Origin of the sequence: Microvirga tunisiensis (genome assembly GCF_009296175.1) — a bacterium.
GTDB classification, from domain to species: Bacteria; Pseudomonadota; Alphaproteobacteria; order Rhizobiales; family Beijerinckiaceae; genus Microvirga; species Microvirga tunisiensis.
On sequence record NZ_VOSK01000026.1, the window covers coordinates 1 to 48017 of the forward strand.

The following is a 48017-nucleotide window of genomic DNA, read 5'->3' on the forward strand; positions in this document are numbered from 1 at the left end:
CACCCATCCGCCCCGAACGCCACGTCGCCCAGTCGATCGCCACCATCCGGGCTGAACTCATCTGCACTCTCGTGCGAAGGCTCCCACGATGTCCCTGCTGCCACACAAAGTTTATGACACAGTAGTACTAGGATGTTGTGCAAGAAAAAGGGAATGGGGGAGGCGGTATCGATGGTCTGCCCTGTCGCTCCGGCGTGCTGCTGAAAGGCTTCAACGGCCGGAAAGCCATTCAGGCTGATGAGCCGCTTGCCCTCGGCTTCAGTGACCCGGAAGGCTTCACTTGCGGGTTGCCATCCGTGACTGACGCCGATGCCAATCGGCTTCTCGGAGAGGATCTCGAGCGCGACTGCGGCGTCGCTGAACACCTCTGTGCCGCAGAAAACCACGGTGTGTTGAAACTGCGCGTTGTCCCCGGCGCCTCCTCCGAAGAACTGATACTGCCCTGCGGTGGCCACTGTGAGCTCATCGACAAGGGCCTCCGCGTGGCCGGCAAGGGCATCCGCCATGACCAGAGCCGAGCGATAGCCATACGGATGGTCCGCATGTCCCGCGAACCCGGATGCGATCTGTCGGGCGGCGGCCACGGCATCGCGCTGGAGGTCACGGCCAACGCTGGCGGCAAAGCGGGCATCGGCCCCTTTGAAGGCCAAGGCGCAGGCCATTCCCTCGCCCTGGACGTCGCGTGTGAATTCACCGGCGGAGGATGCCCCGACCATCACCTTTGGGTGGCAGGCATCTGCAAGACCCTGGAGTAACGCGCGATGATCGTACTTGGGTGAAGCGAAGATGATCACCGCATCCGGCGTATCGACCAATGTCTCCCGGATTTTTGTCCCCAGATCGCGACCGGCCTCGGACCCGTTCTCCAGGCCGGTATAAACAACGGCTGACTGCATTGCGCTCGCTTCCGAATGATTGCAGGTCAAAGCATACCCGGGCCCAGAGAGATAGTTCTCGGGACGCACAGAGTTTGATTGACCTGTAGAACCTAGATCAACGCCAAGCTTGGCCAGGAGTTCCGAATACAGGTGTCTGGTTTGCAACCCGCCCCACATCTCCTATGAGCTTCCCTGATACCGACGAGGCTTGCGTGCCGAAAGCCTGCTGCGCATTCGCCGACACGTCGGCCGCTCCTGGGACAGAGCCCGCCCAGCTTATGTCCGATCAGCCAACCAGCGGTAAGCTTCGGCCTTGGATGGCCTTTTTCTATTTGGGGATAGCTTTGCGTCGAGGGGCGGGGGCTCGCTAACCCCGAGGCGACCCCAACCTACTCTGTTAGTTCTTGAGCGCCTCCTGGCAGGCTTGATTGAGGAAAATGATTTCCGTAGTGGACAGGGGCCCATGATCTTCCGGGTAATCTCGGCGGACTTGAAGCCCTTGGGGTCAATCTTTCTCAGGTCTTCCGAGAACATGAACACGAAGGCGTCGATCGGGTCGATGGGCGGGATCGGTGGAGTCGGTCATGGCGGGGGTTTAGAGCAAGCGAAGCGCCTCACCAGATGGCCCTGCTGTCGCGGGAGTAGGCGCTCATGTGCTGCGGTGCGTTGACTTTATGGCAGCCAATAAACTCGCGAGATACCTCTTAGCGGCCCACCTGAAAGCCGCAAAAATGGCGGGAAGGAGAATGGCTCCGATCAATGCGCATATTGCAATCTCGCCTTTCCCATTCAGATACGGACTACCTCCGACAGGCTCCGAAACAAAGAAGTGCTGAAGGTACAGCAGGAACCCTATCAATGTGCCAATAACAGCCCCGGCTGCTACGTTGGACGCGGCGCTAAGGCGTTTTTTTGATTTAGTGGTTTCGAAAAAATACTTCATATCAGCTGCATCTTAGGTGGATTTGCGGGAGTAGGGCACAGGCGGATTCACTTCGTTAATGAAGAGCGGGCGTAGAGAGCCATGTAGGCGATTGCCAGGAGAGCCACTGCGGCGACCACAGCCGTTAAAGCGGCGGCCAGCCAGCCCACTCTACCATCTCCATAAATTCTGGTCCGGAGATCGCGCAATTCCTGATCGCGAAGCTCGTGCTTTTCGAAACGGTCATCAGACATCGGTGGAGAGGCTTGCAACCGCAGGGTAAGCCGAGAGCATGGCATGAAGGGGTACAGAGAGGGTTGCGGGTGCCTGTCCTGGAGCGAAGGCGCAGGAGGTCCGACGAGGAGCCCGGGAGGGCAGTACATCCGTGCCAATCCCGGGGCTCGCCGCCAGCTGTCGATGTCAGGCAGCTGAGGTGAGATTGAGCTGATTTGTGAAAGGTGACTAGCGTCTCACATCGGGCGTGGCAGCGTGGCGCACTCACCCTGTCTCTCAGGCTTGTTAGGGATGCATTAACCAAACCGGCAGAGCATGGGCATGTCTCCCAAACAATGCGCGATGCCCCAAGAAATGCATGCTTCAGCCACCGTTCTTGTCGTCGAGAATGATCCCATCATACGTGAGTTGCTGGAGACCATTCTCCGGACTGCCGGCTATCAGGTCCTGGCCGTTCCAACAGGCAACGCGGGACTCCTGTCGCTCTGCCAGCAGCAGGCCCACATCAATTGGCTTGTGACGCGAGTGAAGCTTCCCGGGCTCGTGGATGGATGGCTCCTCGCCGATGAGTATCATCGGCACAACCCAGGTCGGCCCGCCATCCTGCTATCCGAGGTGATCTCAGAGGCTGAACACGCTTCGGTCGATTCCGTGTTCGTGCCGCCGCATGCACCAATGAGAGTGCTTGAGGCCTTAAAGGGCCTGGTGTTGTCAGAGGTGGTTCAAGCCGCTCCAGTAGCGATGCCGTGGGCTGCTTGAACCCGGTCGCATACAGTAACTAAAACGCCCCGGTTGAGAGCTGTCTGAAACCTCAACCAGGGCGCCAATGCAGTGCTGGTTGCAACACCGCCTCACAAGCCTCGTCGCTCAATGAACACGGTCAAGGCGGCTATCGGCTGACGGTGAGAGGCAGAAGCGCCCTGACAGAAGGCTGAGCACCAGACGTCCTGCCAGGGCGCATGCGGATCAGCGCTTCCACTTGCCTTCGTAGCGGAACTCCGGGGCCGATTTCAGCTGCTCAAGGTCCGCGTTCATGGTCGCCTGCCACTTGTTCTCACCTTCTGTGTACCGGATTGAGATCGCGGAAGGATCGACAGCCACATAGCGCTGGCCGCTGCCCAGGAGCTCCCCGACGGACAGCACGACTCCAATGATCTGGCCACCCTCGAAGACAACATCCTCAATCTTGCCCATCTCTTTGCCGCTGGCGCTTTGGACGTTCAGGCCGATCAGTCGCGAACTCAGAAGGGCATTGTTATTAATCGTGATGAACTTGGGTGCACCTGACGCTGGCGGGGTGCTCTGAGCATGAGCGACACCTGAGCAACCGAGAGTGACGAGAAGAATAATCGCTGATAAGCGCATCGAAACCTGCCCTTCAATTGAAACTCAGGGCCAACCCTGCCCAGGATAGTGGCCGATTTAGGAGCATTGTCCATTGCGGCACCGGTCAAAGACTTAGGGTCTGGCGCGACGGCAGAGCGCCTGCCCCCTCTGCTGGCGAGAGATGCCGTGACAAACAACGGAAGCGACGCGAAGCGATCCAGGCATCAGGGATGGGGCAGTGAAACTCTCTGTTAGGGAACTGAGCCGGGCTCACCATATACAAACTCGGAGCACCCGATGCGCTCCTCAAGGAGCGTCTACACGCAGAGGTTCATGTTAGGCGGATAGTTCCCGGAACATCCCTCTGCGCCATCTTCGCCGCGGGTCCGCGCGTCACGCATTTCCCTGTTGATAGGCTCCCTGGAATAGATGCGCCGAATACAGAACATCCTACGGCATGGTGCGCGAGACGCTATCGCTTGCCGCCGGATGGTTTCGCTGGCGTCCCGCCTTTGCCCTGGTTCGCGAAGGGCGAGGTCGGGATTGCCTCCTTTGGCTTGTCCTTCTTCGGCTTTTTTGCCTCGCGGTTGCCGCGTTGTTCACCTTTGGCCATGGCTGGTCTCCGTTGACGATCAGTTCGTGGATGAGATCATTTCAGTCGTGGGTCGACTTGTCGAGCAGATGATCGAAGTCGGCCATCATGCGGTCGATCAGCTTGCGGCGGCGCAGATCGCTTGCATCCAGGCTCTGCGCCAGGAGGCCAAGCAAATAGCGCGCCTTTTCGACCGCCTCGTGCCAATCGGCAGCAGGTGCGGCTGCCAGCAGGTCTTCGAGAGCCGCCTGCCTTGCACGTAGCGCTTCCTGGTCGGCTTCGACCTCGGACCGCAGACGGCGAAGGTCCGTCGCCTTCTGGGCCGCCATGCCGCGATGGGTATCGAGATTGGTCGGTCGATCGGCCATGGTAGGGTTCCTCTCTGCTGTGTTGCCTAAGCTCTCTCAGTCAAAAGCCGTGCCAGCGTCTTGGCCTGCCACTCATTCTGTCCGATGGGCTCAGGCGTCACGACGTGCCACTCGTGCGCTCGAAGCGGCCAAGCGGGTTCACCCGTGGGCGTGAGGATCATAAACCGCTGTGACGCCTTCATGCCAACACGGGCGACGTACAGGATCTCATCATCCCGTCGAAGCAGCGCGACAGGGTCGTAGATCTGGGATCCGTGGAAGAAGGCCTCACCGCCGGTCAAATAATCGACGCCCTAGCCGCGATCTCGCTTTCGCGCACGGCGCGCTCGCCGAAGCCGGACGATTTGATGCGGTACGAGAACTCACCGGTCTGATCGGCGGGCATGAGACGCGTTACCTCGTAGATGCCGCTTGCACTTGCACGCTTGTCCGAAATACGCGGATGGGTGATGCGGACCAACTGATGAACCTGATACTTGTGCGACATTCATTCCTCCTGGAGCTTAGCTGTCATGGGGCAGGGTAGCGTGGGTAACCGCTGCTGGCTGTTAGCCGGTACAAATGAAAAAGCCGCCCCACGCGGGAGCGGCTTCAAGGCTTAGCGGCACAGGTTATGTCCTGAGCCGACCATCAAGATCACGCGTTCTCGATGTTGTTGACGGCGATTTTGCCGGAGCGGCGGTCTTCGGCCGTGTCAAAGGCAACCTTCTGCCCTTCGATGAGGTTGCGCATGCTAGCGCGCTCTAGAGCGGTGGCGTGGACGAACACATCCTTGCTGCCATCGTTGGGCTGGATGAAGCCGAAGCCCTTCATGTCGTTGTAGAATTTTACAGTGCCCATAACCATTGGGGTAGCCTTTCGCGATTGTTGCAGATGCACGTGAGCGAAGGCACGCAAAAGCGCGGCCTTAACTCGGTTCGTCGATGTAATGGTAAGAAAGTCCGAACGTGCGCCTGGAAAGACCAAAAGCGAAACGACCCGATTGTCCGGCCAAAATCCGATAATTTTTATATAGGTATTTTCTTTAACAATTGCAAGTGCTGTCCGTCTCTGTCTCTAATGGAGGCAGAACTTGGCGGCTTTCGACGCAATTCAAAGACAAGACTTTGCTCAGCAGGGGCCGGGGAGGCTTCAATATTTATCAGACCCAGCAATGCACATACACCCGCTGCCGCCCGTCCGAGAATCCGGGGAATGCGACGGCAGTATGCGGTGGACCTAAGGGGGCGAGACTGTCCATTGGAGTGGGTGCAGACATTCGACACGGAAGCGGTACCGCTATGTGCGCCCGCAGCCCTTCCTGTTTGTAGGAGATCATCGCCCGGGCACCGATCTGATTGTTCAGCAAACGTTTGAGAAGCTGGGTGTCAAAGCCCCTCCGAGCCGGCGGACTGGTGGCAGGACCGTTCCGCTCAATGCACTCGATGATGAGTTCGCGGCGGTCTTGATCCCCCACAAGAGCCTAGGAGACCGCGACAGATCCGTCCAGTACGGACAGTGCTCCATACTTGACGGCGTTCGTCGTCAGTACATGAATGGCGATTTCCTAGCTATCGCGGATGCTGTGATGGAGCTACAATGACCCACCAATCCGGAGCATGCCATGAGTGCGCTCGTCGAGGAGCTTGACTGTCGCCCACTCCCATGGGAGCGCTCAGCCTCGAGCTGACCTCTGATCCACGCTGCCGGCTGGTTCTTGGTGACTTCTTTGCAGGAGCCGCTTCGGAGGTGGGCTTCAATGCCGACCAACCAGGACGCCGCTACCACGCGATCCTGGTCGATATCGACCACTCACCGAAGAACGTCCTGCATCCGAGCCATTTAGCGCTCTACACCGTCGAGGGTCTCACGCGCCTTTCTGCGCACCTTCATCCTGGTGGCGTCGTTGCCCTGTGGTTAAACGATCCTCCGGACGATGGGGTTCAATGGGCACTTCGTGAGGTGTTTGCCACCAGCGAGGCTCGTATCGTTGCGTTCGACAACATACGGAAGGATGGTGAGGTGACAAACACAGTGTACGTCGCAACGCGTGGTCGCTAACAGCCCTGGCGGGACTCTCATTCGTCGGGCCAGCCCCAGCCACCGTTCCATCCGCCGATCAAAGTGGATCACTTGCGGGCGCTCGGGCCTTCTCGTTGTCCCATGGAGATACGCATGGCCCAGTTTCCTATCATGAAGACCATCGCCAACATTGCCGTCACTCATGTTGATGGAGAATATCGCATCCGGATCGAGGATGAGTCCGGCGATACCGGGGTTTATCGCGCCTCATCCGATCAGGTTATGGATCTCGCCAACATGCTCGACGACCACTTTAGTGATGAAGACGAGGAGCTAACCGCTGGATAAGGCTTTCTGAAACGATCCATGACAGGGACGTTGTGAGTCTTCCGCGACCGTACTCACGCCTCGGCCTGCCGAACCCACGTCCACGAAGACGCCCCTTTGGAAAGGGCTTCTGCCTCTCGTTGGTGCGCTGCAGCAACCGACGGCCGTCTCAGGCTTTCTCTACGATCAGCCCACATGGAGAGTATGCATGTCCCGTATGGAGACAAGAGCCGAGACAAGCTCGCGCAGCCCGGTTGGGTCGGCGCCTCGCTCTACTGAACCGCAGCGGGCAAACACCCAGCGGCATGGGCAGGCGAGTACAGGGTCGGGCAGGGCGCCTCGTTCTAACGAGAGCTCTCATTCGAGCCCTTGGCGTTGGCTTACGCCCGTTCTGGCAGGCTCGGCCGCAGCGCTCGGCGCAGCTGCTCTGTACAACCGGCAGAGAACGGGGGCTGCCGAACGCAAGGCGCCGCCCGTGGGCCGGTTTCTCGACGTTGATGGTGTGCGTCTGCACTACATCGAGCGCGGCGCGGGCGAGCCTGTCGTGCTGATCCATGGCAACGGCACCATGATCCAGGACTTTACCGTCAGCGGTCTCGTGGACCGTCTGGCGTCCCGATACAGGGTGATCGTGATTGATCGTCCTGGTTATGGCTACAGCAGCAGACCTCGCCAGCTCTGGACCCCACGAGCCCACGCCAAGCTCTTCCAGCGTGCGTTGAAGCAGCTCGGCGTCGAGCAAGCTGTTGTCCTAGGGCACTCCTGGGGCACCCTGGTCGCAGTCGCCCTCGCGCTGGAGTGCCCGTCGCTTGTTCAAAGCCTTGTGCTTGCCTCGGGCTACTACTACCCGACGCTGCGAGCCGACACGTTCCTGTTCTCGCCGCCGGCTGTTCCCGTGATCGGCGACGCGATGCGCTACACCATCTCCCCCCTGGTCGCCCGCGCCATGATGCCGGGCCTGATCAAACAAATGTTCGCGCCCGCGGAGGTGTCGGAGCGGTTCGAGCGCCTGTTCCCCAAGGAAATGATGCTCCGTCCGTCGCAGCTGCGCGCCGCGGCTGAGGACGCAGCCCTCATGACTCCCTCAGCAATGGAGCTGCAGCACCACTATCGGGAACTGCGGATGCCAATCACGATCATCACAGGTGCCGACGATCAGATTGCGGATGTGGGCCGTCAGTCGAAGCGCCTGCATCGGGAGCTGCCGCAGAGCGAGTTTATCGTGCTTCCGGGCCTCGGCCATATGGTCCACCACCTGGCTCCCGACGCGGTCGCCAGTGCGGTGGGACGAGCCGCACAGAAGGCTGCTGCCGCGCTCTGAGTCCGGGCGATCCGGGCTCCTTGATCACCGGCTGACCTAGCGTGCGTCCCGTGGAGCTGCCTTTGATTACCGAGCGCGCGGATCAACGCGGTCATACCTCGTTCTCAAGGGAGAGTATAAGCAAGTAAAACGCGTTGATGTAGCAAAGCCAGTTTCGATCTCAGCCCTATGGCACTACGTCATCCGTCATCGCTGGAAAGCTGACATTCGCCCTTCATGTGGGTAGCGATGGCCGACATCGCGCTATCGAGAGTGGGGAAGTTAGCAGTGGCCATTTTGTACAGCCCCGAGCTGCGATCTGCATCGATGACGAATAGCGACAGAGAAATCTCAGTGATTGTTCCGAGAGGTCGCCCGAGCCTATCCCTCAACCTCCAGGTGCCTGGTTTGATCTTCGCACGTGTCACGACCACATCCACGGCAGTTGCTCCGTCAATACAGCATAATACAACTTGTCCTGCGCTGAGAAAGCGGCTGTCAAGTGATGTTCCGGAAGCGTCCGCTCTGTTGTTCTCAAAGCATGCCGACATCCTCAGCCTATGAGAATTCAGCAACGGCTCTCCTGCACCTTGCATAGAACTCGCCAATCAGAATGGCGGGGCCTTAGATCAGGCTGATCCTGAGGCACTTTGAGGACCGTTGAGAGGCTTTCGAGCATCTCCTCCTCGATATCCTGGTTGCCTTCCTCAATTGCTTGGATGTCCTCCTTGGCAATGCCGCTCTTTTCGGCGAGGTCATCGCGCGAGATGCTCCTCCATCGGCGATAAGCCATCAGGGCGGGCTCGCCGCCTGCGAGCGCATAGGTAACATCCATCGGCACTCGGAAGACATCAACCATCGTGGTCTCCTCCAGAATCCCAGCTTAACACAGAAGGAGTTGCTCATGGGGTGGAGATGTCACATCAGTTAAGGGAGGTTACATCAAGAACTGCTCCGCCGATTTCTGGTGACCTTGCTACGTGAGCCCAGGCGGATGGCGGTATTTGTCAATACGTGGCTGAAGCAGAAAGGCTGATGTATCCCGCACACCACTCAAGCTCACAAAGGGATCGGCTTCGATGCTTGTCCTCGGATATGGCACAATCCTTCCATGATACGAATTAGTCTTGATGAGGACTAAAACAAAAAGCCTTCATCTCAGATGATTCAGAACGGAGAGAGGCTCTGGCATGACCGCTTACAGAATGTGGAACCATTGGTATCCTGATGTAGATGGAGGCTTAACCGCAAACAGTGCTCATAACTGATCTTAGTTCCTGCTTTGTTCTGGCATTCGGAATTCATGTCAGGTAGAGTCAATACTCAGAATTTACACAAGCGGAGCCATGATGAGCATCGACAAGAACAAGGCGATCGAAACAGCGGTAGCCCAGATCGAGCGTGCCTTTGGCAAGGGCTCGATCATGCGCCTTGGCGACCGTCAGGTCGTTGAGGTGGAGACGATTTCGACCGGCTCTCTGGGGCTCGATATCGCTCTGGGCGTGGGTGGTCTTCCGAGAGGTCGCGTCGTCGAGGTCTATGGGCCGGAATCCTCAGGCAAGACGACGCTGGCGCTCCAGACCGTCGCCGAGGCTCAGAAGACGGGCGGCGTCTGCGGTTTTATCGATGCGGAGCATGCGCTCGATCCAGCCTATGCGCGAAAGCTGGGCGTTAACCTCGATGATCTCCTGATCTCTCAGCCGGACAATGGCGAGCAGGCGCTTGAGATTGCCGATACCCTGATCCGCTCGGGCTCTGTCGATGTGTTGGTTATTGACTCGGTGGCCGCCCTGACGCCGAAGGCCGAGATCGAGGGCGAGATGGGCGAGAGCCGTCCTGGTCTTCAGGCCCGCCTGATGAGCCAGGCCCTGCGCAAGCTCACCGGCTCGATCAGCCGCACCAAGACGATGGTGATCTTCATCAACCAGATCCGCATGAAGATCGGCGTCATGTACGGTTCACCTGAGACGACCACCGGCGGCAACGCGCTGAAGTTCTACGCCTCCGTACGTCTTGACATTCGTCGCATTTCGACTCTGAAGGATCGCGATGAGCCGATCGGCAATCAGGTGCGGGTGAAGGTCGTCAAGAACAAGGTGGCTCCGCCCTTCAAGCAGGTTGAGTTTGACATCATGTTCGGCGAGGGCATCTCCAAGATGGGCGAGCTGATCGATCTTGGGGTGAAGGCCAACGTGGTCGAGAAGTCGGGCGCCTGGTTCTCCTATGACAGCCAGCGCCTCGGCCAGGGCCGCGAGAACGCCAAAGCCTTCCTGAAGGAAAATACCGGGATCGCGTCTGAGATTGAGGCAAGGATTCGTCAGAACGCTGGTCTGTTGATAGATGCGTTGCAGGCCAACGATACCGCTGACGCTCCGGCAGACGATGCGGCATAAGTCTGAACCAGGAACGCCGGTTTTGATGGACTGGCGTTTTGCATTGCTAGCTCACATAGGCCATCGTGGTGAGATCGAGTTAACACCATGATAGCTAGCAGCAGGCGAATATGCCTGTAATCTTCCCGTCATTGCCCTGTGCTCGAACGCTCCTCCGAACGATGACGTTCAACAGGCGCTTTGTGAGGTGTTTACGAGCAGCGAGCCTCAGACCGTCACCTTCGACAATGTACGGGTGCTGCGATGCCGAACGCAATGTATATCGCAATGCGTGGTTGCTAACAGTTCTGGCGGGGCTACCATTCGGCGGATCGGGGCAGCCATCATTTGATCCGCTTGATCAAAATGGATCACTCGCGGGCGCTCAGGCGTTCTCGCTACCTTATGGAGTTACAGATGGCTCAATTTCCTATCATGAAGAGCCTCGCCAACATTGCCGTCATGCAGGTTGACGGAGAGTATCGCATTCGGATCGAGGATGAGTCTGGCGATGCCGCGGTTTATCGCGCGTTGTCGGATCAAGTCGCGGATCTGGCGGACATGCTCGACGATCTCCTCGGTGACGAAAGCGATGAGGCGGCGGCTGGCTAAGGCTCGCTGAAACGATCGGTGCCAGGAGCACCTTGAACGATTCAGGACCGTGTTCACGCTTCAGACCCATGAGGCCAACGCACACAATGACGCTCCTCTGGAAAGGGCGTTTGCCTGTTCACTGTCAGCTTCAATCGGAATAGCAGGCAGCAACAGCAAAGCACACGGTGTAAGCTCAGGGGATCAGACATCTGATCCCATCACTTCCTCGGTGGTCACATGAAAGTCGACCAGAGTGCTGGGCCAAAGGTGAGGGTCAGCGGCACGTCGGCAGCATCGCGGCCACGAGCGATCAGAATCCGGCCGATCCGTGGATCATTGTTGCGGGGGTCGAACGTGTGCCAGCGCCCACCCAGAAAGACCTCGATCCAGGCGGCAAAGTCCTGAGGGGCATGAGGCGGTGGAAGGCCGATGTCACTGATGTAACCAGTGCATTAACGGGCCGGGATGTTGAGGCAGCGGCAGAACGTGAGCGCCAGATGAGCATAGTCGCGGCACACGCCGCGCTCTTCCTCAAACGCTTCAACAGCCGTACGCGTCGCGCGCGAGTGCTCGTAGCCGAAGGTGATATGATCGTGCACGTAATCGCAGATGGCCTGCACGCGGTCCCAGCCCAACGGAGCTGATCCAAAGCGACTCCAGGCAATGTCGGTGAGACGGTCCGTCTCGCAGTAGCGGCTGCCCAACAGGTAGAGCAAGGTTTCTGCGGGAAGGTTTTGGATCTGGATCTGCTCAGCCCCTGGATCTGCCAAGTCCCACTGGCCTGTATCGCGGATAACGGTTTCTGTCCTGAAGCTGATCCTTCCAGCCGGTGCAACGAGGCGGTTACACCAGTTCCCGAAACTGTCCCGGTATCCGTCCACCGGCACTGATGGCGTGGTGATGAGATAGTCGGGCCGCTCCAGGTCGGACACTCTCGAGGAGTGCACATTGAGGATCGCGATCATGGGCGTGACTTGCCCGAGCTCGTACGTCATCTCGCAGCCGACGCGTATCCGCATGGGTTTTTCCTTAGCCGTCCCATGCAGCGGAATTGCACCCGCCAGGGATCATGGTTGATCTTCTCCCGGATCGAGACGGGGCCGCTCATCCCGTGACGTCTGTCTCCGGCCGGTCCTGTCCCGGAGACACTTCTTCGTGCCAATCGCCGACTTCGTCCTGGAACTCGATGTCTTCAGTCGCGCCCGGCAGCCTCTGTTCGGCGGCAGTCCGCTCCGCTGCCTCGCGTGCTTCCTCATAGGTGGCATAGCGTTCCGAGAAGACATCCCCGGCTTTGTAGACCCATCCACCTTCGTGCTCGACGAGCCTATAATGAACATTGGCCATGACTCTTCTCCCGTTGGCTTCGATGCGGGCGAACAACACACCAGGAGAGGCACCTGCGTTTTCAGGAGCCGCCGTACTGTGGGCTCCAGAAAAACACCTCGTCGCCACTGTGATCCAGAATCCGCAAGGCGTCAGGCTTTTGCGGCATGTCCAATGTTTCGAAGAGGGATTGGGCTCTCACTTTCGCGTCCTCCAGATCCGCTGCGTCATGTTCAACCCGGTCCAGGGTCGCATGAGCTTCGTCTGTGCCACGCACCCGAAAGAACTCGATGACAAACATCACAGTGGCTCCATCTTGCTAAGAAACGGGATGTCTTCCAGGCAGCCTGTTCCTTGAGAGTGATTCCATACCTCATCTTCTTCGTTCGCTTTGTGAAGCGAGGCGGGAGGCCGACCACTTACTCCGCTCGTGGGAGCACCAGGGTTTGCTCCACGCCACCACCGCGCGGTAACTTGCCTTCGCTCACGCCTCATTCAGAGGCTCGCGCTGCGAGCACGCAGAGAAAGTGAGAAAGTGAGAAAGTATAAATCCCCATTGTTCAGTGTTGTCACTTTGTCATTCACTCCCGAAAATCTGTTGCATTGGCTTGAGAGTGCTGGGCGATATCCTCAGGTTCATTGATTAGACAGGTCCGTCTCACACAAAGCCGCGGCATCAGCATCGTTGCGCGCGAGCAGGGCCTGCAGGACCGCGAGGGTGGCCTCATCGGCTGCCGCAGCCGCAAGCTCAAAGACGGCAATGGCATAGGCCTCAGCATCATCGGCGCGGATTTCCAGCCGATGAGCCCTGTGGCGTTCTGTCCAAAGGGCCCCACCCGCCACAGATCTGACTTTTTGCTCCGCGAGCCACGTCTTGACCCTGATATTGGCCGCTTCAACGGTCACGCGGTTGTCATAGATGCGCTGCTCGACACGGTCGAGTTGGCTCTCAAGAACATCCTGCGACTGGTCGAAGGTCGCCGCGCCGTTCGATTTAAGCGCCTCAAGCCGGCGGTCCATCCCGTGAAGCTTGATCCGCAGCTCGTCACAAAGGCGGCCGATCCGCTCACTCATTCGCGTCTCCTGTGAGATCGGACCCTAGCGGTCGAGGCAGATGTGGTCTGAGGCCATGTTCCGCCTGCTGCAGCGAAGCGCTCAAGGCTGCTTGTCCAAGGCCCAGAACTCCACATCCCTTGTGGCCTGCTCATGGGAGAGGCCGTACCTTTCCTCAACTCGTCCGATGAGTTCTGATGTGGTTCGAATCCCGGATAACTCGGCCGCCGTCAGCCGCAGCCAGGTGGCCTGCGCCATCTGCACCGAGTGAGGCGTGAGACCGGGGGCATCATGATCCTCATAGTGCTCCAGATTGAACGGAAAGCTTTTGCTTAGACACATGGCGAGCCTCCTCACAGTCCCGCATCCTCTCGAAAACCCGACCTCGGGCTGGAGCGAAAACGAGGGGCAACAACAAGTTGTGCTCAGATCAATATGGAGACCGATCAGACAATTGCATCGGATCAGATAAATAAAACCCGAATAGGAGAGGTCTTATATCTAATAGTCTGCAAAAGAGTATACTTCTCGACTGACAGAAGGCCTAGTTTCCAGGTGTTGTTGCCTAGCAAGCCGCCTGATTCACCAGAGGAATTCCGCAATGTTAAGCCAGACGCTTTTTTCTGTCCTGCTGATTGCTGGGTGCCTCGTTGTGTACGGGGTGGGCATTCGGAGGAGGCCGAGAAACCGGCCCCAGTCACCGAGATGATGGAGGGGAGATTCGACACATCCTTCCTGCCGATGACCGGGTCATCGGGGAACCCGGGTACGATTCAGCAGAAGACTTTGAGCGGGCTCGCTTCTCGCACGCGCCGGGTGAACCTTCCGGACCAGGAAGGTCCGCTGAGTAACCTGGTTGGCACAACGGGTTGGCCAGGCTGGCAGTCACAAGCATGCAAAGTTGAACCAGGAGACTGAAGGCATGAGTAGCGTTTCTATCGAAAGCATTGCGCTCCATATCGTTCGTCACCTTGTCCGGGGAATGGGTAAAACCGAAGGGCAAGGAGCGTCGATCCAGAGCCTCAGGCATTGGTGGACAGTGAGCCTGGGTCAGCGCGGCGAAAACTTTGAACTCGGCCTTGATTACGCGGATCAATCCGAGTGGGTTATGCGTGGGCCCGACAACATTATCCTGCTCACGACTCTGGGTTCCGAAAAAGGCGCCGCATCTCGCTAGGAAGCATCATCCGAAGCGACAGAGCCAAAAGCGCCAGCACCTCTAAACGATCTCCTGGCGCTCTACTCGACTGTGATTGTGCCGGAGCGTGACTTCTTGACGAGTGCGCTCAAGCGCAAGGGAGCCCGGTTCCCTAACGGCGCTTGTGAGAATGAGGCAGGACTGGGCTTGGGGCGTTCAGGTCTTGGGCTTGCGCATAATCGGCTCGTTCTCGCCGGTCGGGCAGGGCTGGGGTCATCTCCAGAACCTCAGCAACCCGCTGCTTGCCACGCTCCGCCTCGATCCTGACCCGCACCGTGGTTCCCCGTGGAAGCCAGACATAGCCCGCCTGCTTGAGCACTGACATGTGCAGGAAGGCGTCGCCGTAGCCGTTGCTCAGGGCCACGAAGCCAAACTGCTTGGTCAGGTCAAACCAAGCGACCGTTCCCGTGACCGTCATGCCCGACCTCCGCGAGCGGCAACGTCGGCACAACCGGCCTGGGTTCGCCAGTCATCAGCTCGCGCACGGCGCTCCGCTTGCACAGCGAGCCTCATCGGCCCTTGTGCCGGATCGGCGGAGCCTTCACCGGCCACGCAGAGCCTTTTTCGGCAAAGTTAATCTTCAAGACCCACATAGATGGACGACAGGTTTTCATTTGCATGGGATAGTTACTTTACTGTCAGCAACTGATCTCAGGCGCTGATAGCAGAGAGATCCGTGTGCTCCCGCCTGCGGCGTTGTCACGTTAACCTGGGCATGAGATCGAGCGGTGTAGATGGTCCGGCATGAGCAAGCTTATCAGCTACAAACGCCATCGCTTTCCGCCTGAGATCATCGCCCATGCGGTCTGGTTGTACTTCCGGTTTCCTCTGAGCCTGCGATTGGTCGAGGAGATGTTGCTCGAGCGCGGCGTCGTTATCTCGTACGAGACCATCCGCCGCTGGGCGCTGAAGTTCGGGCCGGCGTACGCTCGCCGCCTCAGGCGCAAGACGCCAAGCCGTCGCGACGTGTGGCACTTGGATGAGGTTGTGATTACGATCTCTGGCCAGAAGCACTGGTTGTGTCGGGCGGTGGATTAGGATGGCTATGTGCTCGATGAGGTTATCCAGACCCGCCGTGACACCAAGGCGGCCAAACGCTTGCTGAGGCGTCTTTTGCGCAAGCAGGGCTGCCCACCCCGGCGGATGATCACCGACAAGCTCGGCTCTTATGCTGCCGCCCAGCGTCAGATCATGCCAGATGTCGAGCACCGCTCCCACAAAGGGGTCAACAATCGGGCAGAAAATTCGCATCTTCCGTTCCGCCAACGAGAGCGGGTGATGCAAGGCTTTCGATCGCCCAGGTACCTGCAGCGGTTCGTGAATGTCTTCTCGGCCGTCCGCAATCTTTTCGTTCCACCTCGCTCCAGCCGCTCCGCCCCTGCCACCCATCTGCACCGCCTCAACGCCATGGCGGAATGGAAAGCTGTGACCAACATTGCTGCCTGAGCCCGTCCGGCGACCAATTCGACCTGAAGTGCACTTGCTGGCAGTTAATGTGACAACGCCGAAATAGTAACCGCACAGGCGTATGTCCGACGGTACGACTTCGATCAGCGCGCCGCTATTCAAATCATCCTCACCAGCATCTCGTTGGCCAGTGCGACGCCCTGTCCGAGGGGCCTGTCATCGCACGCACTCTGTCTCATGCCGCTTCGACTCCACACCACTCGGCGATGAAGAGCGCCATCGCGGTGGTGATGCGCTTGATGGACGCAATGCTGGCTCGTTCGTCGAATCCATGGATGTTCTGGGAACTCGGACCATAACAAAGCGCCGGAATCTTATCGTAAAGCGCATAGACGCGCGCGTCGAGATAGCCCGCCGTCATGAAGGTTTCTAGCGGCTTGCCCGTTGCAGCTTCATGGGCGCGGCCGAGCACGGATTCGGCCTCGGAACCGGGCGCGAGCACGTAGCCCTCGGTGTAAAAACCGTTGAAGGTCACCAGCGGGGGATTGTTGGCAAAATAGGCATCGGACCGCGCGAACGCGCCGAGACGGTTGCGGATTTCCTGGGCGGCCTCTTCGGCGGACGTGCCGGGATAAATCGCGATCCGGCAATCAAGCCGGCACCAGCACGGGACTGATGAGGCCCAGTCGCCACCCTCGATCTTGCCCACATTGAGGTTGATGGGGTGGGCTTCGTTCTCGAAATGCTCGCGTCCCACCTTGCGGGTGTTCCATTCCTCTTCCATCCGGCGCAGTTCGGCGATGACGCGGTAGGCGGCGTCGATGGCGTTGGCCCCGGCTCCCATCTCGCGCACCGGGTGACCGCGAACCTCGACCTGGAACCACACCACGCCCACATTGGCGCGAACCAGCTTTTCCTCTTCGGGCTCGGGAATGAGAACGGCATCGGCCTTGTAGCCACGCAGATGGGTCATTAACGCACCGTTGCCGGTCGATTCTTCCTCCACAACGGACTGGACATAGACTGTCGCTGCCGGCTGCAGGCCAATGCGGCGTAAGGCGTCCATCGCGAAGAGATTTGCCGCGTGGCCGACCTTCATGTCGGCGCCGCCGCGACCGTAGATCCAATCCCCCTCGATCACCGGATCGAACGGGGCATGTGTCCACATCTCGGCAGGTCCGGGGGGGACAACGTCCACGTGGGCCTGAAGAATGAGCGAGCGACCGGCCTCTGTCCGCGGGCGGTGAATTCCGACGACGATCGGCGCCTCCGAATGCTCGTCCGTCCAGGGCGATCCGCCCGGGTGACTTTCGATGGCGGCGCGATCCATCTCGAACCTGTCCATCGCGTAGCCACGGTCCGACAGCTGACGAAATACGAAATCCTGCACGGTGTGTTCGGCGCCACGCACGGACGGGAAGCGAATCATCTCCTGCGTGAAGGCCAGCTGATCGGCAAAGCCCGCCTCGACGGAGGCGATGATCTTGTCACGGAGGTCGGCTTCCAGGGTCATGGGTGCGCTCGCATCAGACGGGTCAGGATTATGGTGACGAAGGGAGTATTTGCAAGGGCTCTGACTTGTGTCAAACTATGACTGCTTGTGTCACCTGATGGCACTTGGGAGGGTTTCTGAACCGGTGATGGACCACGCCGACACGCTTCCGCGGTTTCCCGGGAAACCTGGAGTGCCCCAGGTGCGCGCCGTCGAGCGGGCGGTGGCACTGTTGCGCGCCTTTGCGCCCGATCGACCGCGCCTGACATTGACAGAGCTTGCCCAAGCGACCGCGCTCGACAAGGGAACGGCACGCCGTCTCCTGCACACGCTGATCGCGACGGGCGTTGTCGGCTTCGATGCGCGCGCACAGCATTACATGCTCGACCCCGCCATTCTGGAGATTGCCTCCGCAGTGCAGGTGGGATCCGACTTGCGCGATATTGCTTCACCCATTCTGGGAGAAGTCTCCGAGGCAACGGCCACATCCGCATTCCTTTGGATCCCCCATGAGCACGCGGCTTTGTGCGTCGATCGCGTTCGCGCGCCGCGGCTTCATATCGACACCACCTGGTTCGCCGTCGGTGCGCGCGCGGCGCTCAATTGCGGTGCCGGTCCTCGGATCGTGCTCGCCTTCATCGACGATGACACACGCGAACGCAGCCTCGCGGGCGATATGCCCCGGCGCACGGCGTTCAGCGAGACTTCGCCCGCAAAATTGCGCAAAGCCGCGAAAACCATTCGTCAAAGAGGGTGGGAACTGGCAAAGGACGATTTCTATGTCGGCCTCGCGGCGCTCGGCGTGCCCATTTTGGACCGCAGCGGAGTGTTCGCCGGATCCCTCAGCATCACGGGCCTCACCGCCGATATCGTGGCGAATGCTCCGACCCGGCACCTGAAGGTACTCAAAGACGCAGCCGAACGGATCGGGGCCAGGCTTCAGACCCACCACACAGAAGTCGATCGCCGGCAGGGGAGGAAACCATGAGCGCAACCAGCAGCACATCGGGTGCGGCCATTGGGGCAAACGCAATGATACCCCGCGTTGTCCCGGTGTCCCCGGAACACCGCGACGCCTGGGAGAAGCTGTATGCTGGCTACGCGGAATTTTACCGGGTCACGCAGATACCCGAGATGCGCGCTACCGTCTGGGGGTGGTTGCAGGACCCCGAACACGAGGTGGAGGGGTTCGTTGCCCTCGACCAGAACGATCGACCCATCGGCCTTGCGCACTTTCGAGCCTTCGCGCGTCCGCTGGCTGCAACGACGGGTGGCTTTCTGGATGATCTGTTCGTGGCGCCCGATGCGCGCGGCTCCGGCGCTGCGCAGGCGCTGATCGACGCGGTCGTCGAGGCCGGCCGCGGTCGGGGCTGGACGGTTATCCGGTGGATTACCGCCGACGACAATTATCGCGCGCGGTCGGCCTATGATCGCATCGCGGGCCGCACAAAATGGATCACCTACGAGATCAAGACGCCTTGAAAATCGAAGCGCGTGCAGCCAGGCCTACCCTCCCTGCCGCCTATTACAAGGCGGCGATCCCACTCCTTGCACTGCTCTGGGGCTTTAACTGGCCCGCGGTAAAGATTGTGCTGTCCGAGATCAGCCCTTGGGCGTTTCGGGCAAGCGCCATGAGCCTCGGGGGCGCGGTGCTCGCCGGAGTCGCTCTCATGCGCGGCGACTCGCTTGCCGTGAGGCGCGACCATTGGGCGCGACTCATCGGCGCCGGATTTCTCTCCATCGCGGCCTTCAATATCCTGCTCACATTCGCACAGCTCTCCGGCCCCACGTCGCGAGCCGCTATCGTCACGTTCACGATGCCGATCTGGACCGTGATCTTCGCGCGACTTCTGCTCGGCGAGAAATTCGACCGGCGACAATGCCTCGGGCTTGCACTCGGGGCCGGCGGATTGGTGGCACTGGGATGGCCGTTGCTGAGGAGCGGTGAGCTCACGACCGGAGTGCTTCTGTCACTGGTGGCGGGAATTTACTGGGCTCTCGGCACCATCGTCAGCAAGCGGTTTCCCGTAGCGGCGCCGCCCCTCACGATCGCCACGTGGCAAATTCTCGTCGGCGCGGCCTGCGCCATAGGGGGCATGATTGCGTTCGAGGGCGTGCCCGTGCCGCATGCACTCCAGGCGGCCACCATCATGGCATTTCTCTACCACGTGCTTCTTTCGCAGGCGCTTGCCTATCTTCTCTGGTTCGCCATCCTGGCGCGTGTACCGGCCGGCACTGCGAGCCTTGGAACATTAATGGTTCCTCCGGTCGGGGTTTACGGCGCGATGCTACTGCTCGGTGAACAACCAACGATGGCCGATTTCATCGGGCTCATTCTGGTGATCGGTGCGGCCGCGTCAGTACTCCTCCCCGCGCGAGGTTCACGGGCATCATGAGCGCCACGCGAAACGTCCCGGATCGACATCGCTCGCGCGATGTTGGACAATCCACCATCGAAATCGTAGCACATCACGCGAGAGAAACATGGCTTTCCAATGCACGATCCCTGCTGTCCCGACAGTGCAGCAAGACGACTCGACCATTCGCATCACCCGATGGGATTTTCCGACCGGCGCGGTAACCGGCTGGCACCGGCACGAATGGCCTTATTTCGTCATCATGCTCACGGACGGAATCCTCAGAATTCATGATGGCAAATCGGCGAGGGACGTACCGCTCGTCGCTGGACAATCCTATATGCGCCTCGCCGGGATCGAGCACGATGTCATGAACGGATCGGAGCACCCGATCGCGTTCGTCGAAATCGAGGTCAAGCAGCCGGAGGCTCTCTCGCAGGCGCCCGCCTAATCGCCTGGTTTTGGCCGCGGTCTCGCCTAGCGGCCCGCGACTTCCCTCAGGACCTCGTCGAGTGCGGTGAGGAACAGGTCCGCGTTGTCGTTCGAGAAGACGAGAGGCGGCCTGATCTTGAGGACATTGGCAGCAGGCCCGGCCGCGCTGATGAGGATGCGGCGGGCGCGAAGCCCGTTGACGACACGGGCGGTTTCATCCGTTGCAGGCTCGCGCGTCCGCGGATTGCTCACGAGTTCGACGCCGACGAATAGGCCGGCAGCGCGAATGTCGCCGATCATCGCGTGCGTCTTTGCCAGTTCCTCAAGGCCGTCGCTAAGACGGGCGCCCACCGCGGCGGCATTGTCGATGAGGTTTTCGTTTTCGATGACATCCAGCACCGCCATCCCGACCGCGACCGAGACGGGGTTTCCGCCGAACGTGTTGAAATAGCGCAGATTCTGACCGAACTCGGCCAGAATCTCCGGACGCGCCACCATGCCGGCTATGGGATGCCCATTGCCCATCGGCTTTCCGAGCGTGACGATGTCGGGAACGATGCCGTGGCGCTGGAAACCCCACATCTGGCCGCCGGTCCGGCCAAATCCCGGCTGAACCTCGTCGGCGATGAAGACCCCGCCGGCCTTGTGCATGACCGCGACAGCCTCTGCGAGGAAGCCGGGCGGATCTGTGAATACGCCATCGCTGGAAAAAATAGTGTCGACGATAAGCCCCGCCGGCTTGATGCCGTTGGCACGCATGTCATCAATCGCGCATTGCACATGACGAGCGAACAACGCGCCCACATCCTGACCACTATTTCGATAGGCATCCGGCGCTGGCACCGTGCGAACGTGATCGCCGAGCCTCATTGAACTGCCGAGAGATGGGGACATCTCCGCGACGGCGTTGGTGACGCCGTGATAGGCATAGTGCGTGACTATGAAGCCGGTGCCGCCAGCATGCGCCTTCGCTACGCGAAACGCCAGATCGTTCGCCTCACTGCCAGTGCAGGTGAACATTACGTGCCCAAACTCGGAAGGAAAGTGGCCCAAAAGCCGCTCGGCATAATCGAGAGCGGAATCATGCAGATATCGCGTATGGGTGTTGAGCGTGCGGGCCTGTCGGCAGAGCGCCTCTAGCACGTGTGGATGACAATGCCCGACCGATGCGACATTATTGTAAACGTCGAGATACGCACGCCCTTCGGGATCATAGAGCCACACGCCTTTGCCGCGCACGACGTGAACGGGCTCGGTGTAGAAGAGCCGGTAGGCCGGGCCGAGAAGCCGCCGCCGCCGCGCGATCATCTCCCTTTGTTGCACAGACAAGTGGCCCGCATTGGCAGGGTCGTAGGCGTTGATCATCGTCATATCGATCGCTCCGTTTGGCAGGCTCGACGCAGGTAGATTTGCGCGTCCGTGCGACTCAATTCACTGCACCGTGCTAGACCTGCCCAGGCCTGCGGGCTGTTGCGCAGGATATAGGTGGCGTTCTCAGGATACCGTGCTGCCCGCCACCCGGAGATGGCGACCGTGAGGACCATGCGCGTCATGATCAAGTCGAAGAGAATGTCGAGTTCTTCGGGCTCGAGCGGAAGAACGCAGTGATAGGCGGAGATCATCTCGGCGGCAGTCTCAAGCGGATGGCTGCCGGACCGAAGCTGATAGGCGGCCGCCACCGCCAGATTGTTGATGAGGGGCGCGTGAACCATATCGCCGAAATCGATGATGCCAGCGATGCGGCTGTGATCATCGGGCGACACCAGCACGTTATGCGGGTTGAGATCGTTGTGAATCACCTGAGCGCGCAGGCGCGGCAGCTTCGGCAATGCGTGAGCCTCGAAGGTATCGAGATAGCCTTGTGCCAGGGTGCGGCGCGCCCTGTCCTGAACGTGAACGAGCAGGTCGCGTACGCGACTGGCATGTTTCAGGTCCCACATCAGTTCGTGACCCGCGGCCGGGTGGAAGAATCCGCGCATCGCAAGGTCGAGGCGCGCCGTCTCCGCTCCGAGATTTCGCCTGAGCGCGGGGCCGGCCGATACGCGGTGGAAAGGCACTCCCTGCAGGAACGAGAGAACGCGAACGATGCGCGGCGTCTCATTTTCGAGGGCCAACACCCACTCGGCAGCGCCCGCCCGCGTCGGCACCAGACGGGGCACCGGAAGATTCGGATTGACCTGTGCGATATGGAGGAGAGCGCGGGTCTGAAAGTCGATTACCTCCCTACTTTCAGCCGGGTTGCTAACCTTCAGCACATAATGCTCATCGCCGACCTGGAGATGAAAGTTTCTATCACGTTCGCCGGCGAGCTCGGAGATACGCCCGGTGAGGCCGAAAACATCCCGTGCAACTCCGTCGACTTCGTCAAGCGTGAGGGCGGGAGAGGCCGTGTCGAGAAGCGAAGCGATGTCGGAGATCTGCTTGGTCATCTTCGGAACTCCTCGGCGGCCTGTCGATGATGCATGATGCATCATTTTATTCAAGAGAGGCCGTGCTTTTCTTAGTTCAACGGTGAGCGGAAGTGACGCGAATACAATGTCGAGCCGCCCGCGATGGGAGTTTGCAGCACAGCGCGCGGCAAACGATGTCGTTTGGACAATTTAGCGATCCGCCCTGCCGACTGCGGCGTGCAGCAGTACGTTCAACCCAGGCTCCAGATCTTCGCGTGTGGCGCGCTCGTTGTTGTTGTGGGTGATGCCACCCTCACACGGCGTAAAGATCATGGCCGCCGGGCAAACCCGCGCCATGAAATAGGCGTCGTGCCCAGCCTGACTCGGCAGGTCGCGGGTTGAATATCCGAGAGCCTGTGCGTGAGTCCGGATGTCAGCGATCATCTGCTGGTCGAAGATGGCGCCGCCCCAGCCCCAGCGTTCAAATACCTTGCCGGTGCATCCCGCACGGGCGGCCGAAACGCCGACAGCGCGTTCGACCCGTTCCGCCATCACAGCGGCGACCTCCGGATCGTTGTGCCGCACATCGCAAAAGGCCTGCGCCCAATCCGACACGATGCCGGCCTTGTTCGGCCAGGCGGTCATTCGTGCCGCGGTCGCCTTGCCGCCCGTGTCGGCGTAGTCCCAACCGATATCGTCCACGGCGACAAGCAGGCGAGCCGCTGCCACCAGTGCGTTGCGTCGATGCTCCATCGGACAGGGTCCCGCATGGGCTGTCTCGCCGTTGAACTCCACAAAAAACCCGCGGGAGCTGTACGCGTGGGTGACGATGCCAACCTGCGTCTTCTCCGCATCGAGGATGGGGCCCTGCTCGATATGCAGCTCGAAATAGGCATCCAGCTCCCGGCCGCCGACGGGCGCATCACCGAGGTAACCGATGCGTCGCAACTCCTCCCCAAACGTCGCAGCGTCGTCACTCGGACGCTGGTGAACCCAATCGAGTTCGTATGCGCCGGCGAAGCATCCGGAGGCAGTCATCGGCGGAGAGAAACGCGCGCCTTCCTCGTTCGTCCAATTGACGATCTCGATCGGCCGCTGCGTCTGGTGCCCCAGGTCGTTCAGCGTGCGGATAGCTTCGAGTGCGCCAAGAACACCCACGATACCGTCGAACCGCCCGCCATTCGCCTGGGTATCGAGATGGCTCCCCATCAGCACAGGCGGCAATGTGTCGTCCAGCCCGGACCGCCGTGCGAAGATATTACCGACCCTATCAATAGTGATGGCGAGCCCCGCCTCCCGGCACCATTCCACGAACACGTCGCGAATTGCCTTGTCGGCATCGCTGAGCGCAAGGCGCGATAGACCGCCCTCTCGACCCCGGCCGATCTCAGCCGAACGCTCAATCGTCGACCAGAAGCGCTCGAGATTGACGCGGGTGGAAGAGGAAAAAGCCATGACGTTAAAAACCCTTGGTAAATGCGGACCGCTCACGCGTCGTCGCTGCTCAGGATGTTGCTGTGAAGAATCACGTCGCCACCGCCCAGGATGTCTTCCCGAATGGCGTTCTTGGCCGTCACGGAATCATGCCGGCGGATGGCATCGAGCACGGCGTAGTGATGTTCGATCATGGTCCGCCCGCCGCCTTCATAGGCCGCGGCGATCACCGGGCCCATCTGAAGCCAGAGGTTCTGCAATATGCCCCGCAGAACCGGCATGGCGGCGATGTTCGCGAGTTCGAAATGGAAGATCTGGTTGCTTTCCGTGGCCCGCGCGAATTCGTTTCGTGACAGCGCGCGCTCGTTGTCGTCGATGAGCCTTTCCAGGCGTGCGATATCGGCGGCTGACGCGTTGCTGGCAGCACGCTCCGCCGCCAGCCCTTCCAGCTTCAGGCGGATGGTGCGGATCTCCAGATACCGATCCTGGTGCAGGACCGGTACGCGGATGTCGCGGGGGCTCTTCAGCAAGAGGGCGCCTTCATGGACGAGACGAAGGATGGCATCTCGCACAGGTGTTACGCTGGTTCCCATTTCGTGCGCCAGGTCCCGGATCTTGAGTCGTTCGCCCGGCTTCAGGGCGCCCTTGGTCAACGCCCCGGCGATATGCTGATAGACGATTTCGCCCAGCTTGCTGTGGTCGATGGTTTGGAATTCATAATCCACGACAGCGTCCCGCCTGCGTTGGCATTGCGCTCTCTTTTTGTCGGGGACCGAGACCGCGAGCCGGGCCTCGATCCCGTTCGATGGTCATGCGGCCTGGTAGCCGAACATCGATTTGACCTCGAGGAAATCCTCGAAGCCGAACTTACCCCATTCGCGGCCGTTGCCGGACTGCTTGTAGCCGCCGAAGGCGCCCGCGAGGTCACCGGGCGACCCGTTGAGATGCACCATGCCTGCGCGCATCTGCCGACCCACGTTGCGGGCGTGATCGAGATCACCCGAGGTAACGTAGCTGGAAAGGCCGTACACCGTGTCGTTGGCGATTACGATGGCTTCCTCCTCGCTGCCATAGGGCAGGATCGACAGCACGGGGCCAAAAATCTCTTCGCGGGCAATCGTCATGTCGTTGCGCACGTCGGCAAAGACCGTCGGGCGGATGTAATAGCCGCGGTTGACAGTTTCCGGGCGGCCCGGTCCGCCCGTCACAAGGCGCGCGCCTTCGGCAATGCCCGCCTCGATCAGGGCCTGAATCTTGTCGAACTGCACCTTGCTGACCACCGGCCCGATGGTGGTCGTTGCCGCACGGGGATCGCCCACCACCGTCTGTTCGGCGATCTTGCGAGCGATCTCTATGACTTCCTCCTGACGGTCTGCCGGCACCAGCAAGCGGGTAGGCGCGTTGCAGGACTGGCCGCTATTGCTGAAGCACTGGCGGGTGCCATGCGTGACCGCCTGGAGGAAATCCGCGTCCGGAAGGATGATATTAGGCGATTTTCCACCGAGTTCCTGTGACACCCGCTTCACCGTGTCGGCGGCCGCGCGCGCAACCGCGATGCCTGCCCGGGTCGATCCGGTGAACGATACCATGTCGATATCGGGATGCGTTGAGAGCGCCTGGCCGACTGTCGGACCGTCCCCGTTGACCATGTTGTAGACGCCGGCCGGAACGCCCGCTTCGTGCATGATCTGGCTGAACAGCACACCTGACATGGGCGCCACTTCGCTGGGTTTAAGCACCATGGTGCAGCCGGTGGCGAGCGCCGGACCGACCTTGCAGGCGATCTGGTTCATGGGCCAGTTCCACGGCGTGATGAAACCGCAGACCCCAATCGGCTCACGGGTGATCAGCGTGTTGTTGATCATCTCGTCGAACTCGAAAGTCCTGAGAACTTCGAGAACCTGCGACAGGTGCCCGAGGCCCGCGGCAGCCTGGGCCTCTTTGGCAAAGCCCAGCGGAGCGCCCATCTCGTCGGAAATTGCGGCCGCCATCTCGTCGTAATGCTTTTTGTAGGTGGCGATCACGCTTTCCAGCAGCTCCACCCGTTCCTTGCGTGTGCTGCGCGAGAATGAACCAAACGCACGCTTCGCGGCTGCGACCGCCTTGTCGACATCCGCCTTTTCACCCATCGCAATGCGCGCATAGGCTTCCTCTGTGGCAGGGTTCACGACTTCGAGCGTCGCGCTCCCGACCGGAGAAACCCACGATCCGTCGATGTAGAACTGGAGAGCCTGTGTCATTGCTTGTTTCCTTCCGAACTGGAGCGATACCGCTTAGCCACTATAAGGTTTCTTTTCGAGAAGCCCGTCAAGGAACTGCCCGAGACAATCGCCAATCACCGAAATCTGGTATCCGCCCTCCTGCACCACTACCGTGGGCAGGCCGATGGCGCGGATGCGTTCCCCGATGCCGCGAAATCCTTCCGTCGAAACATCGAGCAGGCCAATCGGATCCTCCCGATGGCTATCGTAGCCGAGCGCCACAACGAGCGCCTCGGCGCCGAAATCGCGGACTTTCATAGCCGCCTCTTCGACGGCTGCGTGGAAAGTTGCGTCATTGGCTTTGGGCGGAAGCGGAACGTTGATGTTGTATCCCTCGCCATCGCCATGCCCGCGTTCATCGGCGTACCCGATGTAATACGGGTAGTAGGAATTGGGGTCGACATGGACCGAGACGGTCAGCACATCGGCGCGGCGATAGAAGATCTCTTGCGTGCCGTCGCCATGATGCGCGTCCACGTCAAGCACAGCTACCTTGGCATAGCGGCTGCGTAGGCGCTGCGCCGCGATCGCTGAATTGTTGAGATAACAGAAGCCGGAGGCCCGATCGCTGCGCGCGTGGTGGCCGGAGGGACGGCACAGCGCATAGGCCACGGCCTCCCCGCGGAGGATCGCATCCGCCGCAGCCGTCGCGGTATGACTGGACCTGATTGTGGAGGTCCACGTGTTGGGTCCGATCGGCACCGCGAGATCACCGAGATAGTAGCCTGCTTCGGCTACGATCCAGTTGGAGCGGCAGGGGGGGCGGCTCTGCCATTCCGGGCGCCCGTTCCAATAGGGAGAGACATTGGGCAGGACTTCCGGCCCCGCTTCCGGCACCGCGCGCCATCGCTCGTAGGCGCTTTGCAGAAAATCCACGAAGGGTTGTGTGTGGACCGTCAGGGCCGGGCCCACGCCATAATCGGCAGGCTTCTCCGGCGAAACGCCGCGTTTCGCGAGCGCGCCCAGCAAAGCCTCGGTGCGGCTCGGCAAGTCCTTGGGATCGCGAATGCGGCCGACCTGCATGAATTGCTGGGGGTCGTGCAGACCCTGGTCGGGATGAAAGAACGCTCGCATCGAGCTTCGCTCCTGTTGAATGGTCTTGATATTAGGCGCTGGCCCGCGCCAGCGCCGCATCCCGCACCGCGGCCAATGTGGTGTCGGGCGTGATACCGTTCGGATCGTACTGCACCTCGATCAGCGCCGGCATCGATTCACGCTCGGCGAAGGCGAGCGCACGTTCGAATGCGGGCATGAAATCTGGCGTCTGGGCGACCGTCTCCCCATGTCCACCATAAGCACGCACAAGCGTGGCGAAATCGGGGTTGGTCAGCGAGAGACCGAACACGCGCGCCGGATATTCGCGCTCCTGATGCTGCCGGATGGTGCCCCACATCCCGTTGTTGAAGACGAGAATGACGATCCCCAGCTTGCTTTGCGCCGCGGTGCCGAGCTCCTGCATGGTCATCTGGAAACAGCCGTCGCCCGCGTAGCAGATGACGACACGTTCAGGAAAAGCAAGCTTCGCGGCGATGGCGCCCGGGAGCCCGTATCCCATCGCGCCGCAGACCGGCGAGGCCTGCGTGCCCAGCCCGGAGAATTGTAGAAACCGGTGTGGAAACAGGGCAAAGTTGCCTGCGCCGAGAGTGATGCACGCATCCTTCGGCAGGCGGTCGCGGAGCGAGGCGGAAATCTCCGCGAGATTCGTTTCGCCAGGCATCGGTCCCGGCTTCAGCGTCGCTTGATACTCCCCATTGGCCGTCCTCGCGGCGCCAGCCCAGCGAGGCGTTGCTTTCGGCGAGAGCGACGTAACCGCGGTGCTGAACCCGGTCGGATCGGCCACCATGGCGAGTTCAGCCCGGTAAACCCGACCAAGCTCGTTCGGATCAGGATGAATGTGGACTAAAGTCTGGCGTGGAACGGGGCTCGTCACATGGACGTAGCCTTCTGTGGTAGGCTCGTCGAGACGTGTGCAGACGGCCAGGAGGAGATCTGAATCCTCCATACGCTTCGCAAGCTTGCGGTCCATTCCGTAGCCGACATGCCCGGCAAAATTGGGGTGGCGATTGTCGAAGCATTCCAGGCGCCGCCAGGAGACACCGACCGGCAGATCGAAACGCTCTGCGAAGCCGCGCATCTTAGCCAGCGCCTCGTCGGTCCAGCCGGCGCCGCCAACGATCATGAAAGGCCGCTCGGCCTGTGCGAGAAGCTCCGCCAGGCGGGTGATTTCAGCAGGCGCCGGGTGGGCGTGTGCGCGTGCTCCCGGCAAGACGTCCGGCACCGAGGCCTGTCCCCACAGAACGTCCTCGGGGAGCGCCAGCACCACCGGTCCGGGTCTTCCACTGCGGGCGACCTGGAACGCGCGGGCGATATATTCGGGGATACGGTCCGTGCGGTCGATGCTCGCGACCCATTTGGACATGGAGCCGAACATACGGCGATAATCGACTTCCTGGAAACAGTCGCGCTCTACCGTGTCTGACCCGATCTGGCCGACGAAGAGGATCATCGGCGTGCCGTCCTGATAGGCCGTATGCACGCCGATGCTCGCATTGGTCGCGCCCGGCCCGCGGGTGACGAAGCAGATGCCGGGTTCGCCCGTCAGCTTTCCGTGGGCTTCCGCCGCGTATGCGGCACCGCCCTCCTGCCGGAACGACACGGTGGAAATCTCGTCGCGGTGCGCATAAAGCGAGTCGATGCAGGGCAGGAAGCTTTCGCCGGCGACCATGAAGACCCGGCGCACGCCGTTGATCATCAGTTGGCGGACAAGAATCTCACCGCCGGAGCGGACAGCTGAGGGGTTCATCGTGTTATCTCCTGCGGGGATCATTACAGCACCGCGAGGCGCGGGTTCCAGCGAAGGCCCGGAATAGCGGTAATCAGTTGTTGCGTATAGGCGTGTTGGGGCGCATCGAACACCTGTTCGGGCGGGCCCGATTCGACAATCTCGCCGCGATACATCACGGCGATACGGTCGCAGATCTGGGCCGCGATGCGAAGGTCGTGCGTGATAAAGATGATGGCGATGTTAAGCCGGCGTTGCAGGTCCTGCAGCAACTCGAGAACCTGCGCCTGAACCGACACGTCGAGGGCCGAGACGCTTTCGTCGGCCACAAGCAATTCAGGATCGAGAGCGAGCGCACGCGCGATACCAACGCGCTGGCGCTGCCCACCGGAAAATTCCTGCGGGTATCGGTCGAACGCCGAGGATTCGAGGCCGACGAGTTCCAGAAGTTCGCGCGCCTTGCGCTCCGCCTCGGCATAAGAGATGCCGTTTGCAACAGGCCCGTCTGTGAGAATGCGCCCCACGGTCTGGCGCGGGTTCAGGGACGCGAAGGGATCCTGAAAGACCATCTGCATGTGACGCCGCATTGAACGAAAAGCACTCGCTGACAGCGGCACGACATCGCGTCCGCGAAACAGAACCTGCCCGCCATCGACTTCCGTCAGTTTCAACAGGCAGCGGCCAAGCGTCGATTTGCCGGAACCTGATTCACCCACGACCCCGAGGGTCTCGCCACGGCGAAGCGTAAAGCTGATATCGTTAACGGCCTTGACAACGCGCGGCTTCGAGAAAAATCCACCCCCGCTTCGATAGGTCTTGCGAAGGTTCTTTACGTCGAGCAGGAGATCGCCCTCCGCGGCCGCCTTCGCGTCGTGCACCTCGCGATGCGGCACCGCGGCAATCAACCGCCTTGTGTAGGGATGCTGCGGACGGTTCAGCGCGTCAGCCGCAAGACCTTGCTCCACAATGACGCCCCGCTCCATGACGACGACGCGGTCGGCGATATCGGCGACGACGCCGAAATCGTGGGTCACGAACATCACGCCCATGCCCTGGGCCTTCTGGATGCGGCGGATCAGATCGAGAATTTGCGCCTGGGTCGTCACATCGAGGGCGGTGGTGGGTTCGTCGGCGATGAGGAGGGCTGGCTCGAGAGCTAGCGCCATCGCGATCATGACGCGTTGCCGCTGCCCACCCGACAACCGGAAAGGATAGGCGTCTCGCAAATTTGCTGGGTCGGGAAGCCCGACATATTCGAGCAGGTCGAGCACGCGCCGGTCCCGCACTTCGGCGTTACGTTCTCCATGCACCTCCATGACTTCGGCAATCTGGTCACGCACTTTCATCAGCGGGTTGAGTGCCGAGAGCGGCTCCTGGAACACCATTGCCATCGACCGTCCGCGCTCTTGCTCAAGTTCGGATTCCCGCATGGCGAGCAGGTCCTTGCCGCGGAACAGAATGCGCCCACCGGAAGGCGTTAGATACTCCGGAAGCAGTCCCATGATGGCATTGGCGGTCATGGATTTGCCGGACCCGGATTCGCCCACGATGCAGAGAATTTCGCCCGCGTGGAGATTGTAGGAGATTTTCTCGACGGCGAATTCGCGATCGAGCCCGGCCGGAAGCGGGATCGAGAGATTTTCGACTCGAAGAAGAGGTGTGGCTTGCGCGTTCATCTCAGCCCTTCCGACCGCGAAGGTGCGGGTTCATTGCGTCATTAAGCCCCTCGCCGATCAAGTTAATGGCCAGAACCGTCAACAGGATGGCAACGCCGGGGAACACGCTCATCCACCAGGCCTCGCGCAGCATCGTGCGTGCCGCGCCGATCATGAAGCCCCAGCTCATCATGTTGCGGTCGCCAAGACCGAGGAATGAAAGCGAGCTTTCGGTCAGGATGGCAGTCGCGACCATCAGTGACGCCGTGACGATGATGGGCGAAATCGCGTTGGGCAGGATCTGCGTGAACATGATACGAGGCCCGCTCTGGCCGATCACGATGGCAGCCTGCACGAACTCACGGGAACGCAGGCTCAGGAACTCGCCGCGCACGAGCCGCGCGACCGGCGGCCACGACACCACCGCGATCGCGAGCGTGATGGACACGATGTCGGGATTGAAGATCGCTACTAGCACGACGGCCATGGCGAAGGCCGGAATCGTTTGAAAGAACTCGGTGAAGCGCATCAGGAGATCGTCTACCCGTCCGCCATAAAAGCCTGCCAGCGCCCCGATGGTGACGCCGATCACGACGGCTACGGCAGTCGAAATGACGCCGATGAGAAGGGAGACGCGAGCTCCATAGGCGAGGCCCGCCGCGATATCCCGTCCCAGCATGTCGGTGCCAAAGGGAAAGGCCGGATCTTCAGAAGGCGGCAGCAGCGGGTCGCCGACGCTCTGCCAGGGGCTGATCGGGAACAACAAAGGCGCGGTGAAGGCCAGCACCATCACCACGAGCAGAATCGCGAGTCCGATGAGAGCGCCGTAATTGCGCGCGTAGCGCTTGAAGAAATTCATGTCGCGTCTCCTCAGGCAGCCGCTTCGATGCGCGGATCGACGAACCGGTAGAGTAGATCCGCGATCAGATTAACCAGTACCACGACGGCCGCGGTCACGAGAAACACGCCGAGCAGAACCGGATAGTCGCGCTGCAACAGCGCATCGAACATCAACCGACCAATGCCTGGCCACGCAAACACCGTCTCGGTCAGCACGGCGCCGCCGACAAGCTGGCCGGCCTGCATGCTGGCGAAGGTGAAGACCGGCAGGATGGCGTTGCGCAGGACGTGGCGGCGGATGATCTGCGCCTTCGGCACTCCTTTTGCACGGGCAGTCTTGACGAAATCGAGCGCCATCACCTCCAGCATGGAGGCACGCGTGAGGCGCGTATAGACGGCGGTGAAAAACAGGCCGAGGGTCACGGTCGGCAGGACAAGATGGTGGGCGATATCAGCAACACGCGCCCAACCGGTATAGTTGGCGCCGATGCTCTCCATGTCGAAGGGCGGCAGCCAGTCGAGGTGCAGAGAAAACACCAGCACCGACATCAGGGCGATCCAGAACAAAGGCGTCGCGTAGAACACGAGGGCGCTCGTCATGACCACGCTGTCGGCAATGCTGCCCCGGCGATAGGCGGCGATGACGCCTAGCAGAATTCCGAGCACGAGAGAAAACACGAAGGCGCATCCCGTCAGCAGCAACGTGGCCGGCAGACGGTCCAGAATCAGCGTCATGACCGGGACCTGATTGCGGTAGGAATAGCCGAGATCGCCGGTCAAAACGCCCTTGAGATACGTCCAAAGCTGCCAGTAGAGCGGTTGATCAAGGCCGAACTGAGCGCGCAACTGAGCGATAAACTTGGCGTCACCGGCTCCTGCTTCACCGGCAAGGACGGAGGCGGGATCGCCCGGCGCCATGTGGATCAGCACGAAGTTCAGGATCACAACCCCGAGCACGACCAGAATCGCCTTGACGAGGCGCTGAAATAGAAAATCGAGCGTTTTCAACTGTTCCTCCCGACGGCGGCATGGCGTGAGATGGGACGGCATCTACATGCCGGCCCAGCCCAATGCGGCGGTTACTTGGAGATCCAGGCCTCGTCCATGGATTCGTTGAGACCGATGCCGGTCCTCACGAGGTTCTTCACCTTCTTGCGGTTGATGGTGACGTTCTGCATCTCGTAGAGCCAGCCCAATGCCACATCGTCAACGAGGATCTTCTGCGCTTCGGTGTAGGCCTTGGTCGCCACGTCCTTGCTGACCGCGCCGGCGGCGGTTGCGAAGAGTTCGTCGACCTTGGGGTTCAGGTAGTTCTGGTTGTTGCCGTAAGGCGTCCCCTTGACGACGTTGTTCGACAGGTAGTGGCGGGCAACACCAAGCGCCGGATCGCCATACTGATAGGTGAAGTTGAACGTGAGGTCGAAATCGAAGTCGGCGAGCTTCTGCGACCAGCCACCGGCATCGACGCCTTGAATTACGACCTTGAACCCGAGTTGCTCGATCTGCTGCTTAATGTATTCCGACATGCGGTCCCACGCGGCGCCGTAGGGGAGCGGCATCAACCGGATGGTGTAGTCGCCCGGCTTGATGCCTGCATCGGCCAGGAGCTTCTTAGCCTTGGGCAGATCGAACGGATAGGCCGGAACGTCGGGCGTATAGTACATGGTCGAGGACGCAAATGGACCGGTCGCAACCTTACCAAGACCGAAGAACACGTTCTTGACAATGAACTCGCGATCGATCGCATGCATGATGGCTTGGCGAACGCGCTTGTCCGAGAACGGCAATGTGCGCTGGTTCATCTGCATGAACACGAGAGGTGCGTAGTTTTCCCAGCCACTTGTGGTGTTCTCCACCTCAGGCAGCTTCACGAGCCGGCGAACCTCGAAGCCCTCGACGTCGCCGCCGCGAAGAACGTCGACAGTGCCCTTCTCGAAAGCCACTGCGCGCGAGGCGGAATCCGGAATGATGCGGAAATAGAGCTCGTCCAGATAAGGCTTGCCGGGCTTCCAGTAATCCTCGTTGCGCACGAGATGGATGTAGGAGCCGCGCTTCCATTCCTTCAGCTTGAACGGGCCGGTCCCGATAGGCGTCTGGTTGGCGGGATTGGTGCGGTAATCCGTGCCCTCATAGAGGTGCTTCGGAATGATCGGAAAGGAGCTGAGTTCGAACGCGCTGATGAAAGCGGAGAACGGCGTCTTCAGCTTGAACACTACCTGATTGGGGGCCGGTGCGGTGATGCTGTCCACGTAGGTCGTGGCGATAAGGCGCCAGCGCGGATGAGCCTCGCGGAGGAACTTATCGGCTGTGAACACGACGTCATCGGCACTGAACGGCTTGCCGTCGTGCCATTTGACATTGTCCTGGAGGGTGAATGTGTAGGTCAGCCCATCGTCCGAGATGACCCACGATTTCGCGAGCGAAGGAAGAGGCTTTAGGTCGGTGCCGTAGGTCAGCAGGCTCTGGTAGATCTGCCCGCCCACGTACAATGTCGGCCCTTGCGTGTTCAGCCCGACCATCAACACGGGGGGTTCGGGTTGGGCGATCATGTTGAGCGTTCCACCCTTGACTGGCGCCTCCTGCGCGACCGCTCCGGATGCACCGGCACAAAGCCATCCGGCGAGGGCGGCCAGCACGCTAAGCCTCATTTTCATTGTGATCTTCCTCTGGTTATTCAGGTCGAATGACATTCACGCAACAAACCTTCGTATTGGGAGGGGACAGAAGTCCCAAATCCGAAGAAAGCCCCTAGAATCACAGAACGAAGCACACTAGCTCGAGATCGAAGCCCAAACTGTCCTGAAAACGTAAGTTGATTACTTAACTATCTTTCAGGCAGACAGCTAAAATTGCGCAACACTCTTCGCCTTATGGAGCATTTGACCAGCGAACACATACATCGATGCGTTTTGAACTTTAAGTGACCTCTAAGTTCCCTTGCGGAACGATTATGATGCATCAAATTTTTAAGTCAAGCGACTGACGAGGCCACGGTGGATCGGGCGGTGATGCTCTGCGGTGCCAGTGCTCCGTTGAGGGGCGTTCGTAAGTGGGGCAGATTGCTTTCAATTACCCACATCTCCGGAGCCGCGCCACTTCAGCTTGCGCGAGATGACTCGGGCGTGATTCCTTGTTGGGCACCCATTCGGATGGAGTGCTGCCATGGATCCGATGCTCGAGGGTGCCTCGTGGCTCGATGAGGAATTGGCCGGATCAACCTTTGCCGATGCACGGCTGGGCCGGCGGCTGCGGCGGCTCTTGGAGCAGCTCGGCGGGGCGATGGGAGCGAGCCTGCCGCTGGCCTGCCAGGATTGGGCCGCCACCAAGGCCGCTTATCGCTTCTTCGACAATGATCGCGTCAGCGAGGCTCAGATCCTGGCCGGCCGCTTCGCGGCAACCGCCAGCCGCGTGGCCGCGACCGAGGGGCCGATCCTCATCCTTCACGACACCACCGAGTTCACCTATCACCGGGTCCGGCCTGAGCCAGTTGGCGTGATCGGGCAATATCCCTGCCGCAACACCAGTTATGATCGACGCCAGCTCTATACCGTTTGCGGCCTTCTGATGCACTCAAGCCTTGGCGTCACGCCGGATGGGCTGCCGCTGGGGCTGTGTGCGATCAAGTTCTGGACGCGCGCCAGCTTCAAGGGCACGACAGAGCTCAAGCGGCATATCAACCCGACGCGGGTGCCGATCGAGGACAAGGAGAGCCTCCGCTGGCTCGAGAACATGCGCCAGTCCTCGGCGCTTGTCGCTGATCCGGCACGGTGCATCCACATCGGCGATCGCGAGAGCGACATCTATGAGCTGTTCGTCACGGCGCACGAGCTCGGCACGCACTTTCTCGTCCGCAGCTGTGTCGACCGGCGGGCGGATGACGGCACCCAGACGATCCTCGCAGCCATGGACCAGCAGCCTGGCCAAGGCGAGCACCCGATCGCGGTGCGGGACGACAAAGGCAAGGAGAGCCAGGCGCACCTCACCATCAAGTATCATCGCCTCCAGGTGCTGCCGCCTCTCGCCAAGCGGAAGCGCTATCCCGCGCTCGCGCTCACCGTGATCTGCGCTGATGAGCAAGGAACACCCGAGAACCGCCAGCCCATCCACTGGCGCCTCATCACCGATCTGCCCGTCACGTGCGTCGATGAGGCGATCGAGAAGATCGGCTGGTACGCCCTGCGCTGGAAGATCGAGATGGTCTAATCACAAATGACAAATTCTGCCTGAGCCGCTTCAGACAGCTTAAGCTGAGCTGGTGGCGATTGCCGTTGCGCTTGCGCGAGACCTGTCCGTCGGGTTGCCCTTCGTTGCCGAACTTGTCTGCGGCAGGAGGCAACGATGCGGGAGTGGCGGATGCACCGGACATGCCAGCCTCATCCGGACGGGCAGCGCCGGTGGGATCGGACCTATCAGCAATTGATGGCGTGGACAAAGCTGTCACAAGACGCTGCGGTCCCGACCGGCGCCGAGCCTCCCGCACGGGAGGTGAACCATGAGGACCGGGATCTATGCACGGGTCTCCACCCAGCGCCAGGCACAGGCCGACGGGCTTGCTCAGCAGATTGATCGCCTGCAGGCTCACGCCCTTCAGCAGGGCTGGAGCGTCGCCCCGGAGCACATCTTCCGCGATGATGGCTATAGCGGCGCCAAACTCACGCGGCCAGGTCTGGAGCGACTGCGCGACCGTGCGGCTCTGCGCGAACTCGACCGGGTTCTGATCACGGCACCAGACCGGCTCGCGCGCAATTATGTGCATCAAGTCCTCCTGCTCGAGGAGATCACGGCCACCGGGTGCCAGGTCGACTTTCTCGACCGGCCGATGAGCCAGGATCCGCATGATCAGCTTCTGCTGCAAATCCGTGGGGCCGTGGCCGAATACGAGCGCACCCTGATCGCGGAGCGGATGCGCCGGGGACGGCTGCGCAAGCTGCAGGCCGGCGTCCTGTTGCCGTGGATCCGGGTGCCGTACGGCTATCGCGTCAATCCGGATCGTCCCCGCGATCCCGCCGGCGTGCGTCAGGATCAAGCCGAGGCCGCGGTGGTGGCCGAGATGTTCGCCTGGTATGCTGATGAGGGCCGCAGCTTGTATGGCTTGGCCAAGAAGCTGCATCAGGACGCGGTGAGGCCTCCGCGCGCCCGGGGACGCTGGGGCGTGCCGAGCTTGCGGGGCATCCTGACCAATCCCGTCTACACCGGCGAGGTGTATGCGGGGCGGATCCAGGCTGCCTGCCGCCCAGGGGCTGCGGTCACGACCCGGTGCATCCGACCGCGGGAGGACTGGATGGCCGTGGCATCGATCCTGGCCATTGTCACCCAGGAGCAGTTTGATCGCGTGCAGGCCAAACTCGCCCAGAACCGGCAATTCGCAGGCCGCAACAACACGGCTCAGAGCTATCTGTTACGGGGCCTGGTCAGCTGTGGCGTGTGTGGGTTGGCCTGCTTCGGCCGCTGCTTGCGATCGCAGCATCGCTATTATTGCTGTCGCGGCAAGCTGCCAGCCCTCCAATCCCACCGGGAAGGGAAGTGCCGCTCGCGCTATATTCCGGCCGAGCCGATTGAGAGCCTGGTCTGGGAGGATCTGTGCCGGTTGCTGACCCATCCGGAGGCCATCGGCTATGCGCTGGAGCGGGCGCACGGCGGGCATTGGCTGCCTCAGGATCTCCAAGTCCGGCGTGATGCCTTGAAGCGGGGGCAAGTCCGCGTGGAGCAGCAAATCGAGCGCCTGACCGAGGCTTATTTGAGCGAGGTTGTGGGCCTGGAGGAATATCGCCGTCGCCGTCACGACTTGGAGCAGAAGGTCCAAAGCCTTGGGGCCCAGAGGCAGCAGTTGGAGGCGCAGGTCGACCGTCAGAGCGAGATCGCACGGGTGAGCCTGAGCATCGGCGAGTTCTGCCGCCGGGTGCAGAAGGGGCTCGAGCAGGCAACCTGGGAGCAGAAACGGCAGCTCATCGAGTGGCTGGTGGTGCGGGTGATCGTCACCGACGGAGAGGTCGAGATCCGCTATGCCATTCCAACCAGCCCCAATGGCGAAGCGACCCGCTTTTGTCATTTGCATTCAGACTATCGAGCTGTTCCATAAAATCCTGAAATCGGGCTGCCGGGCTGAGGATGCGAAGCTTCGGTCGGCCGAGCGGCTGGTCAATCTGCTGGCGCTGTTCTGCATCCTGGCGTGGCGGGTGTTCTGGCTGACGATGCTCAATCGGACAGCACCCCAAGCATCCCCACGCCTGGTCCTCACCGCGCTCGAGATCCGCCTGCTCGATCAGCTGGTCAAGAACAAGACGTCGTCACCGTCGCCAACGCTGGCACACTATCTGACCAAGATCGCCCGGCTCGGCGGCCACCTCGCCCGCGCCAAGGATCCACCGCCCGGCAACATGGTCATGTGGCGCGGCCTCTCGCGCCTCACCGATATCGAACTCGGCGCCTCCCTCGGCATGAGGCTTGTGGGTAATTGAAAGCAAAATGCCCCGCTTACCCTTCGGCCAGTGGGGGCGGACTTCGACGATAGAGAGCCGCTGGCGCCGGAAACGTATGACTTGGCCGGTCCAGGCGAGGCATCTCACCGTTCGCAATGCCGCTCGACCGAGGTGTGACGGATTGATCTGCGAACGTCGTCGACCAGTGCTATAATGCCTTATCAGGTCCTGACTAGGATGCGCCTTCCGCGCTGACCGAGAGTGTCCGAACGCCGTCCAGAGTGGAGGGAGGGACACCATGCTATCGAAAACCGATCAGAGCACTGTCCAGGTTCTGCGCCCCACTATCGCGGCACCCGTCTTTCCCAGCACCTCGACCGAGTTCATCACTGTCCTGGCGCATTATCATCGCGCCGAGATCGCCCGCATGGCGGGCTGGCGCGATCGGATCGACCGGACCACCAACTGGGCCATTACCGTAGTGGCGGCAATGCTCTCAGTCTCGCTCTCCACGCCGACCGCTCACCATGGCGTGCTGCTGTTCGCCATGGTCCTGGTTCTGCTGCTCCTGGTGATCGAGGCGCGCCGGTACCGCTTCTTCGACGTCTACCGCAACCGGGTGCGCCGGATGGAACGTAACTACTTCGCCCAGATCTTTGCCCCTGAGGAGGGGACGACGGACGACTGGATCCTCAAACTGGGGGATGATCTCAGACGGCCCATGTTCCTGACCAGCACCAGTCAGGCCCTCTCCCGCCGCCTGCGGCGCAACTACTGCTGGCTGTTCCTGATCCTGCTGTTCGCCTGGCTGGTGAAGACCACCTTCATCCGAATGCAGGAGAATGCTGCCGAAGCCCATCTGGTCGGCTCGGTCGGAGAGTGGGTGCGCAACGCCGCCATCGGCCCGGTGCCAGGCTGGGCCGCGATCCTTGCGGTCACGCTCTTCTATGCCTGGATCCTGTATGCCTCGCTGCACCGGCCGAAAGGGGAGGGCGAACTGGCCTTCGGCAATGTCCATGTATGAAAGAGATGACCAATAGGATCGCCGTTGTCTCGCTTCTGAAGGCTCTCACCCCAGTCTGCAGAGACCTTGAGTGGGCGCAGCATGGGTATGCCGAAGCAGGCGGCTGCTCTGGCAGTCTACGAGCTCACCAATGCCGTGCCTCAGATCGGGCTGGAGCAACTCCGGCGGCTGAACACCTCGCACTATCTCGATGACCAGGACTGCAAGTACGTCGGCGGCCACCGCATGCTGTGCTCCGGCGTGACCGAAATGCGGGTGACCTCTGACACTCCCCTGTTTCGGCTTGGCGGTCTCTATCTGGTCAGCCTCACCGATGGCCGGCCGCCACCGCCATGATCCGGTCTGGAAGGAAGCGAGCGATGCAGGCGTTCGGGGCTACTTCATGCCCGAGGACGACAAGTCGGTGCTCTACATCTACGAGACCGAGCTGAAGTAACGCGTTGACGATGCCGAAGCCCAGCGTGGGCGAGTCATGGTTCGCGGCTCTCAGTGGCCTCTGGTCGCGGCCACGTGTTAGCCTTGCAGACGTTGTCCCATGGTGGATCGATGGCTCTCGATCAGGCCCTTGCCTTCGCCATCCTCGCCGCGGCTATGATCCTCTTTATCTGGGGTCGGCTGCGCTACGATCTCGTGGCCATTCTCGCGCTCCTGGCGGCGGTGTTCACCGGCGTCGTGCCGCACGGGGAAGCGTTCAGAGGTTTCGGCGACGACATCGTCATCATCGTGGCAAGCGCCCTGGTCGTCAGCGCGGCGGTGGCCCGCTCCGGGGTGATGGAGGCGGTCCTGCATAGGGTCTCGTCGCATGTGACCTCGGTGCAAGGCCAGATCGTGCTGCTGGTCACGGCGGTGACCATCCTGTCGGCCTTCGTCAAGAACATCGGCGCGCTCGCCATGATGATCCCGGTGGCACTCCTGGTGGCCCGGCGCCTGAAGGCCTCCCCTTCCTGCTTTCTGATGCCGATGGCCTTCGGATCTCTGCTCGGCGGCCTGGTCACCCTGGTTGGCACCTCGCCCAACATCATCGTCTCGCGCGTGCGCGGCGAGTTGACGGGGCAGCCCTTCGGCATGATCGACTTTGCCCCGGTCGGGCTCGGCCTCGCCGTGGCGGGTGTCGTGTTTCTGGTGTTCGGCTTTCGGCTGCTGCCGGGCAGGCGCAAGGCCAAGGGCACCATGGACGAAGCCCTCGACATCCCCGACTACATGACGGAGGCCCGCGTCACTGCGGCCTCGGTGGTCACTGGCCGGACGGTCGGCGACCTGGTGCGGTTCTGCAACGATAAGGTCATGGTAACCGGCATCGTTCGGCACAAGACCGTCCGCATGCCGCTTCTGCCGGATGCCATCCTGCTTGAAGGCGACATCCTTCTTCTGGAAGGGGATCCTGAAGCGCTCGAACGGGCCGTGGCGCGGGCGCGCCTGGAACTTGAAGGCGGGGACCGCCCCACCCGCACCGCGCGAGCGGCCGACGAGATCGCCGGGATCGAGGCCGTGGTCGGGCCGCGATCGATCCTGATCGGCCAAACCGCCAAGCGCATGACGCTGCATGAGCACTTCAACATCAACCTGCTCGCCGTCAGCCGCAGCGGCCAGCACTTCACCGAACGGCTGCGGGACATCGTTCTGCAGGCCGGTGACGTCCTGGTGCTGAAGGGCGACCTTACCCGCCTGCCCGGGACGCTGCGGGAACTCGGCTGTCTGCCGCTGGCCGAACGGGCGATCCGCCTGGGCAATGTGCGTCAGGGTCTCGTTCCGGTTGCGGTCCTGGGCAGCGCCATGGCGCTCACGGCCGTCGGTGCGCTGCCGGTTGCCTCCGCCTTCCTGACCGCCGCGGTGTTGATGGTCTTGCTGGGAGCGCTCTCCCTGCGCGAGGCTTACGCCGCCATCGACCCACCAATCCTGGTGATGCTCGGGGCTCTGATTCCGGTGAGTGAGGCGATCCGCACCACGGGCGGTGCCGATCTGATCGCCAGGGGGCTGTCGGACCTGGCCGGGACCTTGCCGCCTTACGGCGCGCTGGCGCTCGTGATGCTGGCGGCGATGGCGGTCACGCCGTTCCTCAACAACGCCGCCACCGTTCTGGTGATGGCCCCGGTGGCGGTGAGCTTCGCCCAGCAGCTGGGCTACCGGCCCGATGCATTCCTGATGGCGGTAGCGGTTGGCGCGGCCTGCGATTTCCTCACGCCGATTGGGCATCAGTGCAATACCTTGGTGATGGGGCCGGGTGGTTATCGGTTCGGCGATTATTGGCGGTTGGGACTGCCGTTGTCGATCCTCGTCCTGGTGCTGGGGGTGCCGCTCATCCTGCTCGTGTGGCCGCTGGTCTGACGGGCCGCCTGCGCTGGTGCTTCGTGTTCGGGGTGGCGGTCTTCACCGAGCAGTAGGTAAGACCTTGATCAGCGCCGGACCTGATCGGGAGCCGCCTTTGAAGGCACATTGTCTGATTGACAGAGGTCAGGCTGGGAGGCCACCATTCGATGGTGGGAGGACCGTGTTGCACAGATCGACTGGGAACCGCACTCAGCCCACTCTATGGCTTTCGTTTAAGCAGTGCGGACAGACTTCGGGCGTCCAAGCTCAAGCATGCGGTTCAAGGCATGAACTGCAATGGCGACCTCAGTGCCGCGACGTTGGTCGGTCCGCGAACGCAGCGCATCTCCAATCACTCGCTTGAAACGGCTTATAGACGCCTCCACCAGAGCCCGACGCGTGTACCCGGACCGCTTCTGCCAGCCCATGCGTCCATGCTCTTGGATGCTTTGGAGGTGTCGGTCGCGCTGGGTCGGAGTGCTCTCCCCATCCTCGCTCAGCACCGCCGTTGATCGTGGTGGCACGATCACGTCAGCGTCAGGATGGCGCTTGCCGACGGTGCCGTCGATACCAGCTTGATCGTAGGCTCCATCACCGATGAAGGAGGCGAGTGGAGCTGCAATCTGGTCGAGCAAGGGCTCGACCTGGGAGTCATCATCGACATCATGGGTCGTCAGCTCTGATGCGAGGATCTGCCCGGTCTCGGCATTGACCCCGATGTGCAGCTTGCGCCAGGATCGGCGTCTTCGGGTGCCATGCTTCTCGATCAACCACTCGCCGGGTCCGCACAGTCGCAGGCCGGTGCTGTCGACCAGCAGGTGAACGGGTCCTCTGGAGCGTGAACATGGCTTTGGGACCTCCAGAGTCTCGGCACGCCGGCTCAAGGTCGAGTAATCCGGCACCGCCAGATCCAGACCCAGGAGGTGGAGGATCGAGCCAATCAGACCCTCCGTCTGACGCAAGGCCAAGCGGAACACCGCTCGGAGCGTTAGCGCCGTCCTGATCGCCAAGGCTGAGTAATGCGGCTGACCGCCTCGGGTTCGGCGCGGCTCAGCCCGTCAGGCCGCGATGGCTTCCGCAGTGAACCAGACGGTCAGGCTTCCCCGCTGGCGCAGGGCGGCGTCATACTCGGCCCAATTCGTGACCCGGGACTGCTGCTTGGGGATGCGGTGACGGCGAGCGGCATTGATCTTGAAGGGCACGGTCGAATCCGCAATCAGGAGGGCCCAACTCTCCTATCCATCCAGCTTCGCCCGCCAAATCGCCCATTCGTGCAGCAAGGCATTTTGGCGTCCCCGTCAAGCCCAAAGAAGACGGGGACGCTGGGGTTTGGTAGATTGTCAGGAGCAAGCTGGTGTTAGGGAGTTAGAAGAGAATCTCTTTAGGATCCGTCTTCGGCGGATAGAGGCTAGCCTTGGTAGGAGGACCCGGATGATGAACAATGAGCACGTGCCGCTCGGTGGGTTTCTTCCAGTGTCGGTTATCCTTCCCTTTGGACCTCAATCCGAAGATGTGAAGGACATGCAGGAGGCGATTGTCGCCCAAATTCAGGTGCCGGCGGCCTTCGACCTCTCAGATTTGGAAGCAGGATCCCACGTCCATGTTGCCCAAGAGAGCGACACGGTCCTGCGGCTCATCGAGGCTTACCGGCAATCGGCTGATCCAGACGACGTGAAAGAACGGAATATCGACGTTCTGGAACACGTATCCCGGGATCCTATCAATCACGCCGTCGTCGTTGAATTCACCTCACAGGGTCTGTTGCGCTTTGTTGTTTTGCGGCGGAGCATCGAATATGTCGCGGGCCAGGACGGCACTCCCCTTGTCGTCCGCATGATCCATGATGTTGCGGCAGCACATTACAAAGGATCCCTCCATACTGATGACCTGATGCAGGCGTGCGGAGCAGCCGTTCTGGCAGACCTGGTTAAGCTTCATCTCGATATTGCCGAGATCGCCACTCATCTGGATGCGCAGGAGGTCCCCTATCACGGGCTGGAGCAGCAACTGCCCTTCATGTTGGAGCCAGCGCTGAGGGTTGAGAGCCATGTGAAGGGCAGTGTGGGGGATAACGACTATGCGGTTCACGCGATCGGAACCCTGATCGAGACCTATTCCGGACATTGGGCCGGGATCCGGGATCCGAACCATACGCCTGGTCCTGCGTATTTCGTGGGTCCATACTATCCAGGAAGCTGGTTCACTGCAAAGCAATCATCCAGTGGACGCGATACCAGGGAGAGCTTGCGAGCGCGAGAGATCCTGCGGAGCGCGAGCCTCATCGCGCACTCAAATCTGCGGCGCGTGACCCCGGCTGAGACGCCAGACTTTGTGCCCGGCCGAAGGGTAGAGACGATCGTTTCCGAGTATGCTTCGCTTGAAGCCTTGGCCGCCGGGGGCTTCGCACTGGGGTTAGATGTCAAGGATCCGCGCTCCGTCTTCGGATCGTTTGGGGAGGACGTCAAAACCGGACTGCTCTACATCTTCGAAGTTACCAACCGGGCCTTGTCGGCCTATGTCGGCATTGAGAGGACGTTGAGCCTGACCCTTGAGGCTGGCGTGATGATGCCTCTGACGCTGGATCTCAAGCTCGGTCACATGCTGGGGGAAATCCAGGAGCCTATGATCGCCGACCGCATCGCGGAAGTTTTCTTGGACCAGGCGATCTCCGACGTCTTTTCTTTACAGAGCAGCCTCTCGGCCTTCAGTGGTGATATCCTCGTCCGCTTCCGGGTTCCGTCTGCCCTCGCGGCTCATTTCAGGCAAGTGATCTCTCAAGATTGGAAGGAGTCGCTCGATGCCATCGGGTACGAGGGCTCCCATCATAGGGTGCGAGAACCGGTCACTATCGAGGAGGATGTCTGGCCGGATCACGAAGAGCCACATGTTCCCGAAGTGCTATTCCAACAGCTTCCGACAGGCGTCAGTATCGATCCGAATTCCATTCTCGAGGCTGCTTCCGACGAGGTGGAAGACGATGTCGATGACCTCGAAGTTCTCAGATGCCGGGACGGTAAAGCGGAGTGGGTGCATCTAGAGGAACTGGAGGAGGATGAGACCGACGAGCCGTTCTGGCTTCTACGGACTTGGGTCGGCGGAATGGCTCAGCCCGTGGTCTATTCGACCGTTTCAGGTCGCAACATCGACGGCGGAGAATGGTACCCGCAGGAGCTGGTGGCCAACTTCAGCCACACACTGGCTTCACTACCCCAAGCAGTGAAGACAGTTGCTCTATCACCTAAGGGAGTGGCGAAGCTGAGGGAAGCTGCCGAACGGCTCTTCAGCCATGCAAACATAAAGGTTGCTCCCATAGAGACAGTATTCCTCAATGCAGACGCATACGACGCGGTCTTTGGGGACCGTCTATCTGAGGAGGATGAGTCCCTCCTCGATCATCTTGCTACCTGCGCCGATCCGGATCGGGATTGGGAAGATCCGCTAGACGGTGAATGGGAGATGACAAGGCCGTCTGACTTTATCGTCGCGGTTCATGACGATCTTCGCCTGAGTGACGACTTCAAGGGCGCAGATGCGATCCTGGCGGAGTTCCTGTCGGGCCGAGCATTCGCGCTACTTGGCTATGGGGACGATTTGTTCCGTTCGACCATGTTCATTGTCGCTCTGGCGTACGTCCGCAGAATCCTGAATTCGGCAGGGGTACCGTTACTGGCGAAATCCGATATCCGTATCGTAAGGGATAACTTACGCTATGCTTGGGATCAGCGTGTATCCGAAGCGAAGGTCTCGTCTGCTATTTCGGCTGCTATTGAGGAAGTTTCGCAAGGAACCCCAAAAGTCCGCATCTATCTGGCAGTCGCGCGGGTCGCGCAGGCCTTTGAGGCGGTTGTCGATCTCGCATCCATGGTCACAGAGAGACGCGTCGCCTATTAAGACATGCGACGCCGCCATGTTGCACGAATAGGCGATTTGGTGGCCGGAGCGGGATGGATAGGAGAGTTGGGCCCTCCTGATTGCGGATTCGACCGTGCCCTTCAAGATCAATGCCGCTCGCCGTCACCGCATCCCCAAGCAGCAGTCCCGGGTCACGAATTGGGCCGAGTATGACGCCGCCCTGCGCCAGCGGGGAAGCCTGACCGTCTGGTTCACTGCGGAAGCCATCGCGGCCTGACGGGCTGAGCCGCGCCGAACCCGAGGCGGTCAGCCGCATTACTCAGCCTTGGCGATCAGGACGGCGCTAACGCTCCGAGCGGTGTTCCGCTTGGCCTTGCGTCAGACGGAGGGTCTGATTGGCTCGATCCTCCACCTCCTGGGTCTGGATCTGGCGGTGCCGGATTACTCGACCTTGAGCCGGCGTGCCGAGACTCTGGAGGTCCCAAAGCCATGTTCACGCTCCAGAGGACCCGTTCACCTGCTGGTCGACAGCACCGGCCTGCGACTGTGCGGACCCGGCGAGTGGTTGATCGAGAAGCATGGCACCCGAAGACGCCGATCCTGGCGCAAGCTGCACATCGGGGTCAATGCCGAGACCGGGCAGATCCTCGCATCAGAGCTGACGACCCATGATGTCGATGATGACTCCCAGGTCGAGCCCTTGCTCGACCAGATTGCAGCTCCACTCGCCTCCTTCATCGGTGATGGAGCCTACGATCAAGCTGGTATCGACGGCACCGTCGGCAAGCGCCATCCTGACGCTGACGTGATCGTGCCACCACGATCAACGGCGGTGCTGAGCGAGACGGCAGAGATCGCCCCAACCCAGCGCGATCGGCATCTCCAAAGTGTCCATGAGCATGGCCGCATGGGTTGGCAGAAGCAGTCCGAGTACACGCGTCGGGCGCTGGTGGAGGCCGCTATCAGCCGGCTTAAACGAGTGATTGGGAACGGCTTGCGCTCGCGGACAGATCGGCGTCGCGCGACCGAAATCGCCATCGCAGTTCATGCCTTGAACAGGCTTGGGGCGGGCTCAGTACGTCCACCAGCGGATCCATGCAACACAGCCCCGTGCCGCTCTACTCCTGCCCTCAACAATCCTGCGGTCCATGGCGCGTCTATGCCGCACTCTGCGCGCGAACCCGTCCATGGCCGGGGCGTTGGTCCAGGATTGAGGCAGACACTGAGCCAAGATTCGTGATCTGCAAGATTGTGCCACCAAGACGAGGCTTCCTGCCGGGAGGCAGCAGGCACGAGACTGTCCATTGCATTGCGCCGGGCCGGCATTGGCATCCGTGATGACTATGAGCCGGTCATCCATCATAGCGAACACCAAGCAACCGCGTGGAGGCAGCATGTTCTTTGTCGTGTGCGGAAGTGCGTCACGTGTGTCCTCGGAGATGATGAAGCGGCACTGGAACGCGCGGACTTCCAGGAACAGGGTGTGATGATGCGGAGACGGCTCCGTGGTCGTCAGACGAGTCATGGGTCGAAGATTATGCCGCACACGAGGGCTTGGACATTCAGCAACCGCCACACCATGAGAGCACCTCGCTCGGCGATATTCTGTCGCCCGTGGCTGCGTCCGATCAACCTCGGATCGCGACTGGCCTGATGCTTAGATGGCTGGGACCAGCCACGCGTGCAAGGTCAATCCGGTCAAACGCGGAGAGCCTGCCGATCATTCCGCGCCGTCTGCGCAGCCCCGAAATCGTGCGTATCGCCTCCGGCGGCTGCGGTGAGGTTCGCTGCGGCTTGAGCCAAGGGCTGGCTTCCGGGTTTGCCTTCGTGTTTCGGGGACCGGATCCATGAGACCAGCCAGTGCGTTTTCATCCTGATCATGGGGCAAGGAGCTATCCATCCCGGCGAGAGGGAGGTGCTCATGCGAAGAACAACGTACTACGTGTTCCAATCGGCAACGGTCCCTGACCTGCGCGGCATCACCGGCGATCCAGACGGTGCGAGGCTCCCGGCGACGGACGGACCGTGGAGCCTGGAGCGGCAGATTGCTCCGAATGAGCCTTGGTCCCTGGATGTCAATCAGGCCGTCGTGGAGTTCGGGACCCTGGAGAATGGTTTTTATCTCTCGGGCCCAATTCCCAGGCACGCCTCATCCAAGCCCGTCATCGAAAGCGATCGTGTCGAGGGCACGGCGGTGTTCAACATGCAAGGGCACCGGATCGGCACCATCAAGCGGTTGCTGATCGAGAAGGTCAGTGGGCGGGTGGTCTATGTCGATGTGACCTTCGGCGGCTTTCTCGGCATTGGTGTTCACCATCGCACGATCCCATGGGGTAAGCTTTCATATGTCAGAGACCTTGAGGGCTACCGCACTGACATCACCAAGGAGCAGGTGCAAGGCGCATCATCGTTCTGCATTGAGGGTGACGATGAGGTATGGCCTGACCGCAAGCGTCAGCAGGAGATGAGGGACTACTGGCATGATTATCCAAGAGGCCCGATTTAACCTCTTGCGGGAGCCGTTCCTTGATAAATCTTCAAGGTCCTTAGGGGTTTAGCGAACCGGATGCACAAGAATGGCGTTATCCTTCGTGCCTAGCGGTCTTAACTCCCTTTGGCATAGCTAGTGTTGTGACTCTAACGCTTGTTTCGCACGGGCGACCTTTTCCAGGATAGCTGAGGCCGAGGCGGTCCAGACAAAGGGTCTCGGGTCGGCATTGTGGTGCTCCAGGTAGTCCATGATAGCACTCTCCAGATCGGGCACGCTCGTGAAGGCGCCCCGCCGAATGCGCTCCTGGGTGATCAGGGCAAAGAAGCGCTCAACCTGGTTGAGCCATGAGGCCGAGGTCGGCGTGAAGTGCAGGTGGAAGCGCGGAT

42 protein-coding genes and 6 pseudogenes are annotated in these 48017 nt (G+C 60.9%); 21 read left to right on the plus strand and 27 right to left on the minus strand.

Going from position 1 to position 48017, the window contains the following annotated elements; all coding sequences use genetic code 11:
• A partial coding sequence (locus tag FS320_RS09870) for an FIST signal transduction protein (RefSeq protein ID WP_152711282.1) occupies positions 1 to 896 on the minus strand: 896 nt, incomplete at its 3' end.
• Between the two features lie 1492 nt (positions 897 to 2388).
• On the opposite strand from FS320_RS09870, the gene FS320_RS09875 reads away from it, so the two are divergent.
• The gene (locus FS320_RS09875; protein WP_152711284.1) at positions 2389 to 2793 is read left to right on the plus strand and encodes a response regulator; all 405 of its coding nucleotides are present in this window, start codon (positions 2389 to 2391) and stop codon (positions 2791 to 2793) included.
• A 207-nt stretch (positions 2794 to 3000) separates the two neighbouring features.
• On the opposite strand, the gene FS320_RS09880 is transcribed toward FS320_RS09875, so the two are convergent.
• The 5 genes from FS320_RS09880 to FS320_RS09895 form a co-directional block, all read right to left on the minus strand.
• Complete coding sequence (locus tag FS320_RS09880) at positions 3001 to 3399, minus strand: PRC-barrel domain-containing protein (protein ID WP_152711286.1); 399 nt, start codon at positions 3397 to 3399, stop codon at positions 3001 to 3003.
• Between the two features lie 433 nt (positions 3400 to 3832).
• Entirely contained in the window at positions 3833 to 3973 is a 141-nt protein-coding gene (locus FS320_RS45875; RefSeq protein ID WP_162866259.1) for a hypothetical protein, read from the minus strand.
• A gap of 41 nt (positions 3974 to 4014) precedes the next feature.
• Positions 4015 to 4320 carry a hypothetical protein gene (locus FS320_RS09885; protein WP_152711288.1) on the minus strand — a complete coding sequence of 102 codons (306 nt, stop codon included), beginning with the start codon at positions 4318 to 4320 and terminating at the stop codon, positions 4015 to 4017.
• A gap of 277 nt (positions 4321 to 4597) precedes the next feature.
• On the minus strand, positions 4598 to 4807 hold the full coding sequence (locus FS320_RS09890; protein ID WP_152711289.1) for a hypothetical protein: 210 nt from the start codon (positions 4805 to 4807) through the stop codon (positions 4598 to 4600).
• Between the two features lie 149 nt (positions 4808 to 4956).
• Entirely contained in the window at positions 4957 to 5166 is a 210-nt protein-coding gene (locus FS320_RS09895; protein ID WP_152711291.1) for a cold-shock protein, read from the minus strand.
• 798 nt (positions 5167 to 5964) lie between these two features.
• Between FS320_RS09895 and FS320_RS09900 the strand changes: the two genes are divergently transcribed.
• From FS320_RS09900 to FS320_RS09910, 3 genes are all read left to right on the plus strand, one after another.
• Positions 5965 to 6360, plus strand: coding sequence for a polyamine aminopropyltransferase (locus tag FS320_RS09900; protein ID WP_152711293.1), 396 nt, complete (start codon positions 5965 to 5967; stop codon positions 6358 to 6360).
• A gap of 114 nt (positions 6361 to 6474) precedes the next feature.
• On the plus strand, positions 6475 to 6669 hold the full coding sequence (locus FS320_RS09905) for a hypothetical protein (protein ID WP_152711294.1): 195 nt from the start codon (positions 6475 to 6477) through the stop codon (positions 6667 to 6669).
• 370 nt (positions 6670 to 7039) lie between these two features.
• The gene (locus FS320_RS09910; RefSeq protein WP_244627065.1) at positions 7040 to 7969 is read left to right on the plus strand and encodes an alpha/beta fold hydrolase; all 930 of its coding nucleotides are present in this window, start codon (positions 7040 to 7042) and stop codon (positions 7967 to 7969) included.
• Between the two features lie 547 nt (positions 7970 to 8516).
• On the opposite strand, the gene FS320_RS09920 is transcribed toward FS320_RS09910, so the two are convergent.
• Positions 8517 to 8807 (minus strand): helix-turn-helix domain-containing protein, encoded by a 291-nt coding sequence (locus FS320_RS09920; protein ID WP_152711296.1) that lies wholly within the window; start codon positions 8805 to 8807, stop codon positions 8517 to 8519.
• Between the two features lie 490 nt (positions 8808 to 9297).
• On the opposite strand from FS320_RS09920, the gene recA reads away from it, so the two are divergent.
• Positions 9298 to 10341, plus strand: coding sequence for a recombinase RecA (recA, locus tag FS320_RS09925; RefSeq protein ID WP_152711345.1), 1044 nt, complete (start codon positions 9298 to 9300; stop codon positions 10339 to 10341).
• A 396-nt stretch (positions 10342 to 10737) separates the two neighbouring features.
• A complete protein-coding gene (locus FS320_RS09930) occupies positions 10738 to 10932 on the plus strand; it encodes a hypothetical protein (RefSeq protein WP_152711298.1) in 195 nt (64 codons plus the stop codon).
• 183 nt (positions 10933 to 11115) lie between these two features.
• Here FS320_RS09930 and FS320_RS09935 read toward each other — a convergent pair.
• The 5 genes and pseudogenes from FS320_RS09935 to FS320_RS09955 form a co-directional block, all read right to left on the minus strand.
• A pseudogene (locus FS320_RS09935) lies at positions 11116 to 11933 on the minus strand (transglutaminase-like domain-containing protein).
• An 85-nt stretch (positions 11934 to 12018) separates the two neighbouring features.
• A complete protein-coding gene (locus FS320_RS09940) occupies positions 12019 to 12258 on the minus strand; it encodes a hypothetical protein (protein ID WP_152711300.1) in 240 nt (79 codons plus the stop codon).
• 61 nt (positions 12259 to 12319) lie between these two features.
• The gene (locus FS320_RS09945) at positions 12320 to 12538 is read right to left on the minus strand and encodes a hypothetical protein (protein ID WP_152711301.1); all 219 of its coding nucleotides are present in this window, start codon (positions 12536 to 12538) and stop codon (positions 12320 to 12322) included.
• Positions 12539 to 12873: 335 nt separating this feature from the next.
• Positions 12874 to 13311, minus strand: coding sequence for a hypothetical protein (locus FS320_RS09950; protein WP_152711303.1), 438 nt, complete (start codon positions 13309 to 13311; stop codon positions 12874 to 12876).
• Between the two features lie 81 nt (positions 13312 to 13392).
• A complete protein-coding gene (locus tag FS320_RS09955) occupies positions 13393 to 13632 on the minus strand; it encodes a CsbD family protein (RefSeq protein ID WP_152711305.1) in 240 nt (79 codons plus the stop codon).
• Between the two features lie 580 nt (positions 13633 to 14212).
• On the opposite strand from FS320_RS09955, the gene FS320_RS09960 reads away from it, so the two are divergent.
• The gene (locus FS320_RS09960; protein ID WP_152711307.1) at positions 14213 to 14467 is read left to right on the plus strand and encodes a hypothetical protein; all 255 of its coding nucleotides are present in this window, start codon (positions 14213 to 14215) and stop codon (positions 14465 to 14467) included.
• A 133-nt stretch (positions 14468 to 14600) separates the two neighbouring features.
• Here the strand turns inward: FS320_RS09960 and FS320_RS09965 are convergent, their stop codons facing one another.
• Entirely contained in the window at positions 14601 to 14906 is a 306-nt protein-coding gene (locus tag FS320_RS09965) for a cold-shock protein (RefSeq protein ID WP_152711309.1), read from the minus strand.
• Between the two features lie 326 nt (positions 14907 to 15232).
• Here FS320_RS09965 and FS320_RS09970 point away from each other — a divergent pair.
• A pseudogene (locus FS320_RS09970) lies at positions 15233 to 15934 on the plus strand (IS6 family transposase).
• Between the two features lie 196 nt (positions 15935 to 16130).
• Here FS320_RS09970 and FS320_RS09975 read toward each other — a convergent pair.
• The gene (locus tag FS320_RS09975; protein ID WP_152711311.1) at positions 16131 to 17408 is read right to left on the minus strand and encodes an ArgE/DapE family deacylase; all 1278 of its coding nucleotides are present in this window, start codon (positions 17406 to 17408) and stop codon (positions 16131 to 16133) included.
• A 181-nt stretch (positions 17409 to 17589) separates the two neighbouring features.
• Here FS320_RS09975 and FS320_RS09980 point away from each other — a divergent pair, with 181 nt between their 5' ends.
• The 4 genes from FS320_RS09980 to FS320_RS09995 all read left to right on the plus strand — a co-directional run bounded on the left by FS320_RS09980 (position 17590) and on the right by FS320_RS09995 (position 20195).
• Entirely contained in the window at positions 17590 to 18375 is a 786-nt protein-coding gene (locus tag FS320_RS09980; protein ID WP_202882842.1) for an IclR family transcriptional regulator domain-containing protein, read from the plus strand.
• Entirely contained in the window at positions 18372 to 18869 is a 498-nt protein-coding gene (locus FS320_RS09985; RefSeq protein WP_202882843.1) for a GNAT family N-acetyltransferase, read from the plus strand. The genes FS320_RS09980 and FS320_RS09985 overlap by 4 nt, the downstream gene beginning before the upstream one ends.
• Entirely contained in the window at positions 18866 to 19783 is a 918-nt protein-coding gene (locus tag FS320_RS09990) for a DMT family transporter (protein ID WP_244627062.1), read from the plus strand. Before FS320_RS09985 ends, FS320_RS09990 begins: the two co-directional genes overlap by 4 nt.
• A gap of 88 nt (positions 19784 to 19871) precedes the next feature.
• Entirely contained in the window at positions 19872 to 20195 is a 324-nt protein-coding gene (locus FS320_RS09995) for a cupin domain-containing protein (RefSeq protein WP_152711316.1), read from the plus strand.
• Positions 20196 to 20221: 26 nt separating this feature from the next.
• On the opposite strand, the gene FS320_RS10000 is transcribed toward FS320_RS09995, so the two are convergent.
• The 11 genes from FS320_RS10000 to FS320_RS10050 all read right to left on the minus strand — a co-directional run bounded on the left by FS320_RS10000 (position 20222) and on the right by FS320_RS10050 (position 34192).
• Positions 20222 to 21547 carry an aspartate aminotransferase family protein gene (locus FS320_RS10000; RefSeq protein ID WP_152711318.1) on the minus strand — a complete coding sequence of 442 codons (1326 nt, stop codon included), beginning with the start codon at positions 21545 to 21547 and terminating at the stop codon, positions 20222 to 20224.
• On the minus strand, positions 21544 to 22605 hold the full coding sequence (locus tag FS320_RS10005) for a phosphotransferase (RefSeq protein ID WP_152711320.1): 1062 nt from the start codon (positions 22603 to 22605) through the stop codon (positions 21544 to 21546). Before FS320_RS10005 ends, FS320_RS10000 begins: the two co-directional genes overlap by 4 nt.
• 171 nt (positions 22606 to 22776) lie before the next feature.
• Complete coding sequence (locus tag FS320_RS10010; RefSeq protein WP_152711322.1) at positions 22777 to 24021, minus strand: Zn-dependent hydrolase; 1245 nt, start codon at positions 24019 to 24021, stop codon at positions 22777 to 22779.
• A 32-nt stretch (positions 24022 to 24053) separates the two neighbouring features.
• Entirely contained in the window at positions 24054 to 24725 is a 672-nt protein-coding gene (locus FS320_RS10015) for an FCD domain-containing protein (protein WP_162002994.1), read from the minus strand.
• An 84-nt stretch (positions 24726 to 24809) separates the two neighbouring features.
• The gene (locus tag FS320_RS10020) at positions 24810 to 26240 is read right to left on the minus strand and encodes an aldehyde dehydrogenase family protein (protein WP_152711324.1); all 1431 of its coding nucleotides are present in this window, start codon (positions 26238 to 26240) and stop codon (positions 24810 to 24812) included.
• A gap of 33 nt (positions 26241 to 26273) precedes the next feature.
• Positions 26274 to 27335, minus strand: a complete 1062-nt coding sequence (locus FS320_RS10025; protein ID WP_152711326.1) for a histone deacetylase family protein — start codon at positions 27333 to 27335, stop codon at positions 26274 to 26276.
• A gap of 31 nt (positions 27336 to 27366) precedes the next feature.
• Entirely contained in the window at positions 27367 to 29064 is a 1698-nt protein-coding gene (locus FS320_RS10030; protein WP_152711327.1) for a thiamine pyrophosphate-binding protein, read from the minus strand.
• A 23-nt stretch (positions 29065 to 29087) separates the two neighbouring features.
• Entirely contained in the window at positions 29088 to 30719 is a 1632-nt protein-coding gene (locus tag FS320_RS10035; RefSeq protein WP_152711328.1) for an ABC transporter ATP-binding protein, read from the minus strand.
• A 1-nt stretch (position 30720) separates the two neighbouring features.
• Positions 30721 to 31557, minus strand: coding sequence for an ABC transporter permease (locus FS320_RS10040; protein WP_152711330.1), 837 nt, complete (start codon positions 31555 to 31557; stop codon positions 30721 to 30723).
• Positions 31558 to 31568: 11 nt separating this feature from the next.
• The gene (locus FS320_RS10045) at positions 31569 to 32546 is read right to left on the minus strand and encodes an ABC transporter permease (protein ID WP_152711332.1); all 978 of its coding nucleotides are present in this window, start codon (positions 32544 to 32546) and stop codon (positions 31569 to 31571) included.
• Positions 32547 to 32617: 71 nt separating this feature from the next.
• Complete coding sequence (locus FS320_RS10050) at positions 32618 to 34192, minus strand: ABC transporter substrate-binding protein (RefSeq protein ID WP_162002996.1); 1575 nt, start codon at positions 34190 to 34192, stop codon at positions 32618 to 32620.
• Positions 34193 to 34700: 508 nt separating this feature from the next.
• Between FS320_RS10050 and FS320_RS10055 the strand changes: the two genes are divergently transcribed.
• The 6 genes and pseudogenes from FS320_RS10055 to FS320_RS10080 all read left to right on the plus strand — a co-directional run bounded on the left by FS320_RS10055 (position 34701) and on the right by FS320_RS10080 (position 41306).
• Positions 34701 to 35741 carry an IS4 family transposase gene (locus tag FS320_RS10055; protein WP_244627063.1) on the plus strand — a complete coding sequence of 347 codons (1041 nt, stop codon included), beginning with the start codon at positions 34701 to 34703 and terminating at the stop codon, positions 35739 to 35741.
• 289 nt (positions 35742 to 36030) lie between these two features.
• Positions 36031 to 37617 (plus strand): recombinase family protein, encoded by a 1587-nt coding sequence (locus tag FS320_RS10060; protein ID WP_152711333.1) that lies wholly within the window; start codon positions 36031 to 36033, stop codon positions 37615 to 37617.
• Positions 37562 to 37996, plus strand: a complete 435-nt coding sequence (locus tag FS320_RS10065; protein WP_244627064.1) for an IS4 family transposase — start codon at positions 37562 to 37564, stop codon at positions 37994 to 37996. The genes FS320_RS10060 and FS320_RS10065 overlap by 56 nt, the downstream gene beginning before the upstream one ends.
• A gap of 259 nt (positions 37997 to 38255) precedes the next feature.
• The gene (locus tag FS320_RS10070) at positions 38256 to 38981 is read left to right on the plus strand and encodes a DUF2270 domain-containing protein (RefSeq protein ID WP_152711335.1); all 726 of its coding nucleotides are present in this window, start codon (positions 38256 to 38258) and stop codon (positions 38979 to 38981) included.
• 87 nt (positions 38982 to 39068) lie between these two features.
• A pseudogene (locus FS320_RS10075) lies at positions 39069 to 39417 on the plus strand (DUF6454 family protein).
• Between the two features lie 110 nt (positions 39418 to 39527).
• Positions 39528 to 41306, plus strand: coding sequence for an SLC13 family permease (locus FS320_RS10080; RefSeq protein WP_152711337.1), 1779 nt, complete (start codon positions 39528 to 39530; stop codon positions 41304 to 41306).
• Positions 41307 to 41521: 215 nt separating this feature from the next.
• Here FS320_RS10080 and FS320_RS10085 read toward each other — a convergent pair.
• Positions 41522 to 42490, minus strand: a pseudogene (locus FS320_RS10085) (IS5 family transposase).
• A gap of 247 nt (positions 42491 to 42737) precedes the next feature.
• Here FS320_RS10085 and FS320_RS10090 point away from each other — a divergent pair.
• From FS320_RS10090 to FS320_RS10100, 3 genes and pseudogenes are all read left to right on the plus strand, one after another.
• Positions 42738 to 45179: a hypothetical protein gene (locus FS320_RS10090; protein ID WP_210252204.1), complete on the plus strand. Its 2442-nt coding sequence runs from the start codon at positions 42738 to 42740 to the stop codon at positions 45177 to 45179.
• Between the two features lie 94 nt (positions 45180 to 45273).
• Positions 45274 to 46203: pseudogene (locus FS320_RS10095) on the plus strand (IS5 family transposase); the annotation flags it as partial.
• Positions 46204 to 47061: 858 nt separating this feature from the next.
• Positions 47062 to 47646: a PRC-barrel domain-containing protein gene (locus FS320_RS10100; protein WP_152711340.1), complete on the plus strand. Its 585-nt coding sequence runs from the start codon at positions 47062 to 47064 to the stop codon at positions 47644 to 47646.
• A 117-nt stretch (positions 47647 to 47763) separates the two neighbouring features.
• Here FS320_RS10100 and FS320_RS45880 read toward each other — a convergent pair.
• Positions 47764 to 48017: pseudogene (locus tag FS320_RS45880) on the minus strand (IS630 family transposase); the annotation flags it as partial.

Coding starts and splice junctions, on each gene's coding strand:
- FS320_RS09985 (WP_202882843.1), top strand. CDS start 18,372: ATGAGCGCAACCAGCAGCACATCGGGTGCGGCCATTGGGGCAAACGCA.
- FS320_RS09875 (WP_152711284.1), top strand. CDS start 2,389: ATGCATGCTTCAGCCACCGTTCTTGTCGTCGAGAATGATCCCATCATA.
- FS320_RS09930 (WP_152711298.1), top strand. CDS start 10,738: ATGGCTCAATTTCCTATCATGAAGAGCCTCGCCAACATTGCCGTCATG.
- FS320_RS10050 (WP_162002996.1), bottom strand. CDS start 34,192: ATGAAAATGAGGCTTAGCGTGCTGGCCGCCCTCGCCGGATGGCTTTGT.
- FS320_RS09950 (WP_152711303.1), bottom strand. CDS start 13,311: ATGAGTGAGCGGATCGGCCGCCTTTGTGACGAGCTGCGGATCAAGCTT.
- FS320_RS09955 (WP_152711305.1), bottom strand. CDS start 13,632: ATGTGTCTAAGCAAAAGCTTTCCGTTCAATCTGGAGCACTATGAGGAT.
- FS320_RS09940 (WP_152711300.1), bottom strand. CDS start 12,258: ATGGCCAATGTTCATTATAGGCTCGTCGAGCACGAAGGTGGATGGGTC.
- FS320_RS10060 (WP_152711333.1), top strand. CDS start 36,031: ATGAGGACCGGGATCTATGCACGGGTCTCCACCCAGCGCCAGGCACAG.
- FS320_RS09885 (WP_152711288.1), bottom strand. CDS start 4,320: ATGGCCGATCGACCGACCAATCTCGATACCCATCGCGGCATGGCGGCC.
- recA (WP_152711345.1), top strand. CDS start 9,298: ATGAGCATCGACAAGAACAAGGCGATCGAAACAGCGGTAGCCCAGATC.
- FS320_RS10025 (WP_152711326.1), bottom strand. CDS start 27,335: ATGCGAGCGTTCTTTCATCCCGACCAGGGTCTGCACGACCCCCAGCAA.
- FS320_RS09905 (WP_152711294.1), top strand. CDS start 6,475: ATGGCCCAGTTTCCTATCATGAAGACCATCGCCAACATTGCCGTCACT.
- FS320_RS09900 (WP_152711293.1), top strand. CDS start 5,965: ATGGGAGCGCTCAGCCTCGAGCTGACCTCTGATCCACGCTGCCGGCTG.
- FS320_RS10080 (WP_152711337.1), top strand. CDS start 39,528: ATGGCTCTCGATCAGGCCCTTGCCTTCGCCATCCTCGCCGCGGCTATG.
- FS320_RS10005 (WP_152711320.1), bottom strand. CDS start 22,605: ATGACCAAGCAGATCTCCGACATCGCTTCGCTTCTCGACACGGCCTCT.
- FS320_RS09960 (WP_152711307.1), top strand. CDS start 14,213: ATGAGTAGCGTTTCTATCGAAAGCATTGCGCTCCATATCGTTCGTCAC.
- FS320_RS10040 (WP_152711330.1), bottom strand. CDS start 31,557: ATGAATTTCTTCAAGCGCTACGCGCGCAATTACGGCGCTCTCATCGGA.
- FS320_RS09890 (WP_152711289.1), bottom strand. CDS start 4,807: ATGTCGCACAAGTATCAGGTTCATCAGTTGGTCCGCATCACCCATCCG.
- FS320_RS10020 (WP_152711324.1), bottom strand. CDS start 26,240: ATGACACAGGCTCTCCAGTTCTACATCGACGGATCGTGGGTTTCTCCG.
- FS320_RS10000 (WP_152711318.1), bottom strand. CDS start 21,547: ATGACGATGATCAACGCCTACGACCCTGCCAATGCGGGCCACTTGTCT.
- FS320_RS10035 (WP_152711328.1), bottom strand. CDS start 30,719: ATGAACGCGCAAGCCACACCTCTTCTTCGAGTCGAAAATCTCTCGATC.
- FS320_RS09895 (WP_152711291.1), bottom strand. CDS start 5,166: ATGGTTATGGGCACTGTAAAATTCTACAACGACATGAAGGGCTTCGGC.
- FS320_RS09945 (WP_152711301.1), bottom strand. CDS start 12,538: ATGTTTGTCATCGAGTTCTTTCGGGTGCGTGGCACAGACGAAGCTCAT.
- FS320_RS10070 (WP_152711335.1), top strand. CDS start 38,256: ATGCTATCGAAAACCGATCAGAGCACTGTCCAGGTTCTGCGCCCCACT.
- FS320_RS10030 (WP_152711327.1), bottom strand. CDS start 29,064: ATGAACCCCTCAGCTGTCCGCTCCGGCGGTGAGATTCTTGTCCGCCAA.
- FS320_RS10010 (WP_152711322.1), bottom strand. CDS start 24,021: ATGGCTTTTTCCTCTTCCACCCGCGTCAATCTCGAGCGCTTCTGGTCG.
- FS320_RS10065 (WP_244627064.1), top strand. CDS start 37,562: ATGGCGAAGCGACCCGCTTTTGTCATTTGCATTCAGACTATCGAGCTG.
- FS320_RS10055 (WP_244627063.1), top strand. CDS start 34,701: ATGGATCCGATGCTCGAGGGTGCCTCGTGGCTCGATGAGGAATTGGCC.
- FS320_RS09965 (WP_152711309.1), bottom strand. CDS start 14,906: ATGACGGTCACGGGAACGGTCGCTTGGTTTGACCTGACCAAGCAGTTT.
- FS320_RS09920 (WP_152711296.1), bottom strand. CDS start 8,807: ATGGTTGATGTCTTCCGAGTGCCGATGGATGTTACCTATGCGCTCGCA.
- FS320_RS10100 (WP_152711340.1), top strand. CDS start 47,062: ATGCGAAGAACAACGTACTACGTGTTCCAATCGGCAACGGTCCCTGAC.
- FS320_RS09880 (WP_152711286.1), bottom strand. CDS start 3,399: ATGCGCTTATCAGCGATTATTCTTCTCGTCACTCTCGGTTGCTCAGGT.
- FS320_RS09995 (WP_152711316.1), top strand. CDS start 19,872: ATGGCTTTCCAATGCACGATCCCTGCTGTCCCGACAGTGCAGCAAGAC.
- FS320_RS45875 (WP_162866259.1), bottom strand. CDS start 3,973: ATGGCCAAAGGTGAACAACGCGGCAACCGCGAGGCAAAAAAGCCGAAG.
- FS320_RS09975 (WP_152711311.1), bottom strand. CDS start 17,408: ATGACCCTGGAAGCCGACCTCCGTGACAAGATCATCGCCTCCGTCGAG.